A 57,671-nucleotide genomic window follows, 5' to 3' on the forward strand; every position below is an offset into this window, starting at 1 on the left:
GTTTGCGCTCCGTTGTCCAGCGTCGCCGCCGGACGTCACCGATCATCAGATCAACCTGTCGAAACTCGTTAGACATAAGCTTATCCTCAAGCCTGTGCTTGAGCCTTCCTGCTTATGCTGAGTGTCCGGTCGAAAGTGGGGGCAGTTCATCTATACAGTGTTCACGCATTCACGTCCGCACGATAGGTGACATACGTTGCGACGATTCCTCCATGAAGGGAAGCGAGCCCTGTTTGCGCGCTCGTCAATGACGACCGCGCCGGATCGATTGAGGCTCATCAATCTATCCCCTCCAATCAGGGTATGCTCAAGCAGCGAGTTGTCGCGTTGTCGACCGTGGTGGCCCGAAATCTTTCACTGGAGCATTCGCCGGGACGAGCAACGGATATGATTTCCCGGCGTCGAGCCGTGCGCCGCTCCTGTCCTTGGCGGCGCTGCTGCATTGCGAGCCAGCCCATGGGGCCTTTTCCACCATCCCATCCGCGATTGTGATCGCCTTGACGCCTTAACTCCTGCAGGCGCCTCAATCTGGCCGGCTATGTCAAAAGGCAAGGATCCGTCTGGCTTCCGATGTACGAAGGCCAAAGGTCTGCGCGTGCTCCTGGATGGCGCGGGAAGGACGGAGTCTAATCTGGGTGAGGTCGATAAGTGCGGTCATGCGTGGAACTTAACCTCTCGGGGTCGGTTCATACGTCACGGTCGTGATAGTCGCGATCGAAAAAAGTCTCTCCGACCCATCGCATGATGTTCGCTCGGCGCCTTCGATGCGCGATCACAGCCTTATCGACCGCCACCCTGACGAAGCGGTGCATTCCCAATAGAGATACAGAACCCCAAGGAGCTATCATGGCCAAGGAATCCAAAACGCTTGACGTCCTCTTTCACGACACCCTGAAAGACGTCTATTTCGCCGAACACAAGATCGTCGCCACGCTTCCCAAGATGGAGGAGGCAGCCCAGAGCAAGCAGCTTAAGGGCGCCTTCGTCAAGCACCTGGGAGAGACCAAGGTTCATATCGAACGTCTCGAGGAGGTCTTCAAGATCATCGGAAAGAAGCCGGAACAGAAGACCTGCGATGCCATGATGGGCATCGTCAAGGAAGGTTCTGAGGTCATGGAGGAGTATGCCGGCACACCAGCTCTTGACGCCGGCCTTCTCGCCGCTGCACAGGCAGTCGAGCATTACGAAATGTCGCGCTACGGCACGTTGCGCACATGGGCGCTAGAGCTTGGGATGAAGGAGGCAGCCAAGCTGCTGCAGACGACGCTCGACGAAGAACAGGCCACCGACCTTGCGCTCACATCGATCGCCACCTCTGTGGTCAACCAGAACGCCGAAAAGGCAGCCTGACCAACACTCGGCCGTTTGCGGGCGGCCGAGCCACAACCCCGTGCAGACGGGTAGCAGTCTTAGTTCCTATCGGACGCCGACATTGTCGTCGGCGATCTGCGCAAGCGGCATCGTGAAGGTGAAGCGGGTCTCGATGGCATCAGACGCAACGTCCAGCCTCCCACCGTGGGCGCGAGCGATTTCCGATGCGATATGAAGGCCGAGGCCCAGCCCCTGACGATTGCCGCTAGCCTCCCCGCGGATGAATGGCTCAAAAAGGCTTGCCTGCACGTCCTTGGGAATCGGCGTGCCCTGGTTTGCTACCCAGATCTGAAAGTTCTCACCGCTCACGCCAGCGAATATCCTGATTGGTGCGTCAACCTGTCCATAGGTGATTGAGTTCCCGACCAGGTTGGATACCATTTGGCCTATTCGTCCTCCATCGCAAGCGACAGGCTGATCGAGATTGATGTCGGCCTCAATGATGCGATCAGGATCGCTGGAACGGAGTTCGTCGACAACGTGGAGAATGATCGGGGCAAGCTCTTCCGGCCTGATCTGCAGACCTATTCCGCCTCCGAGGCGACCCCGCGCGAAATCAAGCACGTTGTCGATGAGATCGGACATCCTCTGGACGCTACCCTGCATGAGGTCGAGTAGTGTGGTTGCCTTTGCCGTCGCCGTTTCCCTTCGAAGAAGGCGACTTGCGGCGCTGATCGATGCGAGCGGATTTCGAAGGTCGTGGCCTAGAACGGCAATAAACTGTTCTCTGAGTTCGGCATTCCTGTGCTCAATATCGAGTTCTATCTGCATTTCTGCGCCCGCGGCATCGGCCGCCGCACGGGCATCGACGAGCTGGCGTTCGTAGCGCCTCCGTTCGGTTGCCCGAAAGAGCATCACACGGGTAAAGAGAAGCTCGTTGTCGGCGTTGCGCTTTTCCGTTGCGTTTGCGATGACGGGAAACCTGCTCCCATCCTGCAGTTTGAGATCGAGCGCGACCTCGTCGAAATGACCCTGCAGTCGAAGAAGTGGCGCAAAGTGGGTTTCGTAGAATATGCGGCCGGCTGTGTTCAGCAGGTCGCGCATGCGTTTTCCGAGGAGATCTTGCGCCGGAATACCCAACCACCTCGATAACGTCTTGTTGGACTTGATGATAAGGCCATCCGGCCCGAGCGAGAGATACCCGCAGGGCGCGTTTTCGTAGAGGTCTTCCAGATCTTCCGTCTGCGTGTCGCGGTCAGAATCCATCAAGGTTCTCAAAGGAAGTCACGGATCGCGGCGATCACTTCGCGAGGCGCGCTCAGGTTTGGGCAGTGTCCAGTTGCGTCCAAAAGAACAATCTGGCTGCCCGGTACGTGTTCATACACATAACGACCGACGCCTTCGGAAGCGATGATGTCATCGCGGCTTTGAAGTACGATTGTCCGGGCCGTTACATTCGGAAGGTCGGCGCGATTGTCGGAAGTGAAGGTGACGCGGGCAAACGCCTTGGCGATCTCCGGATCGGTTCGACAGAAGCTGTTCGTCAGTTCCTCGCCCAACTCTGGTCGGTTTGGGTTGCCCATGATCGCAGGCGCCATTGCCTCGGACCATCCCATGTGATTGTCATCCAGAAATTCCAATAGCTCTTCGATCTCCGCAGGTCCAAAGCCACCAACGTATTCGGCGTCGTCGATGTACCGCGGGGATGGGCCCACAAGGATGAGGCTCTCGAAAAGGTCAGGCGCTTTCAGCGACGCAAGCACGCCGATCATCGCGCTCACGGAATGGCCGACGAATACCGCGTTGGAAAGTCCTATCTCCCGGCCGATCTCGACGACGTCATCAGCGTAACCGGACAAACTCGAATACTTTGCCGGATCGTAGGCGGAGAGATCTGAGTGACCCGCCCCGACATGATCGAAAAGTAGGGTCTTGAAGCCAAACTCGAACGCGGGGGCAACGAACCTCCACATGTTCTGATCGCATCCGAACCCGTGGGCGAAGACAATCGTCCGCGTGCCGTTACCTTGGATATGTACGTTGTTGCGGACAACGACTGACATGGTTCCCTCTGGTTACCCTGTCTAGCGTGTCTCAAATAACTCGGGATTTCGAGCGTTTCGAACCTAACCCCCACCCAAGTTTTGTCAAGGAAGCACGGGTTGAAGGTTCACATCCTTCAAGAGGAGCTTAGCCGGTCGCGTTGACTGAAGCCGGAGAGCCATTCGCCCACCTGACATTTAAGAGTTTTTCGCCCGGTTCCGGGCATGATTGGCAATATTCCGTTTTGCCCTCATCCCAAAGGCCGCGTGTCGAAAGGCAAAAATTTCAAATGCTCCCACGGCCCCCCAAGATAGTTCCACAGATCGAGGCCGAGGATTTCAATGGTGTGGGGTTCTAAGCTCGTGGTCAGGTCGCGATAGAGCGCGTCGGCGGTTGCTCTCGGCGCCTTATTCTGGATTGTGATATGCGGCCGCCAGGTCTGAACGTCCTGCGAGCCCAGCCACGCGACGAACTCGGCCTTCAGTCCTGCTCGGATGTCCTCCAACTCTGGGCATGTGACGATGAAGGCGACGCCTGCGCCGAGGTGTCGGAGGCTGCTGACCGTCGCTGTCGTTACTCTCGCCTGTGCCGCAACGTTAGTAAGCGTTTTACAGATCCTGTCACGATACTCGCCTGGCAGCCTGTGAAACACTGTCAGATGCGCGCCGAGAACATTGCGGTCCGGGGGAAAATGCCTCTGCCGAAGGCGATCGAACGGCTCGATATCCCTCTCGGCTATCCTCGCGGTGACAATAAGTGGCTGACGGGTCTTCAATCCAAGCTTCCGGTGACGGTCGTGCGTTTCCCGGGCCAGGCTGTCAGGGCGACGTCGATCAGCCGTTTCAGAAGCGCGTTGCAAGCACCATCGCAGGCTTGGGCCGACATGCCCTGAATGATCGCTCCATAGAAGCGTGCCAGCGTGTCGGTATCAGTCCCGGCTGGCAGTTCGCCCTCGCTGACGGCGCGATCGAAGCGGGCTTTTAGAACCTGCATCGATGCCTCTCGAAGGGCTGCCGTCATTCGAGCGACCGAGGCATTTTCTTCCGCATGCTGCAGAACTGCGGTGGAGACCATGCAGCCCGCGGGCTTGTCCGGCTGGGTATCGCCATCGGCAATATTGTAAAGGTAGCGACCGAGTGCCTCATAAGCGGGCAGGGCGGATGCCAGGATTTCCCCTCGGCAACCGCTTTCGCGGGCGATGCTGAAATCCAGCGCCTGTCGATACAATTCCTCTTTCGAACCGAAGGTTGAATAGAGCGTCGGCGGGTTGATCCCCATTGCTTTGGTCAGGTCGGCGGTCGACGTCCCTTCGTAGCCTCGTTCCCAGAACAGGCGTGCCGCGATGTCGAGCCCGGTGTCGCGATCGAGCACGCGGGGCCTTCCTCGTTTACGAACCGGCTCCATTAAAATAGTGGTCCCTATTTAATTGTTGACAGATATGTTTCCACCCTTAATATAGCGATCACTATTTTAATTGGCAACGGAGTAGATCATGTCCAGGAAACTCGCAGACAAGATTGCGCTTATCACCGGAAGCTCACGGGGGATCGGACGGGCGGTCGCGCTCGCTTTTGCAAAGGAAGGTGCCGCGCTGATCGGTGTGCACTACACCGCCAATCCGGATGCGGCCAAAGCCACCGTGCGGGAAATCGAGGAACTGGGCGTCAAGGCCGTCGCGGTAAAGGCTGATCTGCTCCAGGGCAAGGAGGCGGCCGACAGCCTCTGGACACAGTTCAGCGACGCGGCGCGTGCGCAAACGGGATCGGTCGGGCTCGATATTCTAGTCAACAATGCGGGCATTGCGCCTGCGGTCCCGTTGAAACAGACTAGCGAGGTTGTCTTCGACGAGGTGATGACTATCAACTACAAGGCGCCATTCTTCCTGATCCAGGCGGTAGCCGATCATATTCGCAACAATGGCCGCATCATCAACGTCTCCACAGGGTTCACCCGGATCGCAGCACCCACCCACCCGGCCTATGCTGCTTCCAAAGGCGCGCTGGAGACCCTGACGCTCGCACTGGCGCCCGACTTCGCGGTCCGCGGGATCACCGTCAATGCGGTCATGCCAGGGGTTACCGAAACGGACATGAATGCCGAATGGCTGGCGTCGCCGGATGCCCGCGCCGGCGCCGAGGCACTGTCGGTCTTCTCGCGTGTCGGCCGTCCTGACGACATTGCAGATGTGATCGCTTTCCTTGCATCGAACGATGCCCGCTGGACGACCGGGCAGATCATTGATGCCACGGGTGGCGCCCGGATCTAATTGATCCAAAGACTTCGCGATCTCTTCAGGCCATCAGAGGAGTCGCCATGGGGCGTATTCCCAACGAAATGCCGAAAAGCCCGCGCCCCGTCTGACCGTTAGACCAGGCCGCGCTTAGCGACAAGTGACCTTCAGCAAGTCGTGGAGATTGGTGCGATTACGCGTACGAGTGAATGTCGGCATACCCGATATTCGCTTTTGTCGCAGAAACAGGTACTGCAAGTGGGTGAACGACTGTTCGCTTCCTGAAACTGCCGGACATAGCCAACGCATCTCGTCGAATGCGCGGGAAGCCAAAGCTCCCGCGCATTCGGCGCAGCTTCTCACTTTGACTGAACCACAAGGGTCTTTCCGTCTTCCACAATATAGGTTGCGAGCTCTGATGCTTTGCCGGTGCCGACGTTTCGAGCTGAATGTACAACGCCGGTCGGGATGAATAGCGACTGACCGGCAGAGAGGATGACCGGCGCGCGCCCGTCTAATGTGTATTCGAGAGTTCCTTCAATCACAAAAGCAATTTCTTCACCGGGATGGGAATGCCTGGCGGCCAACACCCCGGGCGAGAAATCGACACGAACCTGCACGACCTCGTGGCCAGGCACATCGATGTCGTTTTTAATAAGATCGGTGCGTCGCAAGGGCTCTACGGCGAACGCAGGCGATGATGCCGCTCCAATGATTGCGAACAATAGGACGGCGACCGTTGCAGGTGATTTTTTCATGGCTATCTCCTTTTTAATTATGTTGAAGGTTGAGGATGTCGCGAGTGCTGTTGCTCATTGGCCGCCAATCTGCCGCGCCGCGGCTTCGATAACCTCGGCAACCTTTTCAGGCTGCGATGCGAACACGGCATGGCTTGCCTGGATCTCCGTCACATGGCTTCCGGCGCGCTTTGCCATGTCCCGTTCGAGATCAGGATTGATCGAGCGGTCTTGGGTGGCGACAACCGTCCAGCTTTTCTTGGTCTTCCATGCGGGATCGCCGACCTTTGCGGAGAAGGCGTCCCTGGATGCGAAGACCTGTGATTTTGCCAGGAAGGCGGCCTCGTCCTTCGGCAGGTCGGCAGCGAAGTCGTTGGCGAAGGCGGCTGGATCGAGAAAGAGATATTTGCCGTCCTTCGTCTCGCGGATATTCATACCGCCGGCCGGCTTGGAGCTCGCGAGACTGATAAGGCTTTCGCCCCTGTCCGGCTGGAAGGCCGCGATATAGACGAGACCCGCGACATGAGGGCTGTTGCCGGCTTCGGTGATGACCACACCGCCATAGCTGTGGCCGACGAGCAGTGTCGGGCCGTCTTGGAGGTCGAGGACCCGGTTGGTTGCGGCGACATCGTCGGCGAGCGAAGTGATCGGCTCCTGCACGATCGTGACATTGAAGCCGCGCCTTTCGAGGATTTCGGTTGCTTGGCGCCAGCCAGAACCATCGGCGAGAGCGCCGTGGACGATGACGATGTTCTTCACTTCGGCCGCTTGGGCCACAAAGGCAATGGCGCTGGTGACGAAAGCAAGGGCGAGGGTGGAGAGATAGTTGCGTTTCATGGTGGTGCTCCTGTCTTTTTAGGTTAGGTGAGGGATTCAACCGAAGGTGAAGGCGTAGGCTTGGACGCCGGGGTCGAGGAAGCGGATCTCGAAGGTGCGCGCGTCCACTTCGCCGGTCTGGCGCACCAGTTGGTAGAGCTTCGTCGTGGTTACCGTGCCATTTCCATCCGCATCGATATCGCTGCCGCGGTTGGCTTCGGGCGCCTTGCCGTCGACCGTCACTCGAAATCGGACCGGCTTTCCATCTGCCCCTGGGCCGAGCACGAGGTGCAGGTCGCGGGCGCTGAAATGATAGGTGATACTGCCGCCCGCCCGATCGAGGGTCGCCTCTTCGGCGCCGACGGTCCATTTACCGGAAAGGCCCCACTGGTTGAGACCTGGTTCGGTGACCGAATAGTCCCTGCTGGCATCCGCACGCATGCTCTCGTTCGAGGCAAAGCTGGTGGCCTGTTGATAACCGATGTAGGTTTCACCCGAGCGGACATGTTTCAGGTCCGCACTGGCCTCCACACCTTTTGCGTCAGGTGCAACCGGCGCGCTTTCGGCCATTTCACTGCCAGCCTCGTGCAGCAGGCCCTGGATTGCCTGTTCGGTCGGGCCGTAATTGCCTTCGCCGAAGTGATGGTACCGGATCTGGCCCTTGGCATCGATCAGGTAGTGAGCCGGCCAATAGCTGTTGGCGAATGCGCGCCAGATTCTGTAGTCGTTGTCGATTGCGACCGGATAGTTGATCTGGAAATCACCGACAGCCTTTTTGACGTTGTCGATCTTCTTCTCGAAGGCGAATTCCGGTGCATGCACACCGATGACGACCAGACCCTGGTCCTTGTACTTGTCGGCCCAGGCCCGAACGTACGGCGTGGTGCGGATGCAGTTGATGCAGGAATAGGTCCAGAAATCGACGAGCACGACCTTGCCGCGAAGCTGCTCCGTCGTGAGCGGCGGCGAGTTCAGCCATTCGACGGCGCCATCCAGTGAGGGTGCGGGGCCTTCAACAGGCAAGTCACTGCGGAACGGTTTGGTCGCATCGGTAAGACCGATCGACTTGTCGTTGCTCGCAACCTCCGGCGGAATGCCATCGGTCGGCTCAACATTCAGCCTGTCCAGGACCGCTTGTTCAAAAGACGCGTTGCTGGCATAGGAGAGCCGCGAAAGCAGCCCCGTGTCGAGGCCAAGTGCGATGACGGCGACACCGGCGATGACGGCGGCGCCCAGGCCCTGGCGTATCCGTTCGCTGACAACGAGCGATTTCTTCAATCCGGCAAAGATTTTTCCACCGACGGAAAGCGCGATTGCCAGCGAAGTGGCGGCGCCGGTTGCGTAGGCGAGCAGCAGGATACTTGTCTGCAGATTGGCGCCCTGGAGGGCAGCACCAGTCAGCACGAGACCGAGAATCGGGCCAGCGCAAGGCGCCCAGAGAAGCCCGGTCGCGACGCCGAGGATCAGCGCGCTTGCGGCGGTCGGCGCAGCACCGGGCTTGCCGGAAGCGTTTAGCAGGCGGTTGCCAAAACCGACGACCGGTTGGGTCATCAAGCTGGCGATACGCGGCGAAATCAGGCTTAAGCCTAAGATCGCAAGCAGGATGAGCGCGGCGAGGCGACCATATTCATTGGCATTGATTGCCCAGCTTCCGCCGACGGCTGCAAGGGTCGCCACAAACGCAAAGGTGGTGGCCATACCGATCAGCATCGGCAGCGTACTGCGCACGAAAGGCTGCCCGGCGCGGGCAAAGACGAAAGGCAGGATGGGGAGGATACAGGGACTGAATATGGTCAGCACCCCTCCGAGGTAGGCAATGATAAGAAGTGTCATCATCGTTTCCTTTGAAACCGGGTGATCGGGCACTGGACGGCGATGTGGCCCGACCAGCAACTGCGCCAATCTGATCGAGGCGATGTATCCCGGATGTGTCCGGTTCGGAGGCAATATGTACCGAAGTGTAGGAAGAGCGCCTGTCTGCAGCCCTGCTGAAGCAGATGGAGCAGATTCCGTTTGAGGAGGCAGCCAACTGTATCAGAATGTATCCCGCAGGCCGGAGGCTACATCCGGACGCAATAATAGCGGATATCGGAAACACTCGGGATACATGCCGGTTGTTTTCTCCATGTCACTAACTCGAAACGGAGAGAGACAATGTCCAGCGAAATCAATCTTCAGCGCCGTCACTTCTTTGGTCTTGCCGCAATGACAATGGCAGCGGTCGAATTCGGCCTGAGCAGCGCTGCTGCCGCCAAGGCAGCCGCACCGGCCGTCAAGGCCGGTTCGCATGCATCTTTCGCGGCGTTGAAGCAGATCAAGGCCGGCGAGCTCAATGTAGGCTACGCCGAGGTCGGTCCCGCCAATGGTTCGGTCGTGCTGCTGCTGCATGGCTGGCCCTACGATATCTACAGTTTCGTTGATGTGGCTCCCGTGCTCGCCGATGCCGGCTACCGGGTGCTGATCCCCTATTTGCGTGGTTATGGCACGACCGAATTCGTCTCTGCCGATACACCGCGCAACGGCCAGCAGGCCGCAATAGCCACAGATATCATCGCCTTTATGGATGCGCTGAAGGTCGAGCGCGCCGTCATCGGCGGTTACGATTGGGGCGGGCGCACTGCCGATATTATGGCTGCGATCTGGCCGGAGCGCTGCAAAGCGCTGGTTTCTGTCAGCGGCTATCTGATCGGTAGCCAGGAGGCCAACAAGAAGCCATTGTCGCCGCAGGCCGAACTGTCGTGGTGGTATCAGTTCTATTTCGCCACCGAGCGTGGCCGCGAAGGTTATGCCGCGAATACGCACGATTTTGCCAAGTTGATCTGGAAGCTCGCCTCGCCGCAGTGGGATTTCGACGACGCGACCTTCGATCGCTCGGCCAAGGCCTTCGAAAACCCCGACCATGTTGCCATAACCATCCACAACTACCGCTGGCGGCTTGGCCTCGTCGATGGCGAGCGGAAGTATGATGAACTCGAAAAGAAACTTGCTGCTTTCCCGGTCATCACCGTACCGACGATCACCATGGAGGGCGACGCCAACGGCGCGCCGCATCCGGACCCTGCGGCATACGCCAAAAAGTTCACCGGTAGATACGAGCATCGCACCATATCGGGCGGCATCGGCCACAATCTGCCGCAAGAAGCACCACAGGCCTTTGCCCAGGCCATTCTGGACGTCGATCGTTTCTAAAACCTGTCCTGACAGCCGTGAACAGAATTGTCTGTTTCGCGGCTGCCGATTCAGAGTCAAAAGAGAAAGCGGCGAGTCTGCCATTCGCCTGACCGATAGAAGGATCCGGAAGTTCGAACATGGAGCATATCGACCACATCCTGATCGTTGATGACGATCGTGAAATCCGCGAGTTGGTTTCGAGCTATCTGACGAAAAGCGGACTTCGTACGTCCGTCGCGGCCGATGGACGCCAGATGCGCAGTTTTCTGGAAGGCAACACGGTCGATCTGATAGTGCTCGATGTCATGATGCCAGGCGATGACGGGCTCGTGCTTTGCCGCGAGTTGCGCGCCGGCAAGCACAAGGCGACGCCGATCTTGATGCTGACGGCTCGTAGCGACGAAATGGACAGGATCATCGGTCTCGAAATGGGCGCCGACGACTATCTGCCGAAACCGTTTGCGGCGCGCGAACTTCTGGCGCGCATTAAAGCTGTGCTGCGCCGCACCCGTGCGCTGCCGCCGAACCTGCAGATTTCGGAGGCCGGACAGTGGCTCCGTTTCGGCGACTGGCGCCTCGACACGATCGGCAGGCACCTTCTCGACAAGGACGGGACCGAGATTGCGTTGAGTGGCGCCGAATACCGGCTACTGCGCGTCTTCATCGATCATCCGCAACGGGTGCTTAACCGCGATCAGCTGTTAAACCTGACCCAAGGCCGCGATGCCGAACTCTTCGACCGCTCGATCGATCTGCTTGTTAGCCGCGTTCGCCAGCGGCTGGGGGATGATGCGCGTGAGCCGACCTATATCAAGACGGTGCGCAGCGAAGGTTATGTCTTTGCTGTTCCGGTGGCGATAGAAGAGGCCAGATCATGAGCGCAGCTGTTGCTATTCGCTCCGGATTTTGGCCGAGCACCCTGCGGGCTCGGCTTTTCGTTATTTTGTTGCTGGGCCTGGCTGTTGCCTATGGCCTGTCGTTCACGGTCCTGTTCGTCGAGCGTTCCATGTCGGCCAAGGCCGTCATGCTTGGCACACTGGAAAGCGACGTCGCAACCTCAATTGCTGTTCTCGACCGCCTGCCGGCGGATCAGCGCGCCGACCTGCTCGACCGACTAAGCCGCGGCAACTATCGTTTTGAGCTTGGGCCGGGACTACAGGGCGTGCCGGACAATTCTAGCAAGGGTAAGGAAATCGGCGGTCGAATCCAGGAGGCGATCGGCGGCACCTATCCGATCCGCATGGAATCCATCCCCGGCGATATCAGCCGCCTGCAGGCGCATCTGACACTGAGCGACGGAAGTCCTTTGACGATCGATATTACGCCGCGGCCTCCGATGCCACTCGCGGCATGGTTGCCATATGTCCTTGCCATCCAGATGGTGCTCCTGGTGCTTTGCACATGGGTCGCCGTGCGTCAGGCGATCCGCCCGCTGGCTGCGCTCGCGGCCGCCGCCGACGCGCTTGATCCCAACAAGAAGGGACCACCGCTCAGCGAGCGGGGTCCGTGTGAAGTGGCGCATGCGGCACGCGCTTTCAACGCCATGCGTGAAAGGATTTCCCACTACCTCGAAGAGCGGGTGCAGATCCTTGCGGCGATATCGCACGACCTGCAGACGCCGATCACGCGGATGCGACTGCGCGCCGACATGGCCGACGATTCCCCCGAGAGGGACAAACTGGTCCGTGATCTGGGTGAAATCGAGCGGCTCGTGCAGGATGGGATCGCCTACGCCCGCAGTGCGCATGGCAATGGCGAGAAATTTTCGCGCATCGATCTCTCGTCCTTTATCGACAGCATCGCCTACGACTATCAGGACATGGACAAGGCCGTCAGCGTTGCCGGTCTCGTGCAGGGCATTGCATCGACCAAACCGCATGCCCTTCGCCGCATTCTCACGAACTTTATCGACAATGCGTTGAAATTTGCAGGTAGCGCCGAAATCAGCGTCGAGCGGAAGAAAGAGGGTGAGATTGCCATCACGGTGATGGATCGTGGTCCCGGTATTCCGGATGCCATGCTGGAAGCTGCCATGCAGCCGTTTTTCCGGCTGGAGCAGTCCCGCAATCGCGAGACTGGCGGCACAGGGCTCGGCTTGGCCATCGCCCAGCAGCTGGCGGCTGCAATCGGCGGTTCCGTCCGGATATACAATCGTGACGGCGGAGGCTTGGCAGCCGAGGTCAACATTCGGGCCAACTGATTTTCTTCCTGCTTTGTATGCGAAGTATCGAGATCTGCCGACGGTACGCTTTGATACAGTTCGGCCGATTTTAGAAACATAGGGGATACGTCAAAGGGTCAAAACCACTCCGTCACCAGATGTCGCAGATCGCGGTATCAAACCAAGGAGTGTTCCCATGATCACGATTGAAAATGTTCTCTATACCGGCAAAACCCGCACCACCGGCGGCCGCGATGGCTCAGCCCGCAGCAGCGATGAGCAGCTCGTCGTGAAGCTGTCTCCTCCGGGCAGCGTCCATGCGGGCACCAATCCCGAACAGCTCTTCGCAGCCGGATGGTCAGCCTGCTTCATCGGCGCGATGGGCCTTGCCGCCGGCAAGCGCAAGCTCCGTCTTCCCACCGATACCGCCGTTGATGCGGAAGTCGATCTCGGCATGACGGGCGATGCTTATTTTCTGCAGGCCCGCCTCAATATCAGCCTGCCGGGTCTGGACCCGGAGCTCGCTCGGTTGATCGTCGACGAAGCTCATCAGACCTGCCCCTATTCCAAGGCAACACGCGGCAACATCAACGTTGCTCTGACAGTCGTTTGAGCACACCCAGGAGATCTTGATGAAACATATCCTGTTGGGCACATTGGCGGCTATCATCTTTGCTGCACCCTGCGCTTATGACGTCCTCTCGCAAGAACCCTCGCCGTTGGCTGGTCTTGTTGCTGTCGTAGCGGTTGCTGGTCAATCCCACTGGTAACCGGCACCCGGTCGCGGCACGGACAAGCGTCCATCGCAACTTGAAACGAAAGGACTGCAGATGCGAATCCGCCGTCGAAAGAGAGCCGCCGTTTGACACGGCGGCTTTTCGGTTTGAACTTACGTTTCCTGCTTCTGTACGCCTTTTAAAGAATGATCTGGTCGTCCTGGCGGATCGCAATGAGGCGTTCAGATTGCCGGCCGGCCGCGGTGACCAGTTCGTCCATGGTGACGGTCCGGATCCGCAAGATACTATGAAGCCGGTTTTCGCTCCACGCGATATGTTCCTTTCCACGGTCATATCGACAGGCTCAAGATCAAGGCGGGGAATTTTCATTGGCGTCGGTACGGTTGCGCGCACTGGCCTGAAGTGCCGGCAGTAAACGCCCGAGATTGAACCAGCATAAGACAAGCCATGGAAGCCAGACTTCCGATGGCACGTTTCCAACCGCGGCCATGTTTGAAGGACTACCCTGTCCAGCGTTCAAATTAATGGAGGCTTCGCGCGGCTTACGCAGGGTTGAAAACGCTGCTATCGCCCACTCCCAGGTGCCGCGTTCGACTGGCGTCCGGACACCACGTCGAGCGACAAGCTAAAGAAGATCGGACCGCCGCTAGCCGTTTCTCTTCCCGCGCTTAGTTCGAAGGTCCCGGGCTCCCACCAGAATGGGCGTTTCTGCAATAAGGCCCACGCATGAATACGTTCATTGCGCCGCTCGGGCGTGTCCGGCAGTTCATCGAAGTGGCCTTGAACAAGCACGCTTGTCCAATTTCTGTCATTCGCCAATTCTTCAACTTGCAGGCTCGCAAGCGGTCTGCGCCGCAGGTATTCGATTTTCCTCCCCGCCATCGAGAACATAAAAACCTTGTTGGCATCATATGCGTAGTGAACGGGGATCACATATGGGTAGTCTTCCCCCAGACATCCGAGATGTCCAAAGGTGTGCCTTTCGAGAAATGATATACACGCGTCTTCGGTCATTCGTCGCAGGTCCATAATAACCTCCCGCTCTTGGTTAGGTTGCGCCTCAGTGTTGCCCTGGCGTTATGACTTGGCGTCTAGCGCCGCTTCGATTCGCTTCAAGCGATCGATGGTGCGGCGCTTGAGGTCGTAGAGCCGCAGCAGCAACTCTTTGTCCAGGTCAACGGGTTTGCCGTTGCCGCGCGACTTGGCAACAATCACTTTCTGTTTGGTTAGCCACTCATCCACTTTCGCGGCTTTGCCCTCCGCAAATCTCAGATTTCTTAGTTTGTACCGAACGCACTTCATGTTCATTCAAACCAATTCGGTCGTTCGCAACGTCGTTGCGCCCCGCGCGACCAAACAAGAGACACCGCCGGTACCCGCTTAGCTGAAGTCTGCATGAATGTGTGCGCCGGCGAGGTGCCGGTGTCGAGGTGAGAAAACGTGTCAAGCGCGCAAAACATCAACATCCAGCCGTCTGCGCTGAGCTGTTGCCGAGCTGACTCAGAGGCCCGGATCTCCCAATTTTCGAACTCGAGTTTCAAGCGATCGAGATCATAGGAGGAAAATCTGCCGTTGTGATCTAGCCGATCAGTAAGGAGCATTGTCCTTCTCCCCAAGTTGGGGCGGGAGCACTGCGCTCTCAAGCGGCAGTGCCCGATTACGTGGCTGCCGACCGAACTACCCTAGGCTTGTGCACTGCGAACGCAACAACTCATTTGAATCGGCGATCAAGGTGAGATCCACTTGGCCGTTGTGCTTGATCATCTATCGCGAAACAGTTTTGCAATCACAGCATCGACCCGTACAACGCCCACCTCGCTGCGGTCCGCGCATATCTGGATACCGCTGATCGTCCAGCGACGCGCAGTGCCAAGCGCATCGACGAAGAGCCCATGGAGACTATTCTCGGCGGCATTGCGCGCTTCAAGAAATGTGGTGAATTCTCTGCCGTCTTCGTCTTCAATTGTGTGGTCGAGGTGCAGGATGTGGAAATGGTAGCGCACAGGCCAACCTCGCGGAGATAAAGAGGAGCCTGCTCAGGGTTCAGGCAGGCCCCTGGTGAAAGACCCCGCGATACAGGAATATTGAGGGCCAGACGGGTACGAACTGTCTGTGCGAGACGATGTTCCCGCTCTAGCAAAATAAATGTCCGATATCGGACATTTGTAGACACAGCAGAGATCACTATTAGCTAGACTTAAGTGATCACGAATGGAACGTTGCGCTTGTACTTTAACCGGCGCATAACACCCCATCGAGGCCAACCTTTCACGGGAGGCTCCGACTGGAAGTGACCCCGCTTCCGACCCAACGTGAAAGGACGCACCATGTTTGGCTACGTCCGAACGCGCCATCGAAAGCAGCAAAGCCGATCATCTCGCGCAGCAAATCGGCATCAGCGCTCTTCTCAACGAGTGAGCGCAGGTTCATCATGTCATCGGTCATCGATAGTGTCCCTAAGGGTGGTCATAAGCAACCCGACCCTACCGGAAATCACCGATGGCTATGAAATCCAGCTACACCACTCCTTGGGACACGATCCCATCGTCGGAATTTCGCGAGACCAACTCCCTGCTAGTTCCCGGCGCAACTCCTCCTCTTCGACCCTATGATCGAAACCATCAGGCCAGCTCGGAAAGATCATGCAGATCAATCAAGCGCACAATTCCAAGAAAATCATTTTCTTTTGATTGGTATGGACGCAAATAATTTTTAAGCGGAAAAAGATTAGTTGACCCATGTAGGAAAATAATCTATTGATGTGTTCATCGATCTTTTGCTTGCCGAACTTTGTCTACTGCGCGATTGGCACCGCGTTCTAAGCGAACTTCCTCTCAAAAATAGTCGTTATCACCGTCCGCGAAGCGTTGCTTTAGCGGTCCCTACTCTATGCTTTGAAAGGGTTCATCATGACCACAGGCACAGTAAAATGGTTCAATTCCACCAAGGGCTTCGGCTTCATTCAGCCTGACAACGGCGGCGCTGACGCTTTTGTCCACATCTCTGCCGTCGAACGCGCCGGAATGCGCGAACTCGTCGAAGGCCAGAAAATCGGCTTCGAGCTCGAGCGTGACAACAAGTCCGGCAAAATGTCGGCCTGCAATCTGCAGAACGCATAATTCGGTAGCTGCTGTCCCTTTGACCACGGATGTACTGGCATTGCCGGAGGCACGTTATCAATTCAAGGCCAGGCGTTCTGCCTGGCCTTTTTCTTTTTCGCCCGTCCATCGGGCACGTGATCGGAACCATGTGACAGAGAGATTTAGCAAATCCCGCCAGCAGGCGGAAATCGCCTTTGGCAACGTCCAGACGCAATTTCTTGCGAAGCACAAGGCCGTGGAAGAAGTTCAGTCCACTGATAAGGCCCGTGATGCGAAGACATTGAGGCTTCGCGAAGCGCGCTTGGCGAAGGAAATGGACGATCGCGCCGCGCGCGACCTCCGGTGTTCTAGCGAAGCGCGCCAGATCTAAATGATCAACGGGCAACAACCTTATGAGGATGAAATTTGAAGAAGCCTAAAACCACTGACCTTGTTGACCGGCGCACCGCAGCAGCGGATGCTAGAAAAGACCTTGTCAACGCCTACCGTGCCGCACAGGTCGCAGATATGCCCGCCAGGGTCGCCAAACGGGAAGAACGAGCAGCGATTGCTTCTGCCCGGGAAATGCGCCGTCTCCAACGTGAGCGCTTGAAGGTGGAAGAACGTCACCGGCTCGCAACCGAGGAAGTAGACCGGCAGACTGCGGCGGATGCGGCTGCACTTGCTGATGCCGACCGCATAGCGAAGGTCGTCAATGACGAAGCGGAGCGAAAGGCCGAACGCGATCGGCGCTACGCCAATCGGAAGGCAAGACGAGCGTAATTTCTCCGCCATCGATCGATTGGCCCTTCGCCTTGCTCATCTCGATGGCGAGGTGAGACCACTACCACCATAGGAGCATCCATGGTACCGGATAAAAATGAGCTCCAGGCGATCAACACGTCCTGGCAGATCGCGATCCAGGAAATTTTGCGGATGGTCATCCGTGACATGTATCACTCTGGCGGCGAGGCAGCGTTCAAAACACATATCAAACGGATCGAGGAGGCAGCGGTGGATAGCATCCACTCTGACCTCAGGCTGCGCGGCACTGATGAATGGACGGAAGTCTTGGTCAAGGAACGGGCAAGTAACTTCGTCACGACCCTGCTGACGTCGTTCACCTATGATCGCGCCTGAGAAAGCCTATCTGCCGATGGAGCGTGTGGGCCGAATGCTTCACGCCGCCAGCAGCTGGTCACCTTTCAATGTCCCCAGGGTGATTAAACGCGCATACTTAAGTTCGTCAGCTTAAAAAAATGAAATGCGCCTTGCTTAAATAAAGTACGGGCTTTCGCGCCATTGCCGTCCGAGCCGGTGATTGTGCTTTCACTATTAGAGCGTCTGAGCTTGGAGAGCGCGCGTTAGATCGCTTGGATGGTATCACAATGCTGCTGCCGCGAAAGGAGCTGCTTCCTCTAAACGAAGGCACCGATCCCCCGCCTCTCAGTTCATGACAGTCAGCAAATAGATGGGCCAGGGTTTCGGTCTCCATCATGAGCGAAGGGTGGGCGAGGCTCGAAATCAGCCAAGCCAATACGATCGTTCTCGTGCCGCCTGGCCTATGCCGAGACGATTGCTTTTACTTCTATGGTCACGTCCATCGACCGGAACGCGTCCGCCGCGCCCGCGAAGCTCCCTGAAACCGGAACGGCCTGGGCGATGTCGCGGCTCACGGCGACCGGGATCAGGTTGGCGCTGCCCATACTGCGGTTCGTCGGATCGAATGTGATCCAGCCAGCGCCTGGAAGGAAGACCTCTGCCCAGGCGTGCGTCGATCCACAGTCCGTGGAACCGGTGAGGGAGCTGTCCGGATCGAACAGATAGCCTGAGACGATCCGGGCGCCAAAGCCCAGGGTGCGGACAGTTTCCACGAATAACACGGCAAGGTCCCTGCAGGAGCCCCAACGCCGATCAAGGGTGATCAGCGGCGCTTGCGTGCCTTCCTCTTCCCGGCTCTGGTAGGCAATGGCCGATGCGATACCCAGACTGATATCCTTGAGGAGCGACAGTGTATCCGTAGGCCTGCCGGCGACGAAGCCGCGCGCCCATGTCGCGAGGCGGTGCTCGGCATCGTCATAGCGCTGAACGGTTAGCGCTCCAAGGTCTGTCCAATCGCTCTCTGGGTAGAGGAAGGGATAGTTGATCGCCGAAGCCGCGATGTCGAACACGGGCCACGCCGGTGCCTTCAAATCCACGGTCGCCGAGCTGTTCACAACAAGGCTGTCGCTGGGCGTCTGAAATGTCGCTAAAGCGATTATATTGCCGAATACGTCTTGCGACCAGCTTAGCTCAGCCTCGGGGGAAGTGGAAATTTCATGGCTCAGCAGCCTGAGCTCGCGGCCCTCGCGCGGCCTGAGCATAAGGCGGTGCGTCGACAACGATACGGTCTGTCGAAAATTGTAGGTAGTACGGTGACGAATACCAAGCATCGGCATGAAGAGCGAACCCCTGAAAGTTGACGGCAAAACCCCCGCCCTTGACCTGGGGCAACAGCTTGTCTTCTGCACGCCGCGCCAGTTCAATCAACGCATCAGCCCGGCTGCACGAAGCGCATCGTTGATCACCTTGCCAACACCTTGTTCGTCGCGACCTGCGGCATCGCGAGCCGGGCCGGGTTTTGCATAGGCCATTGCCTTGGCGATCACAGCTTCAATGCCTGAGGGCGCGGCTGTGAACTCCGGGCCACGCTGATATGCGCCTTCGGCGATGGCGACATCAGCATCATCGGCAAGACCCCAAGACCTGGCAATACGTGCGGTCGACGAAACACCTGCCTCCAGCATAAACGGCCCGGAATTTCCCAGTGGAGCTTCAGCCGCAAATGACAAAGGAACACCATGAGCCATGCCCGTGATGAGATTGACCTCGATGACCTGCCTGCCGCGTTCATCGAGCCAGACCTTACGACTATGGCCATTGATCGTTTCGATCACATCAGGTGTGCCGGAGACGTGGTGCACGCCGGCCCACTGTTGGACGATCTGCTCTGCGTTGACGGGCTTCACCGTCTGGTCATGTGTTCCGTGCCACACAGAGATACGTGGGTAGTCCCCCAGCTTGATTGCCGCGGTCGTCAAGGCCAATTGCAACTGGCTGACGCTCGGGGCTTTATGGCCTCGCATCCGCTCGAATGCCTGCCCCACACCTGAAGCGATCCCATAAGGGAGCCCGCCGATGATCGCGCCGGCCGCAAACAATTCGGGATAGGCTGCCAGCATGACGTTCGCCATTGCGCCTCCGGCCGACAGTCCGGTGATGGAGACCTTGTCAGGATCCATTCCGTGCGACACAACGACGTGGCCGATCATCTCACGGATTGACAGAGCCTCGCCCGCATCGCGCCGAATATCGCCCGGCTCAAACCAGTTGAAACACAGGTTGGCGTTGTTCGCCCGCTGCTGCTCGGGAAACAGGACCGCAAACCCTTTTTCTTCCGCCAGCTTTGACCAGCCGGAACCGTGGTCATAGGTCGCCGCATTCTGCGTGCATCCGTGCAGGACGACAACGAGCGGCGTTTTGGGAGCAAGGATGGTCGGCAGATAAAGCCAGCATCTGAGCAAGCCGGGGTTCGAACCGAAGTTCTTCAGCTCGGTCAGCTGGCGAGAATTCTTTTGCTGGATCACGTCCGTCTCCTCTGTCCATCATAGGACACTCGTTCGTATATGGGCGCGAATGCTGCGCCGCACAATTTTTTCTGCAAAGGTATCCTGTGGGCAGATCTCAATGAGTTTCCTCGGCGACCCGTGCGATACCGGCTGCCTCACGAAAGGAGATCAACCGCCGACTACTTTCGTCCCACAGGACTAGCTTTACGCATCTGAGGCTTTGCCCCAGCGTGATCCTGCCGATTTCGCCGAGTTCCGGGTGGTTCTGTACGACCTCCGGCAGGCGATAGTAGGGGACCTTGCTTGAGAGATGGTGCACGTGGTGGATGCCGATGTTGCCAGTCAGCCAGCGCAGAGGTTGCGGCAGATCATAGTACGAAGCACCGTGCAGGGCGGCTTTTGGAAACTGCCATTCCGGCTCTTTCGACCAGTGTGTCTCCTCGAATTGATGCTGCACGTAGAATAGCCAGACGCCAATCGAACCGGCAAAAAGGACAATCGGTAGGTGGACGATTAGAAAGGAGACAGGGCCGATCACCCAGATCAGGAGCGCGGCAATCGCGACAACTGCGACATTGGTGGCCATCGTCGACACCCATGGCAGCATGCCATTGCGCATCATGCCCATCGGCAGGCGCTGCTGAAACAGGAAGAGCCAAGCCGGGCCTATGCCAAACATCACCAGTGGATGCCGGTAGAGACGATAGCCGACCCGTCCCCACCGAGACCGTTCATAATATTCCGTCACAGTAAGAGTGGTGATGTCTCCGACGCCCCGCTCATCGAGATTGCCGGCTGACGCGTGATGCGCAGCGTGCGCCCTGCGCCAGTAATCATACGGGGTCAGGGTAAGGACGCCTAAAACACGGCCTGTCCAGTCATCGAAGTGCCGCCGGGCGAAAAAGGAGCCGTGGCCGCAATCGTGCTGGATCATGAATAGCCGTAGCAGAAATCCCGCTGCAGGCATGATCAGGACCAAACCCCACCAGAAGCCGTAATGGACCGCCAACCAGGTCAGCGTCCAGAAGGCGGCGAACGGGATGGCTGTGACCACCAGCTCAAATACGCTCCGGCCCGCATGCGGCGTGCGATATTTTGCAAGGATTTTAAGCCACGCCTTTTCATCCCTGCTCTCAGGAGCGGTGTACATTGGCTTCGTGTTCATTGTGGCTGTCCAGCTCTCTGCAGGGCGGCCGTGCGATAAAAGTGTTCCGCGTGCTGAGAGAGGTTCTCGGCCTCGATCCGGTCACCGGTCTGGGCGGCCTCTCGCGCCAGAAGCATATACTGCTCGTATCGCCTCATCAGGCTCTGCGAATTGGTTGTTGCGGTGGCATCCATGCTGGCGCGTGCCGGTCGGCTGGCCGACGAAGGGGAATTTTGGCTTGGTGATTTCAAAAAAATAATTCAAGCCGTTACAAGGCTTGCTCCATAAACGTAATGATTTCGGGAAACTTCGACCGCTAAGTGCGGGCTACTTTGTCATCGGCATCGCCGCCTCGGCGCGGCATCGCAGTTCGCTCACCATGTATCGCGTTAATGCGGCCGTTTGATGTTGTCTAGGTGTCTAGCCGCGCGCGGCACGCTTCCAGTTTCGTGAGGCGGCTCGACTAAACAGATCGAGACACAAGGCCTAAACTTTCGGTTTCTGAAAGCGTCTCGGTTCAAAGCCCGCCTTGGAAGTCACTATCGCGCAGTCGAAATTGGCGGATTGATACCTACGGCGAAGGTCTCACGCGTCCCAGACTGACTGATTTGGCATCGAGCATGGATATCCTACCAAAATTCCCGCGCCAGTGAACAAATTTTATACCCAGACATTGGTCAGTGAGTGATTGCTGGCGGGCCTGTTATCCTCGCCGCCTGCGTTACTATCGCGTTCGGGATCGGCCCGACTCGCCGGATAGCCGAAGACAACGCCGCATCGGCTTGCCGCCCTCCGATCGACACCTCTGCAGACAGGAGCCCGTTTTCACACATACGATTGTCGTCCCATCCCGGATGATCGGCGATTGGATATAGACATAGCCCTTCCAATGGCACGCCTGCTTTCATCGCCAAGCGCGCCTGTGAAGAAACATAGCTGTACCACGCAGCGCGTCGTTCACCCTCGATGCCCGTTTCTGCGATTATCAAAGGCCTACCATAGCGGGCATAGGTCTCGATCAGGATATTGCTAAACGGCTTATAAAGAGGATGACCGATGTCAATCGGCGGACCGCCATGGATCCACTGATTATTGAAGTAGTAATTAACGCCGATGACATCGAGATAGCGCTCCTGGCCGCCGATCTGCGGCCAGAGGCGGCCTGAGATCAGGTCCCACCCCTGAAATTGTGATTGCCGATGACTTTCGGCAACGCCCCGTTCCCATGGGCGAGATGGGTCAGTGATGACGTTTATCACCGGATCGCAATGGACGAAACGCGCTCGGCCGTCTGCGGCAAGGATCGCTTCCATGGCAGCGATCGCAGCGCGTGCCAGTTGCACCTTCAGCTCGAACCCACGCCCGCTAGCAAAGGGATTGAGGTACCCGGCGTCGCCACCCCCCCATGAGAAGAAAGAAATCTCGTTGACGGGACAATAAAACGGAACTGTGTCGCATTCTTCCCGAACAATTTTGGCACATTCGCCCGCAAAGCGTGCGAAACGGTCAGCGAAGCCCGGTGACCAGATGTCCAGATCGTCGGGCCAGCCATAATGGAGCAGGTCCCAGATCACCTGCGTACCGGTCGTTTGCGCCGCTTGCAACATGGGCCTAATGCTTGACCAGTCGTAGTGACCGGCCCGGTCGATCAGGTGCCAGCGAAAGCCGTCGCGCACCGTACGAATGCCGAACTCCGCCAGTTGACGATAATCCTGGGCGGCATGGCGGTCGTGGCCGATCGCGGCAAGCATGTCGAGCCGGCGGCCGACCTTCTCGTCCTTATGGGGACGAAGCCGGTGGCTCGAGCATTCGAATCCGCCCTGCAGGAAGGATTGAAAAAGGCCGGTTGGCCCCGACGGCACCCTTTCTGCTAGCACGTCGGAAAACAGTTTTCTCCAGTGGGGGACCACAGCTTCCGTGGCATAGCGCTCCTTGACGCTATCCCGCAGTGCAGCGCCGAGCGACCGCCGCAGTGCAGGGTCATCGATCAGCCGGGCGATGTTTTTCGCCACGGCCTCAGGGTCGCTGTAAGAAACAAAAAGACCGGAAATCTCGTCTTCGATCTGCTGCAGCGCGCCGTTGTCGGGCGTTGCGATGACTGGAAGAGAGGCGGCCCCGGCCTCGGCGATCACATGCGGCATACCTTCGCCGCGAGAAAGCCAGACGAAGATGTCGAAGGCAGACAGTAGCTCGGGAACATCCTTCCGGTCGCCGAGAAACTGCAATTTCGCTGCCAGTCCACGCTGCTGAGCCAGCGCCTTAAGGCGGTCAGCATACTCCGGCATGAAGGCGTCCGGGCCGCCGACGATCACAAAGCGGGCCCGGCTGTCGCGCAGGCCGACAAGGGCGGCAGCCTCGATAAAATCCTCGACATTCTTCTTGGGGTCGAGCCGGCCGACCCAGCCGATCAGCATCTGGTTGTCGGTTATCCCAAGCGCCCGCCGGGTCGCCCCACGGAACGACGGGTCGAAACTCGCCAGATCGACCATGGACGGGATCTCGAGCGCATGATGCTCACGCCCCGGCATATGCGATGCCGCGGCGTCGCGAATCGAACGGCAGACGCCGATATATCGGTTCGTCAGGTGTTTTGGTCCGGCCAAGGCCTCCGAGACGAGCCCGCCATGCTCGACAAGCGGGGGGCGCAGGTGCAGCCGTTCCAGGGCCGGATAGATATCGGCGACGTTCTGGCATGACACCACGATATCGTAGCAAGGGATCTTGGCAGCCAGATAGTCGACGGTAGCTTCGAACGACAGTTTGTAGGGTGTCGTATCGACATCGACGCCAAGCGCGGCCAGTTGTTCATGCGTCTGCTCCGGCATGCCCGGCTTGCGGAAGCAGGTGACCACGTCGATGCGAAAGCGCCGCGGGTCGAGATTTCCGGCCAGCAGCCGCACCTCAGTTTCCTCGCCGCCGACCACCAACCAGGCAAATACGAACAGGATGCGGATCGGCGCGGTTTCCTCTGTCATTCGCCTACCTGGAAGACGACCTGCAGGAAATCCGGCCGGTTTTCGATGAGGTCGGTTAAAAAGGCCGGCGCGTCGGTCATCGGAATGACATGGGTGATCATGTGCTCGCGGATCGCGCTACCCTCACGTCGGATAAGATCGACAGTTGCCAGCGCAAGCCGTCGGCGGTTCCACAGCGGTGCTAGTCCACGAGGCACGCGGTTGATCTGGGCACAGCGTATGGTGAGGCCATTGTGGTGAAACTCCTCCCCAAGTCGGAGCGCCTCGGCGCCGCGTTGGTAGAAGGCGAGGTCGATCACCGTGCCCTGCGGTCGCAGGGCCTTTAGCGCGGTATGCAGGCTCGCGGACTGCGCCCGGGTCTGGAATACCAAGTCGGCGCCCCGGCCCATCGCACCGTCATGCCAACGCGCCTTGGCATGCTGCCAGGCCTGATCCTCCGTCATAGCCATCAGTCCCATCGCCTCCGCCTTGCCGCGGCGGAACTCGGAAGGGTCCGTCACGAGCACGTCCGAGGCACCGAGCGCGCGGGCAAACAGCGCCGTTATCAGCCCCACCGTACCGCCGCCGATGACGATGACCGGGCGATCCTTCACGCTGGCGCCGAGGAAGGGCACTTGGCCTCCGAAAGCCTCAGCGTCGGCATGCAATATGCCGTTGGCGCAGATTGGACCCATCTGCGCGACAAGCACGCCGAGCAGTGGATCTATGTCCTTCGGCATCGGCACCAGAAGGTCATTGAACGGGTTGGCGGTGTGCCCGGACTTGTGGGCATAGGTCGTGGCAACCACATCCCCGTCTGAGAAGCCGTGTGCGCGCGATTCCGCTACGCGCGCAACTTCCATATAGCCGAGAAACGGCACCGGGAAGTGAAGGTCCGCCTCGTTCTCGATGAAAGCGCCGCGCTCCCCATCGAAACGCGATCGAAAATAGGGATTGGTGTTTTTGAGAAAGGTCAGTTCGGTCCCTGCTGAGAGGCCGGTGTAGAGAGTGTCGAGGCGAACCTCGCCATTCGCTGGCGGCCCTTCATCATATTCGAAGAAATACGGGCGGCCCGGTGCCTCGACGCCAAGCGAGCAGATTGTCCTGTGCCCCGGCGCCAGTTCGAGCGGCGGCGGTTCTGGGCGTCGCTGGAACTGCAGGGGAGCCGGGTTCGGTCTTTGCGTGCTCGGCGGATGGAGCCTGACGACCTGACCTGATTTTGCCGAGGACACCACGGCAAGTGCAAGCCGATGCGTCGTTAGCGCTTCCGCATAGGGACAACGTATTCGGTTTTCGCCGCCGCGCACTGCGTCGATGAAATCTCGGTCCTCGCGCCACACCGGGTCGCCATCGGCCCCGCGCACCGGACGTCCTCGGCCGACATCCACCATGATCTCACGGTCGGTCAACTCGATCGCCAACTGGTTTGCGAAGATGTGCAGACCAACGCGATGGTTCCATCCGAGCAGGCAGGTGGAGGCAATGTTTGCAACGACACCGGTTTCGAACGTTAGGTTGGCAGTCGTCACCGTTGGCACGTCGAGATCTGGAAAGTCGGTCCGGTCGAGATGCCCGGCACGCCCGTAAACTTCGGTGACTTCGCCCACCAGAAATCGCGCAAGATCGAGAAGATGGGTCGTCTGCTCCACCATCTGTCCGCCCGACTTATCTTCCTTCCACCACCATTTCGGCGGCGGAGTGGAATCCAGCCAGTAGCCGGACAAAAGTTGCGCCGGATTGTCCTTCAACAAGCCGCGCGCTTCGTCGACGATGTCCAGATAGCGCCAATGATAGCCGACGCCGGTAATCAGACCCCGAGCGCTCACCGCCGCCGAAATCTCCTCCGCGATTGCCAAATCGAGCGCCACCGGTTTTTCGACGAAGAACGGAATTCCCCGCTCGACGAGCGCGCGTTCCGGTTCGCCATGGGCAAAGGGCGGGACGCAGACATACACGGCGTCCGGACTGACCGCGTCGAGCATCTCCTTATGATGGGAGAAGGCTTTGGCGCCAAAACGCATCGCGGCCGCATCTGCCCGGCCAAGATCGGGATCCGCAAAGCCGACCAGTTCGACGTCGTCAAAGCCGGCGATGATGTCGAGGTGTCGTTGTGCGATCCCGCCGACGCCGATAAAGGCCAGACGTGTCTTTTGCATTGAGAGATCCTTTTGCGTTGGGCCTGATTTTCCTGCAAAGCGGCCGTAAATCGCGCCGGTTTCTGCCGCCATCCGATCGGCAGAAAAGAGCTGTCGGAAGCGTTCTCCCGCGGCGGCGCCGACGCCAGCCAGCCGAATCGGATCGGCAAGCGCCAAAATGATTGTATCGGCTAGCGACTGGACATCGCCTGGCACTGCAAAAAACGGGTGTTCTTCGCCGAGCGCTTCCAGGGTACCGCCAATACGCGTCGCGACCACAGGCGTACCAAGCGACATCGCTTCCAGCACGACGAGCGGCAGCCCTTCGAACAGTGACGGCAGGACGAAGAGATCGCTGCCTGCAACGAGCTCAGCGACATCTGCACGCTGGCCCAGAAAACGGATATGGGCGGCTACGCCGAGACTTTGGGCAAGCGCCTTGAGGGTCTCCTGTTCCTCGCCCGATCCTGCCAGCAGAAGCATGGTGGAGGGATGCCGCCTCAAGACTTGCGGCAAGGCGCGCAGCAATGTCGCATGATCCTTTTGCGCGGTCAGTCGTGCTACGGTCAGCAGAACAGGCGCATTGTCGGATGCGAGGTTTTGTGTCCGTTCCATCGCTGCTGCGATTGGCTCACGCGCATAGATGCCATTGCGGATCACCGTCAGTCGGTCCGTTGCGATGTGTGCCTCGTAACTGGCTAGCGAAGCGTCGGAGACGACGATGTGATGGGAGATGTTCCGCGACGCAAGGCGATAGTCCTCTTGTTGCCGATGGTTGGTCAGAAGATAGGGCAGGTGTTCGGTGCGGATGACCGGAATGCCCTTTGCCACGCCGACTGCGCTGAGATTAAGTCCTTCCCAGCCTATTCCAGCATGAACATGAAGGAGATCGCTACCGGCCTGAGAGAGCCAGTCTGCGAAATCCTCTTCATCGCGGGCAAGCCGTATCCTAACGCCGAAACGCGCGGCGCGGGGCAGTAGACCATTGCGATCCTCCCCGATCAGCGCAATCGTCACATCCCACTCGTGAGCGCAGCCGCGCGCAAGCGCGAGCATGTGCTCGCCCATTCCCGACGGGTCGAGACTATCCGTCGCCAGAACGATATGTGCTTTTTTAGTCAAGCTGCGAATCCGCCATGACGCTATGTCCCAGCCGCTTCTGTAAGCGCCGGTGCGTCGCAAGGGCCTGTCCAACAACCTGGTCCATGTTGTAGTATTTATAGGTGCCAAGCCTGCCCACGAACGTGACGTCGCTCTGCACCCGCGCAAGGGCTTCGTACTGCCGGTAAAGTGCCTGGTTCTCAAATCTGGGGATCGGATAGTAGGGGTCGCCTTCGGCGCATGCGAACTCGTAGCTGATGCTCGTTTTGGGATGAACCTGACCGGTCAGATGCTTGTATTCGGTAATGCGTGTGTAAGGCACGTCTTCAGAAGGATAGTTGACTACGCCGACGGGCAAAAGTCGTCGTGCGTCATGCGTTTCGTGCCGAAATTCGAGGCTGCGATAGGGCAGGTGCCCGAAGCAGAAATCGTAGTATTCGTCGATCGGACCGGTAAAGATCGTGTGTTTCGCCAAGGCGTCGTTACGCAAGTCGGCGTAGTCCGTATCGAGCAAGACCGTGATGTTCTGGTGGTCAAGCATGCGCTCGAACATCCGCGTATATCCGTCGCGCGGCATCGCTTGAAACATGTCAAGGAAGTAACGGTCGTCGTCGCTGGTGCGGGTCGAAATCCGTGCCGTGACGGAACGGTCGAGTTCGGAAGGGTCAAGACCCCATTGCTTGCGCGTATAGCCCTCGAAGAAGGTCCTGTATAGCTCGCCGCCAACCTGCGACACAACGACGTCTCGCGATGTGCGGATCGGCTCGCAGGGTTCGGCGCGGCTTGCCAGAAACTGCGCAGCCTCTGTCTCGTTCGAGAGGTTGAGGCCGAACAGCCCGTTCAGCGTCGTGCGGTTGATGGGAATGGGCAGCCTCAGATCGCCAACCTGCGCCAGCACTCTATGCTCATAGCCCCGCCAGGCGGTGAACCGGGAAAGATAGGCGAACACGTCCTCGCTATTGGTATGGAAAATATGCGGCCCGTATTTGTGCACGAGTATGCCCGCCTCATCGCGATGATCATAGGCATTTCCGGCGATATGCGGCCGCCGATCGCAGACAAGGACCGAACGGCCGTCGCTGGCGAGACGTTCGGCCATCACCGATCCGGCAAAGCCGGCGCCAACTACCAGGTAGTCGTAGCCCCGACGAACCGAACTGCGGTGAAACGCGAACGATGCGTCTCTCGAAACGGCAGGCGGGTTTCTGTCAGCAACCGCCTGCTCGACGAAATGTGACATCGAGCGAAAGGTGGCATCCCAGGACGAACTGGCAAGTGTGACATCCGCTGCCTTCCTCCATGCGTCACCTGAACGCGAAAGCGTCAGCGCGGCGTCGCAGGCTCGCGCAAACGCGACAGCGCCATCGGCTAGGAAAACGCCCTCGACATCGCCGTAGCTGCGTTCTACGTCTGTAATGCGGGTGCTCACCACCGGCCGTCCAGCCGCAAGATATTCGGGTGTCTTGGTGGGACTAATGAAGCGGGTTGCCTCGTTCAGCGCAAAAGGCATTATGGCCGCCTGCCAACCGGATAGGTAGGCCGGGAGATCCTTATAGGATTTCTGCCCGAGATAATAAATGTTCGCTGCCTTTGGCAGATCTTCGGGCGAAATCTTGACTACCGGACCGATGAAAACGAACGAGTGATCCGGCCGGGCATTTGCCGTCTCGCGGATCAGATCGAGGTCGAGCCGCTCGTCGATCACGCCATAATAGCCGAGCCGGGGATGCGGGATCGCGGCCTGATCTGCCGGGTCCCCCTGTACCTCGCGGGCTCTGCGGAAATGATGCGCGTCGACGCTGGACGGGAAGGCATGGATGTTGTCGTGCCGGTGCTTCTTCGCCTCGTAGAGACTGGCGCCGCCAGTGAAGACGGCATCAGCGCGCGCGATCAGCGCATCTTCCGTTTCCTTCAACCGGGGCGGCGCGAACTTGAAATTGGCCAGTTCGTCCATGCAATCGTAGATCACTGCTTCGGCATCCACATGTCCAGCGAAGCTGAACATCATAGGCGTGTAAAACCAAAGGACCGGGCGGCGTCCGCCGCCTAGCGCAATCAACTCGTCAAGAAGTTCACCGAGCGCCTTTTCCTGCTCAGCCTCGCTCCACCAATGCGGTATCCGCGGCCGGACAGCCTTGACGTTGGTATCCACGAAAGGGTGGATTTCCAGATAGGCGAGATGGTGGTCGGTCGGGATGAATTCTTCGAAGAAGAAGACCTCCCGTTCGCGAGAAAATCTCTGCATCAGATGCTGCGGTCTCTGCAGCACGAAATCCCATCGAAGATGCGAAAAACAAACGAGGGGAGGGTTACGGGAAGCGCAGGGTTCAGGCGTCTGCAATGTGGAATTCAACACGTCCATCAAACACCTCGTTACTTCATAGCCCCAACTTCGGTTCCTTGCGAAAGTTCCGTCGGGCGAAATGGGCGTCAGTTTTCGGTGCCTGTGATCAACTGCCTGAGTTTGCGTGCGCTATGCGGCCAGGTCCAGCGAGCGAGCACAACGACGCGAGGACGCAACGTGTCTGCACATCCAAGCAAGTCGAGAATACCCTCGTGAAAGTCCATCGCGGACGCCGTGCGACCAGTTTCCGGGGTCAGGTACTGGAGCCCGCAGCAGAGCTCGCTGTTGGCCAGAACCGGAATGCCTGCCAGCATGTATTCCGTCAGGATTGCCGGCGCTCCGTCGTCTATACCACAGACAACGCCGATCCGTGCCCGGTTCATCAGGCGATTGACCTCGTCGAAGGGAACTCCGGGCGGTCCGACGAACTCGACGTCGATGCCCAGCCGTTGTGCGTGGTTGCGCAATTCCGGGACGAGTTCGCCATAGCCGGATACGCACAATGCGCGCAGCGACCTTGGAAGCCGCGCGAGCGCGTCGAACAGGATATCGTGTCGTTTGTAGTGCTGCGCGGCTGCCACGTAGATTATGTCGTGCGTCTTCGGGATGTTTAATGGGCGGAATGTCACATCGGAGGCGAATTCAGGACCGACCGGCATAACCTCCGTTCGCATTGCTGGATGACGGGCCTTCACCACGTCCGACTGCCATTCGGCGCCGGTCAACACGAGATCGAAATGACGGCTCACCTCCGAGGGCACCCGAAGCGCCGGTGCATCGATAGAATTGTAGATCTTGAAGCTGTCTTGGCAGGCAAGAATGATGTCTTCGCAGACACCAAGGCCCCACACGCAGAGAATGTCCGGTGGCCCAAATGCCGCAATATGCCCGAGCATATCGTTCGATGCGAAAGGGGCTTCCGGTCCGTTCATGCGAAACGCACGGCGCGTAAGAAATCGACTACCTGTCGTCCAGTCTGGAGGCGGCGCATTGCCACGCCAGTGCGTCCAGATTTCACAGCAATCTACAAGACCGTCCTTGAGTGCGGCCAACGGTAACCGTTCGAGATATCCTCCATCGACCGTCACGGCTCCAAGGTCCGAAACCGGCTTGGGGAAGCAGCCTCTCGACCCACTCAGCCATTGGTGGCGATATGCGTTTACGGACGGAATGTCGTCATCACCCAACGCTCCGTCCTGATAGTCGCTAATGATGACGATACGGCGCAGCTTCATAAACATACCTAATTGATGTCGACACGGTAGTCTGTGAGGCGGCACTACCACTTAACTTCCAGAGAAGGATCCAGTTCCGAGACGTCGCTGCTGCGGACGTGTGTGACACTAAAGAGCTGATCGAATTCGTTGTGATCGAATTTTTCTTCAAAAGCTCGAGCTCCACTGACAACGCAAGCTTTCCGTAAATGGGCGGATAAGGCGCGATGGCGGAACCCGCGAGCGTCGCAGTAGTTCATACGAAACAGAAGAATCCGATGAGGATCGTCTTGGTCACCATCTCGATCGTCGTGCTCATGATGGCCGTCATTGCCGCAACCTGCTGCCATCCCCGTTACGAAGCTTCCTATCCGAAGCCGTACGACATCACGGAAAATAGATCGAGTGATCTGACCTGCGGTGCCGCAGAGCCTGCTTATAGCGTTTAACCGAAGACTTGCATGTTCCAAACGGTCTCGGACCTCAAGACGCTGCCCGATGTCGTGTTCGGCGAAACATTTGTCTGGCTTCGACGTTGTATTAATCCAGTGAGCACACAGGGTGAGCCGTGATCGAAGCCAAGCCGTCAGACATTCATGGGGACAAGCCGGCCGCGGCCTCCACACAAGGGATGGTCGATCACAAGGAGCTCGCTGCATTCGCGTTTCAGCGAACGCGGATGCCTATTGTGGTCGCGGATGCCCGTCAGCCCGACTACCCACTTGTTCTTGCAAACGAAGCTTTCCTTCACCTCACCGGCTATGACGCGCAAGATCTCGTGGGACGGAACTGTCGGCTTCTGCAGGGAGAGAACACATCGAGAGAGTCTGTCGCCCAGATACGGGCCATCATCGGCGCTGAGCGCGAGGGCACAGTCGAAATCCTCAACTATAGGAAGGACGGAAGTGCCTTTTGGAACCAGCTTCATCTCAGCCCCATCAGGGACGACGACGGTCGTCTTGCCTATTATTTTGCGTCCCAGATCGACGTCACCGAATATCGGAAGGTCCAGACGCTCGAAGAGGCTGAGCACCGTTTGCTGCTGGAGGTGGACCACAGAACGAAGAACGTGCTGGCCATCGTCGATAGCATCGTGCGCCTGACACGATCCGACAACGCCGCTGCCTATGCCGCGTCCGTTCAGCAGCGGGTTCAGGCGCTTGCCAGAACCCACATGCTGCTCGCCGAGAATGGCTGGCAGGAGGCCTCGCTCCACGACATCATATCGCTGCAGATCAGTGCCTACGGGGCTAAAGCTGTCGAGATCAGCGGTCCGTCGGTCATGATCCCCGCGCCTTCGGTTCAGCCACTCGGACTGGCAATTCATGAGCTTGCCGCAAACGCTGCGGTGCATGGAGCGCTCTCGCATCCTGAGGGAAGCCTGACTGTCACCTGGCGACAGGCGGACAACGGGCTGACGATTGAGTGGCGCGAGCAGGGCATCAAGAACGGCGCTACGCCCCGGAAGGGCTTCGGCACTGTTTTGCTTGGCGCCGTGCTGGAGAAGCAACTTGGTGGCAAAATAAGTCGGGAGTGGCGCGACCAAGACCTTCACGTCAGGGTCGAGCTGCCGTCGCTGAACCGTGTCGGCGCCAGTCTCAGATCCAAACCTTGACACCTGCTGTCGGGACCGACGAAGAGCGAGCTGTTGCAGACGGAGGCGCAGTCTGGTCGGCGGAAAGGTTTGCGAACGCTTTCCCTCCACGGAATCACTTCGTCGATCCGACTCTGCCAGCCATTACGATGGAAGCGAGTGTGGACGTCAGGTAGGCATCTCAGCCGATAACCGTCAGCATCATTCTCACTTTCTGGGCAAGATCATCAATCGCAAAGGGTTTTGTGATCATCTCCATACCAGGGCCGAGAAATTCAGCTCTGGCGGCGGCGGCTGCGGCGTAGCCGGTGATGAATAGAACTTTCAGACCGGGACGGGCGGCGACGGCGATTTCCGCGATTTGGCGCCCGTTCAATCCCGGAAGGCCAACGTCCGAAACCAGCAAATCGATACGTTCAGACCCTTCGATCACGGGCAGGGCTTGGTTGCCGTCAACTGTTTCAATCACGCGGTACCCGAGCTCCTTGAGTACGTCGACGACGAGCATGCGAACGGAGTCATCATCCTCGATAACAAGGACGGTTTCCCCGTCGCCGCGCGGCAGGGAAATTGCGGGTTTCTGTTGGGTGGGCGCCCCTGCTTCGGTTGCCGTTCCTCCCGGAAGGTACAGCTTGATCGTCGTGCCGATGCCGATTTCGCTATAAATGCGGGCATGGCCCCCCGATTGCTGCGCAAAGCCATAAATCATCGACAAACCGAGACCCGTACCCTGTCCGATCGGCTTTGTCGTGAAAAAGGGATCAAATGCCTTATCAATCGTCGCTTGCGACATGCCCGTGCCGGTGTCACTCACGGCGATCACGACGTAATTCCCGGGTTCCAAGGTCTCGCCGTGGGCGAGGTCGGCCTTGGTGAAACCAACATTTGCAGTCTCAATGGTCAACTGACCACCATCCGGCATCGCATCGCGGGCATTGATGACCAGATTGAGGATAGCGCTCTCGAGCTGGTTGGCATCGGTGATCGCGTTCCAGGTCTCGGGTGCCGGAATAATCTGCAGTTTTACCCGCTCCCCAAGGGTCCGACGAAACAACTCCTCCATGGAAACAACGAGTTTCGTTACGTCGACAGGTTGCCGATCAAGGGACTGGCGGCGGGAAAAGGCAAGTAGGCGATGAGTGAGTGATGCAGCGCGATGCGCGGACGATGTCGCTGCATCGATAAACTTGTCGAGATCATCGGTTTTTTTGGCAGCAATCCGTCTCTTGATGATGGATAGAGCGCCGATCACCCCCGTGAGCATGTTATTGAAATCGTGCGCGATACCACCAGTGAGCTGACCAACAGCTTCCATTTTTTGAGCTTGCCGCAATTGGGCTTCCGTTTCCTCAAGGACCGCTTTCTGTTGCTTGTCGAGCGTGACATCGCGACCATATGCGTAGATGCGGTCGTCTTCGCGGGAGGTCATCCAAGAAATCACCCGAGGCGAACCATCGTGATGGGTGAGTCGCACTTCAAGCGCTGTATGGGTGTTCTCTGAGGCCCTCTTTAGGTCGGGCTGCGTCTGGTCACGGTCCTCCGCCCAGACGAAGTCGAGTACTCTTTTGCCGATGACCTCACCCGGTATGTGACCGAGAATGTCACGCCAGGACGGGCTGACATCCCTGAACACCCCATTCGTATCGATTACGACGAGAAGGTCTCGCGAGTTTTTCCAGACGCGGTCCCGCTCACGAATGCTGTCACGCGCTATCTCGGCAAGCTTCTCGTTGGCATGCCGCAGACTTTCCTGCGTTTTCCTGGCATCGGTTATATCAAAGATGACGCCGACGTAGCGCCGGCCGCTGGTCTCGATGTTCTCCACATATTCGCCGCGGCGTGCGAGCCAGCGCTCTTCTCCGTCGTCGGCGCGCGCGACCCGAAACTCGATGTTATGTTCGCTCTGAAGACTATTGGGATCGCTGAGATCAATAATAGGTTTGTCGCCGGGATAAATGAGGTCGTTGAGGGTCTTGACCGGTAATATTTTTGTCGGATGTAGGCCGAACAGTCGACAGAACTGTTCCGAGACGCGGATCGTGCCGTAGCCGACGATATATTCGAAAGTACCGATGCCGCCTGCAGACTGGGCGATGCGAAGTTGCTCGTCGCTGCGCTTCTGTTCGGTGATGTCGACAAGAGTGCCGACGAACTTTACCGGCTCGTCGTCTGCGTTGCGGATCGCCCGTCCGCTGGCACGGACCCAGCGATAACCACCATCGTTGCGCAGCAGCCTATATTCCTTGGAAAAGACCTCCGAGCCGGCCAGAATCCCCGCAACAGCAATTTTCACCCGCTTCAGGTCGTCGGGATGGATGGAGGCGAAGAACCGGTCGGTCGCGACGCCTTCGGCCAGCGCGACTGGGTCTTGGTCGGTTATGGAGGCAAAACGCGCGTCTGCCACAAGGCGCTTTTCGGCAATATCCCATTCCCAGCTGCAAGTCGCGCCAGCTGCTTCCAGAACCAACTGCAGACGTCGTTGTGCCGCGTCCATCTGCGAACGTTCACGGTCGATCACCGGGTTATCGGCACTATTTGTCATGAAGTTCGCCAATGCTAATTCGGGTTTGTGCTACTCGGTATCCGTCATTACACGGTCGATAAAATCGCCAATGAGCTGCTTCAGCTTCTCCATGGACGGCAAGTCCATGATCATCGCGATGTAGCCGCGGATATCACGTTCCCGGACAGAAAAGTTAATGTACAGGAATAGCACGAAACTTCCTTCGCCGCTTCGGTTGTAAACCTCGAAGAGCAGGCTGCTGTCGCCGCGCAGCACATCTGGGAGCGACATTTTCAAGCTATGCTGCAGCATGTTCGCCATGGAGCCGAGACAGCCGTTGAGTATGACGTTGCCGGTCTCGGCGAGCGCCTCGTCTTCCATCTCGAGAAGCTCTGCCTCTTCCATTTCATCACCAACAATGGCGCGCACGAGCGACAGGCCGTTGCTTTGCGGGAAGATCAGCAGCGCCCGGCCAGAGAACGGGCCCTCGAACTGCTGCTGCACGGCTATGAGAGCTTCGCTCTCCCGTTGGCCGATCAGGGACGCGGCGGATTTCCTGGTAACGATCTCGACCGATGGCACCGAAAGGATGACTTCTTTTTCGACCATCTTGCGCAGGCTTGCGGCCGCGCGGCTGACGCCGATATTCACGAGTTCGGTCAGCGCGTCGCGCTCGAGTTCGTTGAGGTCGATCGTATCGTCCGTCATGTGCCGGCTTTCTTGAGCCGAAGAGCGGCCCCTGCAATAAAAGGGCTGAGCGCGTCCTGTGTTACCGGCTTGGCGACGAATGTGGCGTTAAGGGCACGCACGCGAGCGACAATTTCGTCCTGGACGTTCGCGGTAATCACCGCGATCGGCATGTGAGGGTGGGCGGACCGCAGCTCCGATGCCAGCTCAAGGCCATCTTTATCCGGCATATTGAAATCCAGTATCGCCACGTCGATATGCTGGGAGCCCACGAGCGTCAAGGCATCCGCAGCACTGCCGGCTTCGACACGCGTCCAATCGGGCTGCAAGGCGGCAATCGCCTTGCCCGCGACAATGCGAGCCAGTTTGCTATCATCCACGACCAGGACTGTAACAGTCATTTCATTCCCCGACATATCATTGCGAACCTATGCATACTTATGACCTGTAACACGTATGTTTGTGCAGGAGCATTCGCTCGTTGGATAGCCTATCACTGGCCGGATTGCCTGCAACAAGCGTAAATTTCTCGTAGCACACTATCTGATATCAAGGATGATACAGGGGGGCTCATAAGAGTTGGCCGGAAAACCATCAATGCTTGCAAAAGGGAAGTGTGGATCGTTGTCGCGGCGCTCAGGTCTATATGTAGGTCGGGATGGCGATCCATGTAGTCCACCAGTGTCTCGACTTCCTCGACGCCACATTGACCTTCCAATCGAATTGCCTTGTCATCGACGCTTATAGTCATTGTATCAGCTCCTCCAGATCGAGCACGAGCAGGACCCTGCCGTCGCCGAGTAGGGTGGTACCAGCTATCCCCGTCACTCCCTGAAGGAAACCGGATAGCGGCCGCGTCAGGGTTTCGGCCCGTTCTGCAATTGCATCGACCACCACGCCGATTTGGTCTTCCCCGGCCCGAACCACGAGAACCTTCAGGTCCGCGGACGCTGCGCCGGTCTGCGGGATCTGAAGCAGGTCGGCGAGATAAAGCAAGGGGATGGTGCGATCTCGCAGGATGAATGCGCGGCCGGCCCTGATCGGCTGAACGGCCCGCAGCGGTAGTCTCTGGGTCTCAACTATGTCGGAAATGGGGATGCCGTAACGTTCGCCTCCCACTTCGACGACCATCAGTTGGGTCATCGAGAAGCTGATCGGGAGCCTGAGCGTAAAGGATGTTCCCGATCCAAGCGCAGTTTGCATGTCAAGTGTACCGCCGAGCCGGTGGATGGAACGTTGCACAACGTCGAGGCCGACGCCGCGGCCCGAAAGGTCGGATACTGCCGACGCGGTCGAGAAACCTGGCGCGAAGACAAGCTGCAGCGCATCCCTGTCGGGCAGGGAGGCCGCCCTGGTTGCGGTCAACAGGCCCCTGTCCACGGCGGTCTTGCGGATGCGCTCCGGGTCCATACCCCGGCCATCGTCGGTCACTTCGATTTCGACCTGGTCGCCGCGCTGGCGTGCGCGCAGGAGGATGCGCCCTCTCGCCGACTTCGACGATTGCAAGCGTTCGCCGTCGTGTTCGATACCGTGGTCAAGCCCGTTTCGAATGAGGTGGAGCAGCGGTTCGAACAGGTTTTCGACGATTTCCCGGTCGGCTTCGACGGTTTCGCCTTCGATCACCAGATCGAGTGCTTTGCCGAGCTTCGTGGATGTCTCGCGGACCAGCCGCGGAAAACGGCGGAACGTCTGCTCCAGGGGGATCATCCTGGCCTGGGTGACGGCGCTGTAAAGCGAGGCCACAAGCCGTTCGATCTCCTCGTGGCTGGAGCCGATGCGTCTAGCAAGCGCGCCTTCACCATGGTTTTGCGCCTCCTCGGCGAGTGGCACGAGGCCGTTCTTGGCAGTGACCAGCTCGCCGGCAATCTCGATGAGCCTGTCGATTCGCGCCGAATCCACCCGCATAGTCGCCTGGCGATCAGTGAGGCGTTGCGGCGATCTATCAATTGCGGCGGATGTCCGTTGATCGCCCGGCCGGGGCAGTTCTACCAGCTTCACCTGATCGGGGATCAGGCGGAACTCTGGTTCCAGCTTCGACAGCGGCCCACCGCAAACGGCCTCGATCACCAGGCTACAGCGGAAGGGATCGTAGTTTTTCGGCGACGGAGGCGGCTCTGTAAGCGAGAGTGACAGATGTTGAAGGTCCGGCAGGCGCGAGATGGTCGCCAGAGGATCGTCGCCGTTGAAAAAGCATTCAGGGTGCGGTTCGTAGCGAATGGCGATCACGGTGCCTGGGGTGCCAGAGGACGGTAGGCGTTCGGCAAGTGCGAGCGCCCATTCCGGTATTGTCGTCGAGGAACGGATTGCCTCAACGGTTTCGCGCGCGGTCATCTCGCCTTTCAAAAGACCGAAAAGCCGGGAGGCTTGTTTGTCCTGGGCGTCGGACAGATGGCCGGTTTCAACGATCGCGTCGATGCTGTCTTCCACCCATTCGACCACCGACAGAAGTGGATCGACAAGGGTCGCATCCACCGCGATCATGCCGGCGCGCGCGTGGGACAGGAGGTTTTCGGCGTGATGCAGCACGTCCTTCATCGGGCCGAGGTCGAAAAGGCCCACGGAACCCTTGAGCGTATGGATTGCCCGGAAAGCGCTTTCCAGATGTTCTCGATTGCCGGCGTCGGCCTCCAGCGCCATCAGGTCGTCTGAGGCCTGCTGGACGAGCTCGCGCGCCTCGATGGCGAACTGTTCGATCAATTCATCCATCTATATATCTCTCGTCTCGCGATAAACGATGGCATCGGGAAAGCGCACCGTGTCGAAGGACTTCGACATTCTCGACATAGACTCCGTATGGCCAAGGCAAACATAGCCGCGGGGATTCAACATTTCGCGAATGTTTCGTGCTGCGGTCTCGCGGGCCGCTTCGTCAAAATAGATGAGCAGGTTGCGGCAGAATATCACGTCAAAATGACCGAGCGCGGCAAGGCTCTGGCGATCGATGATATTGCCCTTCGCAAAGGTGACGGACTCCCTCAGATCGCCGATCAGCCGGCGCTGCTGATCCCGCTCTGGTTCGAAATAGCGGTCGAGAAGATCCGGGGACAGCTTTGAGAGCGCCCGCTGGCCGAAATAGCCATCGACCGCGCGGCGCAGGATCTCTGTATCTATATCTGACCCGACGATCTCGATATTATAGGCATCCACGAGCGGCCAGTTTTCGAGCAGCCAGATCGCGATGGAATACGGTTCCTCGCCGCTGGAGCAGGGCATGGACCAGATGCGGATCCGGTCGCCCGGACCCTTTGCGCGGATGAGGTCGGGAAGGATCGAATTGCTCAGGCACGAAAGCTGGTGCAATTCGCGATAGAAATACGTCTCGTTAATTGTGAAGCTGTTGATCAGCAGTTCGGATTCACCGAAATCGCTGCGCAGTATCGAAATGTAGTCCCTGACGGATCGCGCCCGCCGCTGGCGCAACAGGTCCGTAATGCGGCGCTCGATATAATAGCGCTTCGTCTCACCAAACACCATGCCGCTGCGCTTGTAGATGAGGGCGCAGATTTCCTCGAGGTCAGCCGCAGACAGAGGCTCCAGCCCGTATTCTTTCGAGGTGATCGGTGGCATGGCCATCAGCAGACCTGATCCATCAGATGTTGCCCGATCTGGTCGAGCCGCTTCACCTCGCTCGCTCCGCCGCGCTGCACCAGCTCGCCCGGCATTCCCCAGACGACGGCGGTCTCTTCGGCCTCGGCAATCGTATAACCGCCGGCTGATCTGAGATCGGCCATAGCCGCCGCGCCGTCATTGCCCATGCCGGTCATAAGGACGCCGATCAAGGATCTTGCCGGAACATGCTTCATGGCCGAGCGCACCATGCGATCGACGCTCGGATGCCAACGGAACTCGGGATTGTTCGGTGCCGCCATGGCGACCAGATTTCCGGCGCGGGAAGAGATGAGGATATCGGCGTCACCCCTGGCGATGTAGATATTGCCCGGATCCAGACGTATCGGCCGGGTGACTTCTGTGACGGTCATCGCACATATCCTGTCGAGACGCTTGGCAAGGGCTCCGGTGAAGGAGGCGGGCATGTGCTGCGCGACCACGACCGGCCATTTAAAGTCGGACGGCAAACGGGTAAGCACCGCGTCCAGCGCCGGCGGGCCACCTGTCGACGTGCCGACCAGCACCAGCCCGTGGGCCGCCGCGTCTTGGGTCACGGGACTAGAGGTGGTGTCGCGAAGCTTGGACGAGGATACCGGTGCAGACGGCACGGACCGGGCGAAACGGACGCGCTCTGCGAGCCGGCGGCTGCGCCGGATGCGCACCGAAGCGGCGATGCGGACCTTTTCGACCAGGCGAGGCGCCAGTTCCTCGATGCCAAGGGAAATGGCGCCGCTCGGTTTTGCGATGAAATCGACAGCACCGATCTCGAGTGCCGCCAAAGTCTCTTCCGCTCCTTCTTCGGTGAGAGAGGAGACCATCACCACCGGGCAGGGGTGCTCTAGCATGATGCGGTCGAGACATTCCAGGCCGTTCATCCGTGGCATGTGGATGTCGAGCGTTACGACGTCAGGGCGAAAGTCCGAGATGATCTTCAGCGCCTCATCGCCATCGCGGGCGAACCCGATTTGGAAATCAGGCTCAGTGCCGAAAATCTGGCCGAGCAGCTTCCGCATAAGGGCGGAATCTTCGACGATGAGGAGACGGATCATAGTCAGGTGCCGCCCGTCTTTTCCCTGGTGCCGGCCTTGCCTTCGGTGATGGCGGCAACCACGTCCCGCTCTGCCTTCGTCAGAAGCTCCTGGGGATCGACCAGCAGTACCATCCGGCCATCGGCCTCGATATGGGCGATGCGGTCGAAGACATCCGTCTGTTGAGAAGCAAACTCGGGAGCTACGGAAACGGCCGCCGCCGGCAGGGCCTTGACCTCCGACACGGTATCGACGACGAAGCCGGCCTGTAGCTTGCCGATCGTCACCACGATGGCGCGCGCGGCGGCTGTCTGCATCGAGGCCGGGCTGTCGAAGCGACTTCGCTGATCGATCAGGGGAACGGCCCTGCCGCGCAGGTTGATGACCCCGATAACGAAGGCAGGCGCTCCTGGTATGCGAGTGACATCGAGTGGCACCCTGATGACTTCGTCCACCGAGGCGATCGGAATGCCGAAGTTTTCCTCGCCCAGCTGAAAGATCAGGACTTGTTCCACTGCATCGTCCGCTTCAGGCGCTGTGTCCATTGGTGCGGCTCCTGTTTTCTGGCCGATGACCCTCGCGACCTCGTCGTGAGCGAAAAGCTTTTCCGGTGACAGGATCGAGATCAGTCGTCTGCCATCCGCAATCCGGCCGATCGCCGCAATCTGGCCATCGCCGCGCCCACGCTGCAGGACTTCCGGCACGGGATCGATGGCCTGCTCGGGCAGGCGATAGATGACGTCCATCGCGTTGACGACAAGACCGAACAGATCACCCTCATGCTGGACAACCACGACTCGTGCATTTTCCGCTGTCGATCGGGTGATTTCCAGGCCCATCAGCGAGGCGAGCGAGACCAGAGGCAGGAGGCTATTGCGCAGGGACATAAGCCCCATCACCGCTCCCTGTCCGTTGGCAAGGACCGCGACGTCGTTCGGCATGATAGCCACTTCTCTCACGTGTTTGAGCGGCAGTCCGTAAAGCTGGCCGGCGACGTGAAACGACAAAATCGGCGCCAAAGTCACGCTTGCCTGGCTGCCTGCATCGGGTGCGATAGAGCCCGTTCGCCCCGCCTGCGCACGCCGCGTGGTCTTGAACGCGGCATCGAGAAGACCGCTCAAGCCCTCGAGCGGTGCTGCGGTGGTTTCTTCCGAAAGCGTGAGCACGTCATCGACGAGCAGGCCAACCGCTCCACCGTGATCATAGACGATGATCTTGCCGTCGTGAGGGGAAGCGCTATCGTCGCCGCTTAGGATCCGCCCCATCGACAGGATAGGTATCGGGCGGCCGCGCAGACTGGCAATGCCACTCAGGGCCGCGGGAGCGTTCGGCACCCGGGTGATGTGGCCGGCCCTGACCACTTCCAGAACCCGATCGGCGTCAATCTCGTGGCGTCTCTGTCCAACCCTGAACGCAAGCCGGCGTCGCAGGTCCGCCTTCGGGGGGGAGCTTTCCATCGTGTCAGCTTCCAGACATCTGGAGTTCGTCGGCCAGCGACGCGATCTCCTCGACGGCCGCTGCCAGGTCTTCTGCCCCGCGGGACTGCTGCCGTGCCGCGGTGGCGGCCTGCTCCGAGGCTGCGCTTGCTTCCTCGGCGACGGAGGCGATCTGCTGAGTGCCGACCTGAACCTGCTTGGCCGCAATGAGAATTGCCTGCGCGGCTTCCAGGATTGTGGCATTGCCGCGCACCGTCGTCTCGATATCGGCTTCTGCTACGGACAGAAGATCGACGGTCAGCTTGCTCTTGGCGATCTCCGCCTCGGAAGCCACCATAATCGCTTCCAGCTCGCGCTGGACCACGAGGATCTGGATCTGGATCGACCGGACAATGTCCTTCACGCCATCGATATTTTCTGCTGCGTCCTGGGCGAGCTTGCGGATATCGGTAGAGACCACGGCAAAACCGCGGCCCGCGTCGCCGGCTCTCGCCGCTTCCACCGAGCCGCTGACGGCCAGCATGTTGGTCTGGACGGCGACAAGCACCATCCGGTCGACGGTGCGTTCGATCTGGAAGCCGATTTCGCCGAGCAAATTAAGGTCTGACAGTGCGTTGCGGGTTTCTGTCAGGGCATCGGAGATGCCGGATGCAAGACCCGTCAGGCCCGTTTTGTTTCTTGCCAGCAACGCCTTGATTTCCTGAGCTCGCTCGCTTGCGTTTTCCGCACTGACCTGGGCCTGTGAGGCGCTTTTCTCGATCTGGACCATCGCGGCGTTGGCCTGCTGCGTGGCGGCCGCTTGGGCCTCAGCGCCGCGGCTTATCTGCTCGACGGCGATCAGGATCTCGCTGGCGGCGCCGGAAAGCTCTTGGACGGTCGCGGAAAGTTCCTCGGCGGCCGAACTCAGTTCTTCCGCCCGTGAGGCCCGGCCCCCTTCATTCATGAGCTCGTCGGCAAGGATGGCTAGCGATTGGGCAGTCTTTTGGCTTTCCTCCAGCGCCGAACTCTGCTGCAGGACGGAGCGTTGCGCCTCACTGGCCGCCGCGGACTGTTGCTCTGCGGCTGCCGCCACCGTTTCGGCACCTTTCTGCGCCTCGCGGGTGGCCATCTCCGCCTCGACAGCGGCGATGAGGATAGTCTGGCTGCTCTGCGACAAGGAGGTCAGCCCCGAGCGGACGGCGTGCAGTTTTTCGGCGACCGCCCGTCCCGATACCGTTTGTTCCCGCGCCTTAGCCGCCGCAGCGTTCATGCGCTCGGTAATACGACGGACCCCGTCGACAATGGTCTCGGCATGCTGGTTGACGTTACGCGAACTGCGTTCGGCGACTTCCGCCAGCAAACGGACTTCGTCGGCAACGACTGCAAATCCCCGACCTTCTCCACCGGCGCGGGCGGCCTCGATCGCGGCATTCAAGGCCAAGAGGTTAGTGCGATCCGAGATATCGGTAACAGCGACCGTGGTCGCGGCAATCTTCTCAGCCTGAGATTGAAGTCTTTCGATGATGGCAACGGATGCGATCTGTCGCGAAGCGTTCGTGTCGATGGCGGTGACCGATGTGTCGATCTGTGCGGCGGCTTCCAGCACTGAAGCCTGCAGCCTTTCGGTCCGCGCCCGTGCAGCCTGGGCTTCGGACCGGGCATCACCGAACCTTGATGAAAGTTGCGTGGTTGCGGAGAGGGATTCATGGGCAGCCCCTGCTGCTTCTTCAGCGCCGGTAGCAATCTGCTCGAGTGCGCGCTGGAGTTGCTCGGCTGCCGCTGCCGCCTCGGCGACACCGGTCGACAATTCTTCCGTTGCAGCACCAATGCGCTCGGCCGCCTTCTGCTGGCGAACGCGGGTGCGATCTTGAGAACGGCGGGAGGCCGCCGATTTGTCGCCAACGGCGGTTGCCGCCGGAGCGGATGTTACCAGTTTGCTGGAGGCCGGCTTTGCGCCCAGTTGGGAGGTCTTGACCAGTGCCATAGGATTTCCGTTGTCTTTGGGCCTCGGATGCGCGCCCACGACGGAAGGCGCCGAGCAAGCACAAGGCAGCTAACTCACTTGATTTTTATGGCTTAAAGGGCTTGGCAAAGCAATCTCTCTTGCCCTGCTAACGGACCAGCTCGCGGATATGGTTTATGACGTGACTGACGTCACAAGATTTGGCAGAAATGGAATTCCGGCCGGAAGGCCATTGCTGGGAACCTTGAGGAAGCCCGACGCCACCATGATCGCCATTCCGGAAGGGAGCCATGCACGACCTTGGCCAGCCCCAGCCGTTTGAAGAGCCAGGCATGTCGATGCCAGCTAAGATCGCTTCGATATCTGGGCAGTCATTCAGAACCGCCGGTGCTTCATCCGCGGTCGCCGTTTCCAAGCTCTTCCATAAGGTTCATGCGGATTAGGAACTCGTCCTCACTAACCGACACAAGATTTGCGTCAGTGGCCATGCCGAGATCGCACCCAAGATTGAAGTGGGTAATTTGCATTGGAAACGCCAAATCATCCAAACGGTTCGAGGTGGGTAAATACTTTCATAAGGGACGTGGTCGGCTGTAGGCTATAGGCTCACCACTGTGACAGGGGCGGGCCTTATTCGGTCTTGGGGAGCGGGGAATGAAACAGTACAGTTGGACATTAATGACGCCGGGTTCGCCGCCAGTCGTCGGGCTTGGTGATGTTGATGAAATCGAGCATTCCCTTTCTCTGATGACCCTGCCAGGACTTTCCTCGCCCAAGGCGCTGATCGACCACCTCCAGAAAAACGAAGATGCGAACGGTGCGGCAGATTTTCTCCGCGGCTCCGGTACGATCGAAGCGTGGAGCTTTGCCTGGATCCTATCTTCGACTAAGTCCCACCGCCCAAAGCTAAGAAGTGATCTGGCCGTCATCAATACCCGCCGACCTCATCATATGGGAATGTTGGAAGCTGGGGAGGTGTTCGGCGGCTTAGCAAAACATGATGGCGCGAACCCCATTTATTTTCAAAGCCCTAGGAACATACAGAGGGTGAGACTGTTCTCACCCTGATCACTCGACACACAAGTGTACTCAGTCGTGATGACCTCTCGGTCTTTGTCGAGTGATTTCCTGTATCCTCAACTATAGCGTCACCGTAAAAGGTGGCGCTTTTTTGTTGGAACCATCGAATGCAATCGTGGTTGTAAGCAGTGGACGTCGTTAGAATGCCCTCCTGACGCGTCCGCGCGCTGTGACCTCAACCGCAGCAGAACCCTTGCGGTTGCAGCCGTAAGGGTTTTTCCTTTGAGTCGCCCGCCCAAACGGGCCGGGGCTGCTAGCGTTACAGCATCGTTTAGGTTGTCGGGAGTACCATGCGGGCGCTGCGGCACGTTAGCCGATAAATCAAACGCGCGCGCGGGACTACCGGTCGCGCGCAGTGCGTTCATGATGGCGCATGATCGTGTAATAGCCCGATAGCTCCGGTATCATCCCGGCCATTGCATCGAAGCGCGGATCGTCTTCCCGCAATTCGCCCGCATATTTCGCCTGGAGAAACTGGGCGTGCGCCGCCAGTGCGTCCTCCTCGGCACGGTGCAGGATGGTGAAAACGGGAGCGGGAACCGTCTTGCCCTTGACGATGACACGGTCGAGCTCTGCGATCGTATACCGGCCGCTCACCAGGGATGCGGTGGTCTCGCCAAGCAGCAATGCAACGCCATAATTCTTCGAGGCGCCTTCGAGGCGCGAGGCAAGATTGACGCTGTCGCCGAGGCAGGAATAGTCGAAGCGGCGGGTGGAGCCCATGTTGCCGACGACGCATTCGCCAGTGTTGATGCCAACGCCCATCTTGAGGACATGCAGCTGCATGCCGCTGGCTTCCGATTCGGCCTCCAGCTCCAGATTCAACTTGGCAATTTCCTCCTGCATGGCCAGCGACGCGACGACGGCATGCATCGCGTGATCGGGATCGTCGAGCGGCGCGTTCCAGAAGGCCATGATGCAGTCGCCCATATATTTGTCGATCGTGCCGCCATGGTTCATCACCACTTCAGATAGTGGCGTCAGTAGCCGATTGATCAGCGCGGTCAGCTGTTCGGGATCGTCCCTCAGCGTCTCGGCGATGGTCGTGAACCCGCGCACATCGGAGAACAGGATCGAAAGGGTTCGCCGCTCGCCGCCGAGCTTAAGCTGCGAGGGGTCTTCAGAGAGGCGCTTGACGAGGTCGGGCGAGAGATATTGCGAGAAGGCGCGGGTGATCTGCAGCTTGTTGCGCCGCTCCTCGGCGAAGTCGAATGCCGTCTGGCCGAAGACGACGGCGATATAGGCGATTGACGGGCCGAGCGGCGAAACGAAGATATGGCCGAAGCGGATGCCTACGAAACTTGCGGCCGAGAAAAGGCAGACGGCAGTAACGGCCGCCGCCATCGCTAGCCAGCTGGTCGAGCGAAGGACGCTTGCAGCTGCAAGCACGGCGGCCACAAGGATCACTAGGGCGACGAGTGGTAGTCCGGCTTTTTCGATGAAGAAACCGTGGACGATGTTGTCGTAGATCGTCGCCTGGATTTCGACTCCGGCGACCAGCTTGCCGGTGTGCACTGTATAGGGCGTCGCGAATGTATCGGCGCCGCCTTTGTCGATCTCAGGCGCATTTTGTAGGCTGAGGCCGACCAGGACGATGCGATCCTTGAAAAAATCCGGAGGCAGAAAATTCTGCGGGTCAAGCGCCTGATAATAGGACACGGTGGGATAGCTGCGAGACGGTCCGAAGGACTGGATCATCGCATTTTTTGACGTCTTCATTGGCGTCCTGCCAGCTGCAGCAGCCAGCGTTACGGCAAATCCGTCCTTATAGGACGGAATGGTGCGGAAGATGCCGTCGCCGCCGAGATCAATTGAGGCGATCCCGGTTCTTGCGCCGGCAGCGGTAAATTGAGGCAGTGGCGTGGTGCGAATGAGCTGGTCTGCCTGCGGCGCCTGGATCAGCGTCTCGTCGCCGGCCAACACGACATCGGGGCCGACAGCTGCGGTCACCGCGCCGTCGTTATCAGGCGACGAGGGTTCAGCCATGATGATATCAAGCCCGACAGCCTTTGCGCCCGCAGCCCGCAGGGCGGTGATCAGGCGGGCGTGCAGACTGCGTGGCCACGGCCATTGTTCGTTGATCTGCGCCAGTGCCGGCTCGTCGATCGCGACGATCACAGGCGCTTCCTCGGGTGGCAGCGGATCATCGACGGTCGAGAGATAGTCGAAGCTCCTGAGCTCCAGCAGCGACCATGCCGGCAGACGCGAGAGCAGCGAAATCGCCACCAGTGTCACCAGTACGAGGACGGCTAGTCTGACCGGACGGCTGGAGACGGGCCAGCCGGTTGGGCGGGTGGATTGTGTCTTTCTGCCCGGCATCAGAAGCGGATCTTCAGGCTGCCCTTGACCGCGCGGCCCCAGCCTGGAACACCAGGCGCCACCTCGAAATCTTCGTCAAGAAGATTGAAGGCCGAAGCTTCGAGGGCAAAGCGCTTGTCGATCGGCTCCCAAATCAGGTTGGCATCAAGGGTCCAGTAGTCGTCGAGCACCTCGGGGCCGAGGATGCCGCCATCACCTTGACGCTCTCCGGTATAGTTCGCTGCAAGCGTTGCCTTGACGTTGGCCTCATTGACCCAGGTCAGAGCGAGTTGCCCGCTTCTCTCCGGAATGTAAGGCAGCGCCTCGTCAAACCCGATGCTGCCAGCATCCTCGTTCTTCGAATGAGAATAGGCCACGGTTGCTGAGACACCGAATCCATAAAGGAGGGCGACGTTTGCGGTTGCGCTAACGCGATCGACATTTGCTTTGCTGATGGTCAAGCCACCCGGAAGATAGGGGAGAAATGGACCGCCGACCGGGTAGGCCAAATCGAGGTCACGAATTTCCTGATGCTGGTATTCGATGCTAGTGAACAAGCGTTCAGTCCATTGCGCGTCCCACTGAAGCGCGATCGTATCGGTGTATCCGTCGATGCCCGAATAAGGTTGATTGGGTTGAATGCCAACGACGCCGATCGGCGACAAGGTCGGGGAGCCCATATCATAGCTTTGCCGCATGAAAGCAGCGCGCAGCCATTGGCCGTCGAGCGGCGCCCAGGCAATGCCCAGGCGTGGCTCAAGCCGCTTCACATCCGTCGAGCCGCCGTCTATGGCCGTTCCGAAGAGTGCGTATTCCGCCTTTAGGTTTGGTGTGATGTCGTGAAGCAGATCGACGTAGGCTCTGCCGATTCCTATCCGCTCGTCGACCGATGTCCCAAGCAGCGAATCGTCGGCTTTAATATCGACGAACCCGCCCTCTATGCCGTAGCGCCAGGTCAGATCATCGACGCCGTAAAGATGGTTGATTGCTGCGACGTAATTGCGCTGCAGACTGTCTGCGATGCGCGGCGGTGGGGCGATGACTTCCTGCTCTACGTTTTGCTCGGTGCTGGTGTAGAAGAATGCGGCATTGACGACGTTGCGATAGCCGAACGTATGGCTCCAGCCGATACCCGCGGCTGTGGATTTCGTATCGATATCACCGCTCTCGTTATAGCCCGCAGCCGGAAAGTCGATTGCCTGGTCAAGCTTGCTGTCGGAGTGGTTGGCGTAAAGCACGAACCGGTCGTCCGGATTTGGCGTTGCCGTAAGATAGCCGTTGCCGGAAAGGCTGCGGATATCCCCATCAAGGCTGCCGGGGCTAGCGAAAGGGGTTGTCAGGAATGAACCATAGTCACCGCCGTAAGGCGTCTGTTCCCATTTCAGGTTCAGATAGCCGCTGACCGGGAACGGCTCGTTGGCAAAGCCCTGCAGTTCAGCCTCGCCGATCGGCTTGGTTTCACCGGAGGAGTTGATCACGCCGCCGCCGATCGAGCCTTCGAGGAACGGTCGGCGTAGTAGATTGGCCGAGCGCGAGCGGCCGGACAGCATGTGCGGGTCAAGAAGCAGGCCCTGCAAGAGCGCCGAAAAGCTGTTGGAGTTCAGCTTGTAGAGATCGATCTCGTCGTCGAAGATCTCGTTAGTGGCGAAGGGGCGAATATTGCCGCGGATAGACTGGTCAACGTAGCCGCTGCCGGCGAAGGGATCGAAGACCGCGTCGCCGTAATATCGGCCCCAAGCATTCAATCCGCGCAGGCGGAAGGCGTTATTGAGCGTTGAGCCGGCATCCTGATTGGCGCCGAGCGAGCCGTAATGGCCGCCGCGCGCCTTCGACCGCCGCAGGAACTCCTGGGCGTAGTCCAGCGCGCCATCGGGGTCGTAGTCGTCGATGGCAACGGCTGTGCGGAAGGAGGAAATGACCGGGTCGTTCCTGTCCAGTCTGTCGGCATTGTCGAGCGCTTGTTCGGATAGAACACGGTCGCCCTTTTCGTAGTGACCGGCAGCGAGCATGAGCTGCGCCTGGGAATGCGCCGGATTGGCGGTCGAGGAGGCCAGCAGGTCGTCGATCGCCTTGTCCATCGCGCCCATCTGCAGATAGTAGCGGCCGCGGGCCAGGAGGGCGATGTCGAAGGCCGGGTCGGCGGCGAGCGCCAGATCGATTTCGAGCTTTGCTTCCTTCATCCGCGACTGGTCGAGATAAAGGATCGCTAGATTGGCGTGGCCGATAGGATCGTCGCGGTCGAGTTCGATGGCACGTTTCAGCGCCGCTTCGGCTTCGCGCGCTGCACCACGGGCATTCTGCAGCAGGCCGAGGTCGTTCCAGGCCATGGAGGAGCCGGGGGCCACCTTGAGCGCGGCATTCAGATCGCTCAGTGCTCCCTCGAGATCGCCCTGATAATCGGCGCGCATGCGGGCGCGGGCCTGCAGCGCATTCGGATCGTCCGGGTCGATCGAAAGCGACCTGTCGATCGCCTCCTGCATCTGGACGCGATCGTTGATCAGCAGCGCCAGCTGCGCGCGCAGGGCAGGGAGCGTCGAGTCATCGGGATAGCGCGCTTCGGCCGCCTTCATCGTTGCGATCGCAGCCGGAATATCTTCCAGGAAGCCTGCCGTATAGGCTTTCATCACGGCGGCGTAGGGGCCGGTGACATTGGCCGGTGGATGTTCGTTGCGGGATGGATCCTGCAGCGAGCGGGCGTAGTAGCCGCCATAGGCGGCGATGCTGCGGCGGAGCGGATCGAGGCCGCGTTCGGCTCTCACGAACATTTTCGCCGCCTCGCTGTAGCGCTTTTCGGCGCCTGCAATCAGCGCCTCAATGAGATCGGCACGGGCGCGTTGTGTTGCGGACAAGCGTAAGGCACGCGCTCTCGCAAGCGAGTTCAGCGCCTTCTGCCGGCCGTCGAGCGATATCTGTATTTCCGCCAGCGTCAGCCAGTCTTCGGCGTTTCGCGCCTCCTCGGCCTTGTCCTCGATACGGCTGCGTTCGCGGCGCATCGTTTGCACCGGCAGGGGGGAGGCCGGCATGAAGGTGAAGCCGCTGCGCAGCGTCAGGTAGAACAGCATCTGCTCGCGATCGTCAGGCGTGACGATGACGAGCTTTCGTGGCGCTTGGCCAATCGTCGCCACCGCGCCTTCGCCTTCGGCTACCTGCACGCTGCCATAGTCGTTCTTCAGCTCGACCTGGCCCTCGAGCACGATCAGCGAAGTCTGGTCGCCCTTGACCGTCAATGTCCAGTCGGTGCCGCGGATGGCGGCGGCCGCCGCCGGCGTTTCCACCGTCAACCCCGTGCCGCCGCGCTGGGCGCGGGCCCACATGGTTCCGGATTGCAGGTTGAGAACGGTGTCGCCCTGCCGGGCCATCTGCTTTACCTGGAGCGCCGAGTTGCGGCCTAGGCGCACCTGGGTGCGATCTGCGAACAGTATAGCAAGCTGGCCGGTCGCATTGGTGCGCAGCACGTCGCCGCCAAGCAGATCCTGGTGAAGATCGACATCCTGCCAGTTGGAAAGATCGACGAAGCGGACTTCCTCGCCCATCTTCCGGTCGATCACCGATCCGGCAGCCGGCTCAGCACGAGACAGCGGCTCGGCACCGGCCGGCAGCGCAGCAACGGATGCGGCCACCGTCAACACCATCATGGCGGACATGGAATGTGTAAAGCTACCCCTCATAGCAAAGCGTTTGTCCTCGCCGTCGCGAAAAGTCAATAGAAGTTGTACCGCTCATCTTGCTTTGGCGGCTAAGTGTAATATCAGGGAGACACTTGACGGTGGAGATGTTTGGGTGAGCGATCTTGAAGGTGCTACTGAGTTGATGGAAAGTTTTCCTTCGACGAATGTCATAGGATCGGAATATTTCGATCAAATCAAGAAGATAAACGATATCTTCTACGACCAGATCAAGATATCTGATCAAAAGGCGGCTTACATCTTCACCTTCATGCTTGCGTTCCTCGTTAGCTCGGGGGATGTCAGGGCCGTCTTTACATGGACGCGCTATGTCGGTGGCGATCCAAAGACACTGCTGTTCTCCGGGCTTCTGGCTGCGGCATCGGTCTTCTCGATTCTATCGGCGATACTCGTCGTGTTGCCTCGTCACGTGAACAAGTCGACTTCGATGTTCTGGGGAAGCTGGGGCAAGCACCGGCAGCTTTTCTGGGAAGCGGCTGCGCGCCACGACCAGCGTTACCTCTTTGCCGAGTATCTCGACAACGCTGATATTCTCTCGGCGATCGCTCGCGGCAAGTACCGCTGCGTGACGCTCGCCTTCCGCGGACTGATGGTGACTGTAGTCGCCTATGTGATGTTGCTTATCGCGGCCTGATATGTCTGCGTATGACGGTCCCGCAGCGTACTGCTTAAAGCCGAATGTGACCTGCGTCTCCTGAAGTGGTCCCGTACCATCCGTTCAATGGTAGGCCAAAAATCGGCCATGGCCGTCGCTATCGAAGGACCATACCGCTCCATCACGCTATGATCGTTGAGGCCGCTCTCGTCCTAGGTTCGACGCAGCGCGATCTCGCTGCCAAAGCAGGCTTATCCTATAGTTCGCTGCGCCTTTTCGAGGAAGCTGGCGAGATCTCGATCGAAGCCCTGGTCAAGATTGCTTTCGTGCTTCGTGCCGAAGTCGAATTCGGCCAGTTGTCCCCCCCGCAGGCGCCCACAACCATTGATGACGTCATCGACCGGCCACTGAGGAAAAGGGTGCGCAATCGTCAAATTCGAACCTGTCAACAAATGGCTGTGATGATTGATCTGGAGGGGCGGTCGCGCAAGCTCGGTACCTTGGCGTGAAGCGGCACCGAGAGGCGAAGCAATTTCGAATATGCGCCCGACATTCTAGCCATGCCGCTGCTGATCGCCAAGGCAGCTTCGATACCAGCACGAATTGCGAACGAGATCATCAACGAGCTTCGAGCAACCGTGGGCCGTTGGCCCGCCTTCGCCTCCGAAGCCGGGCTGCTTTTATCCCGGTTGAAGGAACTAGACCGCATATTGAACAGCCGATGAGGTTTCTGGAAGCAACCGAGGCTGACCAACCAGACAATAAACGTTCCGGCATCTGGTTCGCGGCATAGAGCCGTGGTTCATTCGTATTTTATTAAATATGTCTGCGAATACTCCTGTCTGAAAGACGATCTATTCGGGTCGCTGCGAGTTCATCTCGTGACCACGGAGCGAAACTGACATGTATCAGCGCACAGTTCTCATCGTTGAAGACGAATTTCTCATCAGGATGATGTTGGCAGACACCCTTAGGGATGAGGGTTACGACGTTGTCGAAGCCGAAAATGTCCTTGAGGCAATCGCGGCTCTCGCTCGGCGCAAGATCGACGCCGTCGTTACGGACATTGATATGCCCGGTGGACTGAGCGGGCTCGATCTGGCCGGGATGATCTCGTTGACCAGCATGCCCGTTCCAGTGATCATCGCTTCAGGAGGTCATTGCCTGCGCCCTGACGAGTTGCCTGGCGGAGCAACCTTCATCGCAAAACCCTATCGGCTGGAAACCATTGTCTCGATGGTTGGCGACATGACGGCAATCCTTGATTGCAGGGTAGGCGGAATGCGAAAACGGGCTTTCTGAAGCGCGTCAGAGTATGAGCATTGGCATTGAGCAAACCGGTGGGAATTAATAATCTATTAAATTATGTTATAACTTGAGCGTGGAATACTCTGCATGCCACCCCGAGACTGCGCACTGGGACCGCACTTGCGAGCATGGATGGATAGCCGCGTTCGGCCGGAGTTTTCAGAGCGAGTTATAACGATCGATGGCGCTATCCCTAAGCGGTAGGCCCACTTACATATTCCTGATCGCCCCAACGAAGCTGATGCGATCGCGGTCGCCACCGCGCTCGTTCACGGATTAGCAGTTGTGGCGCGTAACATTCAGGATCAGGGAACGGTATTTGTCGGTTCGTGACGAGCCCAAGGAACTGCCATAAAGATTTTGTGAGAGGCGGCGGCAATCACCGTAGAGCCCGGCTGGGATGGAGACTCGCATGCCCAATCTCCAGCATCTGCCTAGAGAGAACTGATGATTACACAAGGAGCACCCGCTCCCAACGCATCCGGCGTCACACGATCACTTCGACGGAATCGGAATGGTCTAAATCGGCGCTTGCAAGCAAGTACGCGACCTGCCAATCACGCTGGATAGCTCCTCCAGTTGCTGGCAGCCAGTCGGGTGGAAGTTCGAGGGCTGATGCATAGACGGTTGAACGGCTGGATAACCCCTAACCGCAAATCTCAGCGCGCAGCCATTTTCTCGCCGAAGTCTCTTGTGATCTTTTCCGCTGGAGGATGTCATGAAAGAATACGATCACCGATACGTCGAGCTCACGGCCCACCTCAGATCGGTCGAGGCGTTTTGCGATTTTCTTTCTCAAGGAGGCACGGTCCGCATTGCTGAGCGAGATGGCGGCCCGCTTATTGACGTGACAAATCACGTGGTCGAGAAGCATCGACGCCAAGCTGACGGCCTGCGGCAGACCCGGCGGCACTTGTTCCCCGAAAGAGCGGATGAGGATTTCCGCTCCGAACTCTACAGCAGCCATTAACTCACGGGTCGGGTTTCACGGCTCGAGCCTCGCGGAAGGTAAAGAATGATGCCAGGATGGGTGGGCGCCTTTGCAGTGTTTACAGCAATAGCGCTGATGGTTGCACAGCGTCCTGCCGCAGCAGAGAATGTGCTGGAGCGAGCGATCGGTGACGCACAGCCGTGCCGGGCGCTTAAGGTAAACGCATCGAGCTTTGGCATCAGCGTTGAAGTTGGCGTCGACAAGCTAGATTATGTGAAGATCGAGAGGCTCGACGTGTCCGTGAATGGTGACCTTGCCGAGGCAAAAGCCCGGGGAACCTTGGCTTGCAAGACATCAGACAATACTTTGGTGCAAGGCGGGTTTTCGGCAACAGCTGATGTCAGCCTGCATTTCGATCTATCTTCCTGCAAAACCACGGAAAGCTCGTTCGAGATCATCCGCACCAGTGGCCCGTTCGGCGATATCGTCCAAGGTTTAAAAGATGAAATCGCTCAAGCGCTGCTTCGGGGTCTCCAACGCAACGTGTCCAAACTCTGCCAAAAGTAGTCGTGACGACGATGGCGGTACGGAGCGGGGGGTCCTCATATCGCACCGCAGATCAAGAACCTCAGGTGAGGCGTGCTAATCCCGATGGCCCCTTTTGGACGCGTTGCGAAAGAGGGCATGGCCGATCCGCAGAGGCATTGCCGAAGCTGGCGAGGGTGTCCTTGAGGCCGCCGTTTCGGAGGGCCGTAGAGGCATAGCGATCAAGGGGGATTTCGCCTGGCTCGGCGGGTACCTGCAACCAGGCGCCAAGCGCAGTGGCGTGGACGATCGAGGCAGACTGGCCCCTCGAGCTTGCTATATAGACAGTGTAAAGTGCGAGATTGGTTAGCCACACAAGTCTCGGACGATGGCTAGTTTTCCAGAAGTTAACCGGGTGGATTCGCTCGAGAGGACAAAGTGCAAACTTGAGCGGGGAGCGGCCGATTCTGGAAGATCTGCGGCGTGAGCTTGGCTAGCCGCCTAACCAAAAATCGGGAAATTAACGCGTTGAGAGCGATAGTCATCGAATGGGAACCATTGAACGCCGGCGAAATTTATGTCGCGCATTTTCCGGAGCCATTTCCCATGTCCGATGCTGACTATGCAGCGTTCGAGACCTTGTTCAAAAGCTGGCAGCGCCGACACTGGGACGGTGTCGGAGAGATTAGAGTGGATGAAAAAGAGGGACCACTGTCGCTTGTCCGTGGTTTGCGGTTCCTTGGCTATAGAGTTGTCAATAGGGGCAGGCTCCCGCCCGGCCTATAAGACCCAGTCGACGTACCGTTCGCGCCTACCTCCGTCACTTGCCGGTTAAGAAAATACAAACTCACTAAGCTGGAGGCTAGTCGCCGAACTGTCGAGCATGGACCGAGATACTGTAGATCGGGTGCGATCTCTCCAGCACCGCCAATTGCGGTGCTGGAGAACAGTTCGAGACGATCTCAGTCTCGGTGCTCAGGCATTTGCTTGAGCTGATCCTTGGTCCAACTGGTGACGGCGTGAACATCGCCGTCCTCGTCACGCATAAACTCGAGGTCCGAAATCGGAACTGCGACCGGCTTGGCGCCAATGCCGAGGAACCCGCCAACATCGATCACTGCGGATCCGCCGGCGCCGCCAGCAGCATGGATATGATCGATCTTGCCGACCTTATGATCATCGACGCCGTAGATCGTGGCACCTTCGAGAACGGCGGGCGTCAACTCGGATGCCGTCAGCCGTACGTGGTTTGTATGATCCATGATTATTTCCTCCTTTGTGGAGCAGGGATAATCAAATCGGTGACCAAATGTTCCGGCATCGGTTGAAGATTGGCGACCAGCGGAGAACTCATTCCTCAAGTCTCTGAACTCAAATTCTTTTTTAACAGATACAACCGCAGCACGGTGTTTTCGACCCCTCCCGATCAGGCCAAGAGAACGGCAAGCGACAGCAACAGTGCGGGAAACATCACGACGCCGCCAATTTTTAGAAACGATAGCGCGCTGACTTCGATGCCCTCCCGGCGCAATGACGTCAGCCAAAGGATTGTCGCAAGGGAACCAGTCACCGAAAGGTTTGGGCCGAGATCCACGCCGATCAGCACGGCCCCAGCTATGCGATCGGAGACCTCCGCAGCCTGGACCGCGCTTCCGGCGAAAAGACCGGCGGGCAGATTATTGATGAGATTCGAAAGCAGGGCGACACCGGTCCCTGCAACTGCGGTTGCTTGCGCTTCGGAATGTGCGCCGAGCGTCCTGAGATGGTCCGCAAGTATGGTTGCGACGCCCGTTTGATTTATCGCCTCGACGACGACGAACAATCCGCCGACCAAAGGGATGACGCCCCAACTGACATCGCGCAAGACGTTGATTGGGTTTTGCCGAACGACGGCGAGCACGGCCAGCGTCGTTATCGTGCCGGCGAGAAACGTAGGCAGGCCAAGACTGACATGCATCGCTGAGGCCCACAGGAGAACGGCAGCGGTCACGACCAGCCCGGCTCCGGCAAGCTGCGCAGAGATGCCGAGATGCGGATGCGCGATCGCGGTGTCCACGGTGTCAACGACGAGCGTCTGGCGTTGCGACCAATAGAGCGTCAAATAAGTCACGACGATAGAAGAGATGGATGGCAGCACAAAGGTACTCATCCAGCGAGACAGCGATGGAATCTCGCCGCCTGCGAAAATCACGAGATTTGCAGGATTGGATATCGGCAAGACGAAACTTGCGGCATTGGCAACAAAGGCACAGATCAGCAGGTAAGGTAACGGATCCCTGACCTTTGCCGCGCGGCATGCGGCGTAGACAGCGGGCGTGAGAACAACAGCCGTCGCGTCGTTGGACAGGAATGCGGTGACGAGAATGCCGACACCATAAACAAGAGCGAAGAGCCGCGTTGGCGATCCTCTTGCATAGGACGTGGCAATGGCTGCAAGCCAGTCAAACAGCCCTTCTTTCCGGGCAAGCTCGGATAGGAGCATCATGCCGATCAGAAACAGATAGACGTCGGTACCCTTTGCCACCCCGGCCCAGACTTCCATAGGGTTGAGGATGCCGGATAGAAGGATGAGCAAAGCTCCGCCAACGGCCCAGATTGCCTCAGGCAGACGAAACGGCCGGACAACAACACCGGCGGCTGTGACGCTCGCGATGGCACAGGTGTAGAAGGATGTGTTCATATCTGTCCCCGTGCTTGGAAGCTATGCGGCTGAGGCGCTGCTCTGACTGCCCGCCGTCTCTGTACGATTTTTGCGTAGCTTGTCGAGCAGCAGATAGATGACGGGCGTCGTATAGAGGGTGAGCAACTGGCTCACGAGGAGACCCCCGACAATCGCGTAGCCGAGCGGCTGCCGCAATTCGGAGCCAGATCCGTGACCGATGGCGAGAGGCAGCCCTCCAAGCAATGCCGCCATCGTGGTCATCAGGATCGGGCGAAACCGCATCTGTGCTGCCTTGACGATCGAGTCCTCGCTTCCGAGACCTTCTTCGCGCTCTGCCTGGATCGCGAAATCCACCAGCATGATGCCATTCTTCTTGACGATGCCGATCAGCAGGATGACCCCGATCATTGCGACGAGGCCGAAGTCGAAACCTGCCAGTTTGAGTGCAAGCAATGCCCCAAGGCCCGCTGATGGCAGCGTCGACAGGATCGTCAATGGATGGATGAGGCTCTCATACAAGACGCCGAGAATAATGTAGACGACGACGAGCGACGCGAGGATCAGCAAGGGGACAGTTCCGAGCGAATCCTTGAACGCCTTGGCGCTTCCGGAGAAACTTGTCTGCAGCGAAGCCGGCGGATGCATGTCGGCCACTGTTGACTCGATTGCCTGTGTTGCTTCGCCAAGCGCGACATTCGGGGCAAGGTTGAACGAGATCGTGACCGCGGGCGACTGACCCTGGTGCGATATGGAGACGGGTGAGACGCCGTCCGTCGACCACTTCGCCACCACCGAAAGCGGAACCAAGGTGCCGTTGCTGGCACGAATGGAAAGCCGGTCCAGCGTTGCAATGTCGCGCTGCAGGTTGGGAAGAACTTCGAGGATCACCCGGAACGTATCCGTTTGCGTTGAGTAGGACGCGACCTGCCGCTGACCGAAGGCATCGTAAAGCGTGTCGTCGATGGCGGAGGGCAAGACCCCGTAAAGCGTCGCTGCGGCGC

At 58.8% G+C, this 57,671-nt stretch carries 49 protein-coding genes and 3 pseudogenes (1 of these 52 running past the window's edge); 20 read left to right on the plus strand and 32 right to left on the minus strand.

Features of this window, described 5'->3' with window-relative positions; translation table 11 throughout:
* The first annotated feature begins 846 nt into the window (after positions 1 to 846).
* On the plus strand, positions 847 to 1,350 hold the full coding sequence (locus AC1DIJ_RS24650; protein WP_112386765.1) for a YciE/YciF ferroxidase family protein: 504 nt from the start codon (positions 847 to 849) through the stop codon (positions 1,348 to 1,350).
* A 66-nt stretch (positions 1,351 to 1,416) separates the two neighbouring features.
* Here the strand turns inward: AC1DIJ_RS24650 and AC1DIJ_RS24655 are convergent, their stop codons facing one another.
* From AC1DIJ_RS24655 to AC1DIJ_RS24670, 4 genes are all read right to left on the minus strand, one after another.
* Positions 1,417 to 2,577, minus strand: coding sequence for a PAS domain-containing sensor histidine kinase (locus tag AC1DIJ_RS24655; protein WP_112386767.1), 1,161 nt, complete (start codon positions 2,575 to 2,577; stop codon positions 1,417 to 1,419).
* Positions 2,578 to 2,585: 8 nt separating this feature from the next.
* Positions 2,586 to 3,374 (minus strand): alpha/beta fold hydrolase, encoded by a 789-nt coding sequence (locus AC1DIJ_RS24660; RefSeq protein ID WP_112386768.1) that lies wholly within the window; start codon positions 3,372 to 3,374, stop codon positions 2,586 to 2,588.
* Positions 3,375 to 3,604: 230 nt separating this feature from the next.
* Positions 3,605 to 4,129, minus strand: a complete 525-nt coding sequence (locus AC1DIJ_RS24665; protein WP_112386770.1) for a 2'-5' RNA ligase family protein — start codon at positions 4,127 to 4,129, stop codon at positions 3,605 to 3,607.
* A complete protein-coding gene (locus AC1DIJ_RS24670) occupies positions 4,126 to 4,758 on the minus strand; it encodes a TetR/AcrR family transcriptional regulator (RefSeq protein ID WP_112386772.1) in 633 nt (210 codons plus the stop codon). The genes AC1DIJ_RS24665 and AC1DIJ_RS24670 overlap by 4 nt, the downstream gene beginning before the upstream one ends.
* A gap of 88 nt (positions 4,759 to 4,846) precedes the next feature.
* Here AC1DIJ_RS24670 and AC1DIJ_RS24675 point away from each other — a divergent pair, with 88 nt between their 5' ends.
* Positions 4,847 to 5,620 carry an SDR family oxidoreductase gene (locus AC1DIJ_RS24675; protein ID WP_112386773.1) on the plus strand — a complete coding sequence of 258 codons (774 nt, stop codon included), beginning with the start codon at positions 4,847 to 4,849 and terminating at the stop codon, positions 5,618 to 5,620.
* A 323-nt stretch (positions 5,621 to 5,943) separates the two neighbouring features.
* Here AC1DIJ_RS24675 and AC1DIJ_RS24680 read toward each other — a convergent pair whose 3' ends face one another.
* From AC1DIJ_RS24680 to AC1DIJ_RS24690, 3 genes are read right to left on the minus strand one after another with little or no spacing between them, the layout of a single operon-like run.
* Positions 5,944 to 6,342 (minus strand): cupin domain-containing protein, encoded by a 399-nt coding sequence (locus tag AC1DIJ_RS24680; protein ID WP_112386774.1) that lies wholly within the window; start codon positions 6,340 to 6,342, stop codon positions 5,944 to 5,946.
* Between the two features lie 54 nt (positions 6,343 to 6,396).
* On the minus strand, positions 6,397 to 7,158 hold the full coding sequence (locus tag AC1DIJ_RS24685; RefSeq protein WP_112386775.1) for an alpha/beta hydrolase: 762 nt from the start codon (positions 7,156 to 7,158) through the stop codon (positions 6,397 to 6,399).
* A 36-nt stretch (positions 7,159 to 7,194) separates the two neighbouring features.
* Positions 7,195 to 8,970 carry a cytochrome c biogenesis protein DipZ gene (locus tag AC1DIJ_RS24690; protein WP_162698909.1) on the minus strand — a complete coding sequence of 592 codons (1,776 nt, stop codon included), beginning with the start codon at positions 8,968 to 8,970 and terminating at the stop codon, positions 7,195 to 7,197.
* 321 nt (positions 8,971 to 9,291) lie between these two features.
* Between AC1DIJ_RS24690 and AC1DIJ_RS24695 the strand changes: the two genes are divergently transcribed.
* The 4 genes from AC1DIJ_RS24695 (at position 9,292) to AC1DIJ_RS24710 (ending at position 13,082) form a co-directional block, all read left to right on the plus strand.
* Positions 9,292 to 10,326: an alpha/beta fold hydrolase gene (locus tag AC1DIJ_RS24695; protein ID WP_112386777.1), complete on the plus strand. Its 1,035-nt coding sequence runs from the start codon at positions 9,292 to 9,294 to the stop codon at positions 10,324 to 10,326.
* Between the two features lie 119 nt (positions 10,327 to 10,445).
* Positions 10,446 to 11,186: a response regulator gene (locus AC1DIJ_RS24700; RefSeq protein WP_112386778.1), complete on the plus strand. Its 741-nt coding sequence runs from the start codon at positions 10,446 to 10,448 to the stop codon at positions 11,184 to 11,186.
* A complete protein-coding gene (locus tag AC1DIJ_RS24705; protein WP_112386779.1) occupies positions 11,183 to 12,508 on the plus strand; it encodes an ATP-binding protein in 1,326 nt (441 codons plus the stop codon). The genes AC1DIJ_RS24700 and AC1DIJ_RS24705 overlap by 4 nt, the downstream gene beginning before the upstream one ends.
* Positions 12,509 to 12,665: 157 nt before the next feature.
* Positions 12,666 to 13,082: an organic hydroperoxide resistance protein gene (locus tag AC1DIJ_RS24710; RefSeq protein ID WP_112386780.1), complete on the plus strand. Its 417-nt coding sequence runs from the start codon at positions 12,666 to 12,668 to the stop codon at positions 13,080 to 13,082.
* Between the two features lie 688 nt (positions 13,083 to 13,770).
* Here AC1DIJ_RS24710 and AC1DIJ_RS24715 read toward each other — a convergent pair.
* From AC1DIJ_RS24715 to AC1DIJ_RS24730, 4 genes are all read right to left on the minus strand, one after another.
* Complete coding sequence (locus tag AC1DIJ_RS24715) at positions 13,771 to 14,235, minus strand: pyridoxamine 5'-phosphate oxidase family protein (protein WP_112386781.1); 465 nt, start codon at positions 14,233 to 14,235, stop codon at positions 13,771 to 13,773.
* Positions 14,236 to 14,283: 48 nt separating this feature from the next.
* Positions 14,284 to 14,514 carry a hypothetical protein gene (locus AC1DIJ_RS24720; protein ID WP_112386782.1) on the minus strand — a complete coding sequence of 77 codons (231 nt, stop codon included), beginning with the start codon at positions 14,512 to 14,514 and terminating at the stop codon, positions 14,284 to 14,286.
* A 452-nt stretch (positions 14,515 to 14,966) separates the two neighbouring features.
* A complete protein-coding gene (locus tag AC1DIJ_RS24725; RefSeq protein WP_112386784.1) occupies positions 14,967 to 15,209 on the minus strand; it encodes a DUF6894 family protein in 243 nt (80 codons plus the stop codon).
* A 265-nt stretch (positions 15,210 to 15,474) separates the two neighbouring features.
* Positions 15,475 to 15,651, minus strand: coding sequence for a hypothetical protein (locus AC1DIJ_RS24730; protein WP_162698873.1), 177 nt, complete (start codon positions 15,649 to 15,651; stop codon positions 15,475 to 15,477).
* A gap of 464 nt (positions 15,652 to 16,115) precedes the next feature.
* Here AC1DIJ_RS24730 and AC1DIJ_RS24735 point away from each other — a divergent pair, with 464 nt between their 5' ends.
* The 5 genes and pseudogenes from AC1DIJ_RS24735 to AC1DIJ_RS24755 form a co-directional block, all read left to right on the plus strand.
* On the plus strand, positions 16,116 to 16,325 hold the full coding sequence (locus AC1DIJ_RS24735) for a cold-shock protein (protein ID WP_037135461.1): 210 nt from the start codon (positions 16,116 to 16,118) through the stop codon (positions 16,323 to 16,325).
* A gap of 130 nt (positions 16,326 to 16,455) precedes the next feature.
* A pseudogene (locus AC1DIJ_RS24740) lies at positions 16,456 to 16,681 on the plus strand (hypothetical protein).
* A gap of 31 nt (positions 16,682 to 16,712) precedes the next feature.
* A complete protein-coding gene (locus AC1DIJ_RS24745) occupies positions 16,713 to 17,069 on the plus strand; it encodes a DUF6481 family protein (RefSeq protein ID WP_112386786.1) in 357 nt (118 codons plus the stop codon).
* Positions 17,070 to 17,150: 81 nt separating this feature from the next.
* Positions 17,151 to 17,426 carry a hypothetical protein gene (locus AC1DIJ_RS24750; protein ID WP_112386787.1) on the plus strand — a complete coding sequence of 92 codons (276 nt, stop codon included), beginning with the start codon at positions 17,151 to 17,153 and terminating at the stop codon, positions 17,424 to 17,426.
* A 144-nt stretch (positions 17,427 to 17,570) separates the two neighbouring features.
* Positions 17,571 to 17,698 (plus strand): annotated as a pseudogene (locus AC1DIJ_RS24755) (Fic family protein); the annotation flags it as partial.
* A gap of 150 nt (positions 17,699 to 17,848) precedes the next feature.
* Here AC1DIJ_RS24755 and AC1DIJ_RS24760 read toward each other — a convergent pair.
* From AC1DIJ_RS24760 to AC1DIJ_RS24795, 8 genes are all read right to left on the minus strand, one after another.
* Positions 17,849 to 18,724 (minus strand): transglutaminase family protein, encoded by an 876-nt coding sequence (locus tag AC1DIJ_RS24760; RefSeq protein WP_112386788.1) that lies wholly within the window; start codon positions 18,722 to 18,724, stop codon positions 17,849 to 17,851.
* Between the two features lie 87 nt (positions 18,725 to 18,811).
* On the minus strand, positions 18,812 to 19,912 hold the full coding sequence (locus tag AC1DIJ_RS24765) for an extracellular catalytic domain type 1 short-chain-length polyhydroxyalkanoate depolymerase (RefSeq protein WP_112386789.1): 1,101 nt from the start codon (positions 19,910 to 19,912) through the stop codon (positions 18,812 to 18,814).
* Between the two features lie 97 nt (positions 19,913 to 20,009).
* A complete protein-coding gene (locus AC1DIJ_RS24770) occupies positions 20,010 to 21,059 on the minus strand; it encodes a fatty acid desaturase (protein WP_112386790.1) in 1,050 nt (349 codons plus the stop codon).
* A complete protein-coding gene (locus AC1DIJ_RS24775) occupies positions 21,056 to 21,232 on the minus strand; it encodes a DUF4167 domain-containing protein (RefSeq protein WP_112386791.1) in 177 nt (58 codons plus the stop codon). The genes AC1DIJ_RS24770 and AC1DIJ_RS24775 overlap by 4 nt, the downstream gene beginning before the upstream one ends.
* 483 nt (positions 21,233 to 21,715) lie before the next feature.
* Positions 21,716 to 24,013 carry a glycosyltransferase family 4 protein gene (locus tag AC1DIJ_RS24780; RefSeq protein ID WP_112386792.1) on the minus strand — a complete coding sequence of 766 codons (2,298 nt, stop codon included), beginning with the start codon at positions 24,011 to 24,013 and terminating at the stop codon, positions 21,716 to 21,718.
* Complete coding sequence (locus AC1DIJ_RS24785) at positions 24,010 to 27,249, minus strand: glycosyltransferase (RefSeq protein WP_442208360.1); 3,240 nt, start codon at positions 27,247 to 27,249, stop codon at positions 24,010 to 24,012. The genes AC1DIJ_RS24780 and AC1DIJ_RS24785 overlap by 4 nt, the downstream gene beginning before the upstream one ends.
* Positions 27,242 to 29,473: a UDP-galactopyranose mutase gene (glf, locus tag AC1DIJ_RS24790; RefSeq protein WP_112386793.1), complete on the minus strand. Its 2,232-nt coding sequence runs from the start codon at positions 29,471 to 29,473 to the stop codon at positions 27,242 to 27,244. The genes AC1DIJ_RS24785 and glf overlap by 8 nt, the downstream gene beginning before the upstream one ends.
* A gap of 185 nt (positions 29,474 to 29,658) precedes the next feature.
* Complete coding sequence (locus AC1DIJ_RS24795; RefSeq protein WP_442208321.1) at positions 29,659 to 30,807, minus strand: glycosyltransferase family 4 protein; 1,149 nt, start codon at positions 30,805 to 30,807, stop codon at positions 29,659 to 29,661.
* A 257-nt stretch (positions 30,808 to 31,064) separates the two neighbouring features.
* Here AC1DIJ_RS24795 and AC1DIJ_RS24800 point away from each other — a divergent pair, with 257 nt between their 5' ends.
* Positions 31,065 to 31,235, plus strand: a complete 171-nt coding sequence (locus AC1DIJ_RS24800; RefSeq protein ID WP_162698876.1) for a hypothetical protein — start codon at positions 31,065 to 31,067, stop codon at positions 31,233 to 31,235.
* Positions 31,236 to 31,354: 119 nt separating this feature from the next.
* Positions 31,355 to 32,401, plus strand: a complete 1,047-nt coding sequence (gene lov / locus AC1DIJ_RS24805; RefSeq protein ID WP_112386796.1) for a blue-light-activated histidine kinase — start codon at positions 31,355 to 31,357, stop codon at positions 32,399 to 32,401.
* A 160-nt stretch (positions 32,402 to 32,561) separates the two neighbouring features.
* On the opposite strand, the gene AC1DIJ_RS24810 is transcribed toward lov, so the two are convergent.
* From AC1DIJ_RS24810 to AC1DIJ_RS24845, 8 genes are all read right to left on the minus strand, one after another.
* Entirely contained in the window at positions 32,562 to 34,922 is a 2,361-nt protein-coding gene (locus tag AC1DIJ_RS24810; RefSeq protein WP_477831652.1) for a PAS domain-containing protein, read from the minus strand.
* A 30-nt stretch (positions 34,923 to 34,952) separates the two neighbouring features.
* Positions 34,953 to 35,591: a chemotaxis protein CheX gene (locus AC1DIJ_RS24815; RefSeq protein ID WP_112386798.1), complete on the minus strand. Its 639-nt coding sequence runs from the start codon at positions 35,589 to 35,591 to the stop codon at positions 34,953 to 34,955.
* On the minus strand, positions 35,588 to 35,971 hold the full coding sequence (locus AC1DIJ_RS24820; RefSeq protein WP_112386799.1) for a response regulator: 384 nt from the start codon (positions 35,969 to 35,971) through the stop codon (positions 35,588 to 35,590). Before AC1DIJ_RS24820 ends, AC1DIJ_RS24815 begins: the two co-directional genes overlap by 4 nt.
* Before the next feature lie 346 nt (positions 35,972 to 36,317).
* Positions 36,318 to 38,276, minus strand: a complete 1,959-nt coding sequence (locus tag AC1DIJ_RS24825) for a chemotaxis protein CheA (RefSeq protein ID WP_112386801.1) — start codon at positions 38,274 to 38,276, stop codon at positions 36,318 to 36,320.
* Entirely contained in the window at positions 38,277 to 39,143 is an 867-nt protein-coding gene (locus AC1DIJ_RS24830; RefSeq protein WP_112386802.1) for a CheR family methyltransferase, read from the minus strand. It lies immediately after the preceding gene.
* Complete coding sequence (locus AC1DIJ_RS24835; RefSeq protein WP_112386803.1) at positions 39,143 to 40,228, minus strand: protein-glutamate methylesterase/protein-glutamine glutaminase; 1,086 nt, start codon at positions 40,226 to 40,228, stop codon at positions 39,143 to 39,145. The genes AC1DIJ_RS24830 and AC1DIJ_RS24835 overlap by 1 nt, the downstream gene beginning before the upstream one ends.
* A 2-nt stretch (positions 40,229 to 40,230) precedes the next feature.
* Complete coding sequence (locus tag AC1DIJ_RS24840) at positions 40,231 to 41,664, minus strand: chemotaxis protein CheW (protein ID WP_112386804.1); 1,434 nt, start codon at positions 41,662 to 41,664, stop codon at positions 40,231 to 40,233.
* Positions 41,665 to 41,668: 4 nt separating this feature from the next.
* Positions 41,669 to 43,606 (minus strand): methyl-accepting chemotaxis protein, encoded by a 1,938-nt coding sequence (locus tag AC1DIJ_RS24845; protein WP_112386805.1) that lies wholly within the window; start codon positions 43,604 to 43,606, stop codon positions 41,669 to 41,671.
* Between the two features lie 633 nt (positions 43,607 to 44,239).
* Here AC1DIJ_RS24845 and AC1DIJ_RS24850 point away from each other — a divergent pair.
* On the plus strand, positions 44,240 to 44,653 hold the full coding sequence (locus tag AC1DIJ_RS24850; RefSeq protein WP_112386806.1) for a hypothetical protein: 414 nt from the start codon (positions 44,240 to 44,242) through the stop codon (positions 44,651 to 44,653).
* Positions 44,654 to 45,004: 351 nt separating this feature from the next.
* Here AC1DIJ_RS24850 and AC1DIJ_RS24855 read toward each other — a convergent pair whose 3' ends face one another.
* The gene (locus tag AC1DIJ_RS24855; protein WP_112386807.1) at positions 45,005 to 46,984 is read right to left on the minus strand and encodes a CHASE2 domain-containing protein; all 1,980 of its coding nucleotides are present in this window, start codon (positions 46,982 to 46,984) and stop codon (positions 45,005 to 45,007) included.
* On the minus strand, positions 46,984 to 50,631 hold the full coding sequence (locus AC1DIJ_RS24860) for a FecR domain-containing protein (RefSeq protein WP_112386808.1): 3,648 nt from the start codon (positions 50,629 to 50,631) through the stop codon (positions 46,984 to 46,986). Before AC1DIJ_RS24860 ends, AC1DIJ_RS24855 begins: the two co-directional genes overlap by 1 nt.
* 112 nt (positions 50,632 to 50,743) lie before the next feature.
* Here AC1DIJ_RS24860 and AC1DIJ_RS24865 point away from each other — a divergent pair, with 112 nt between their 5' ends.
* The 6 genes and pseudogenes from AC1DIJ_RS24865 (at position 50,744) to AC1DIJ_RS24890 (ending at position 54,050) form a co-directional block, all read left to right on the plus strand.
* On the plus strand, positions 50,744 to 51,283 hold the full coding sequence (locus tag AC1DIJ_RS24865) for a Pycsar system effector family protein (protein WP_112386809.1): 540 nt from the start codon (positions 50,744 to 50,746) through the stop codon (positions 51,281 to 51,283).
* 149 nt (positions 51,284 to 51,432) lie between these two features.
* Positions 51,433 to 51,753 (plus strand): hypothetical protein, encoded by a 321-nt coding sequence (locus AC1DIJ_RS24870; protein WP_477831653.1) that lies wholly within the window; start codon positions 51,433 to 51,435, stop codon positions 51,751 to 51,753.
* A gap of 394 nt (positions 51,754 to 52,147) precedes the next feature.
* Positions 52,148 to 52,546, plus strand: a complete 399-nt coding sequence (locus AC1DIJ_RS24875) for a response regulator (RefSeq protein WP_112386810.1) — start codon at positions 52,148 to 52,150, stop codon at positions 52,544 to 52,546.
* Between the two features lie 72 nt (positions 52,547 to 52,618).
* Positions 52,619 to 52,885, plus strand: a pseudogene (locus tag AC1DIJ_RS24880) (PIN domain-containing protein); the annotation flags it as partial.
* Positions 52,886 to 53,270: 385 nt separating this feature from the next.
* Positions 53,271 to 53,522 (plus strand): hypothetical protein, encoded by a 252-nt coding sequence (locus tag AC1DIJ_RS24885; protein WP_112386811.1) that lies wholly within the window; start codon positions 53,271 to 53,273, stop codon positions 53,520 to 53,522.
* A gap of 96 nt (positions 53,523 to 53,618) precedes the next feature.
* Complete coding sequence (locus AC1DIJ_RS24890) at positions 53,619 to 54,050, plus strand: hypothetical protein (protein ID WP_310300751.1); 432 nt, start codon at positions 53,619 to 53,621, stop codon at positions 54,048 to 54,050.
* A gap of 920 nt (positions 54,051 to 54,970) precedes the next feature.
* Here AC1DIJ_RS24890 and AC1DIJ_RS24895 read toward each other — a convergent pair.
* The 3 genes from AC1DIJ_RS24895 to AC1DIJ_RS24905 form a co-directional block, all read right to left on the minus strand.
* Positions 54,971 to 55,270 carry a PRC-barrel domain-containing protein gene (locus AC1DIJ_RS24895; RefSeq protein ID WP_112386813.1) on the minus strand — a complete coding sequence of 100 codons (300 nt, stop codon included), beginning with the start codon at positions 55,268 to 55,270 and terminating at the stop codon, positions 54,971 to 54,973.
* Between the two features lie 164 nt (positions 55,271 to 55,434).
* On the minus strand, positions 55,435 to 56,688 hold the full coding sequence (locus AC1DIJ_RS24900; protein WP_112386814.1) for an arsenic transporter: 1,254 nt from the start codon (positions 56,686 to 56,688) through the stop codon (positions 55,435 to 55,437).
* 21 nt (positions 56,689 to 56,709) lie between these two features.
* Positions 56,710 to 57,671: the end of an efflux RND transporter permease subunit gene (locus AC1DIJ_RS24905; protein WP_112386815.1), read on the minus strand. It continues 2,176 nt past the right edge of the window; the window shows 962 of its 3,138 coding nt (coding positions 2,177-3,138); the start codon falls outside the window, past its right edge; the stop codon is at positions 56,710 to 56,712.

Source organism: Rhizobium sp. 10N427, from assembly GCF_056394605.1.

Coding starts and splice junctions, on each gene's coding strand:
- AC1DIJ_RS24650 (WP_112386765.1), top strand. CDS start 847: ATGGCCAAGGAATCCAAAACGCTTGACGTCCTCTTTCACGACACCCTG.
- AC1DIJ_RS24655 (WP_112386767.1), bottom strand. CDS start 2,577: ATGGATTCTGACCGCGACACGCAGACGGAAGATCTGGAAGACCTCTAC.
- AC1DIJ_RS24660 (WP_112386768.1), bottom strand. CDS start 3,374: ATGTCAGTCGTTGTCCGCAACAACGTACATATCCAAGGTAACGGCACG.
- AC1DIJ_RS24670 (WP_112386772.1), bottom strand. CDS start 4,758: ATGGAGCCGGTTCGTAAACGAGGAAGGCCCCGCGTGCTCGATCGCGAC.
- AC1DIJ_RS24675 (WP_112386773.1), top strand. CDS start 4,847: ATGTCCAGGAAACTCGCAGACAAGATTGCGCTTATCACCGGAAGCTCA.
- AC1DIJ_RS24680 (WP_112386774.1), bottom strand. CDS start 6,342: ATGAAAAAATCACCTGCAACGGTCGCCGTCCTATTGTTCGCAATCATT.
- AC1DIJ_RS24685 (WP_112386775.1), bottom strand. CDS start 7,158: ATGAAACGCAACTATCTCTCCACCCTCGCCCTTGCTTTCGTCACCAGC.
- AC1DIJ_RS24690 (WP_162698909.1), bottom strand. CDS start 8,970: ATGACACTTCTTATCATTGCCTACCTCGGAGGGGTGCTGACCATATTC.
- AC1DIJ_RS24695 (WP_112386777.1), top strand. CDS start 9,292: ATGTCCAGCGAAATCAATCTTCAGCGCCGTCACTTCTTTGGTCTTGCC.
- AC1DIJ_RS24700 (WP_112386778.1), top strand. CDS start 10,446: ATGGAGCATATCGACCACATCCTGATCGTTGATGACGATCGTGAAATC.
- AC1DIJ_RS24705 (WP_112386779.1), top strand. CDS start 11,183: ATGAGCGCAGCTGTTGCTATTCGCTCCGGATTTTGGCCGAGCACCCTG.
- AC1DIJ_RS24710 (WP_112386780.1), top strand. CDS start 12,666: ATGATCACGATTGAAAATGTTCTCTATACCGGCAAAACCCGCACCACC.
- AC1DIJ_RS24715 (WP_112386781.1), bottom strand. CDS start 14,235: ATGGACCTGCGACGAATGACCGAAGACGCGTGTATATCATTTCTCGAA.
- AC1DIJ_RS24720 (WP_112386782.1), bottom strand. CDS start 14,514: ATGAACATGAAGTGCGTTCGGTACAAACTAAGAAATCTGAGATTTGCG.
- AC1DIJ_RS24730 (WP_162698873.1), bottom strand. CDS start 15,651: ATGACCGATGACATGATGAACCTGCGCTCACTCGTTGAGAAGAGCGCT.
- AC1DIJ_RS24735 (WP_037135461.1), top strand. CDS start 16,116: ATGACCACAGGCACAGTAAAATGGTTCAATTCCACCAAGGGCTTCGGC.
- AC1DIJ_RS24750 (WP_112386787.1), top strand. CDS start 17,151: ATGGTACCGGATAAAAATGAGCTCCAGGCGATCAACACGTCCTGGCAG.
- AC1DIJ_RS24760 (WP_112386788.1), bottom strand. CDS start 18,724: ATGCCGATGCTTGGTATTCGTCACCGTACTACCTACAATTTTCGACAG.
- AC1DIJ_RS24770 (WP_112386790.1), bottom strand. CDS start 21,059: ATGAACACGAAGCCAATGTACACCGCTCCTGAGAGCAGGGATGAAAAG.
- AC1DIJ_RS24775 (WP_112386791.1), bottom strand. CDS start 21,232: ATGGATGCCACCGCAACAACCAATTCGCAGAGCCTGATGAGGCGATAC.
- AC1DIJ_RS24780 (WP_112386792.1), bottom strand. CDS start 24,013: ATGACAGAGGAAACCGCGCCGATCCGCATCCTGTTCGTATTTGCCTGG.
- glf (WP_112386793.1), bottom strand. CDS start 29,473: ATGCAGAGATTTTCTCGCGAACGGGAGGTCTTCTTCTTCGAAGAATTC.
- AC1DIJ_RS24795 (WP_442208321.1), bottom strand. CDS start 30,807: ATGAAGCTGCGCCGTATCGTCATCATTAGCGACTATCAGGACGGAGCG.
- AC1DIJ_RS24800 (WP_162698876.1), top strand. CDS start 31,065: ATGAGGATCGTCTTGGTCACCATCTCGATCGTCGTGCTCATGATGGCC.
- AC1DIJ_RS24810 (WP_477831652.1), bottom strand. CDS start 34,922: ATGACAAATAGTGCCGATAACCCGGTGATCGACCGTGAACGTTCGCAG.
- AC1DIJ_RS24815 (WP_112386798.1), bottom strand. CDS start 35,591: ATGACGGACGATACGATCGACCTCAACGAACTCGAGCGCGACGCGCTG.
- AC1DIJ_RS24820 (WP_112386799.1), bottom strand. CDS start 35,971: ATGACTGTTACAGTCCTGGTCGTGGATGATAGCAAACTGGCTCGCATT.
- AC1DIJ_RS24825 (WP_112386801.1), bottom strand. CDS start 38,276: ATGGATGAATTGATCGAACAGTTCGCCATCGAGGCGCGCGAGCTCGTC.
- AC1DIJ_RS24830 (WP_112386802.1), bottom strand. CDS start 39,143: ATGGCCATGCCACCGATCACCTCGAAAGAATACGGGCTGGAGCCTCTG.
- AC1DIJ_RS24835 (WP_112386803.1), bottom strand. CDS start 40,228: ATGATCCGTCTCCTCATCGTCGAAGATTCCGCCCTTATGCGGAAGCTG.
- AC1DIJ_RS24840 (WP_112386804.1), bottom strand. CDS start 41,664: ATGGAAAGCTCCCCCCCGAAGGCGGACCTGCGACGCCGGCTTGCGTTC.
- AC1DIJ_RS24845 (WP_112386805.1), bottom strand. CDS start 43,606: ATGGCACTGGTCAAGACCTCCCAACTGGGCGCAAAGCCGGCCTCCAGC.
- AC1DIJ_RS24850 (WP_112386806.1), top strand. CDS start 44,240: ATGAAACAGTACAGTTGGACATTAATGACGCCGGGTTCGCCGCCAGTC.
- AC1DIJ_RS24855 (WP_112386807.1), bottom strand. CDS start 46,984: ATGCCGGGCAGAAAGACACAATCCACCCGCCCAACCGGCTGGCCCGTC.
- AC1DIJ_RS24860 (WP_112386808.1), bottom strand. CDS start 50,631: ATGAGGGGTAGCTTTACACATTCCATGTCCGCCATGATGGTGTTGACG.
- AC1DIJ_RS24870 (WP_477831653.1), top strand. CDS start 51,433: ATGATCGTTGAGGCCGCTCTCGTCCTAGGTTCGACGCAGCGCGATCTC.
- AC1DIJ_RS24875 (WP_112386810.1), top strand. CDS start 52,148: ATGTATCAGCGCACAGTTCTCATCGTTGAAGACGAATTTCTCATCAGG.
- AC1DIJ_RS24885 (WP_112386811.1), top strand. CDS start 53,271: ATGAAAGAATACGATCACCGATACGTCGAGCTCACGGCCCACCTCAGA.
- AC1DIJ_RS24890 (WP_310300751.1), top strand. CDS start 53,619: ATGGTTGCACAGCGTCCTGCCGCAGCAGAGAATGTGCTGGAGCGAGCG.
- AC1DIJ_RS24895 (WP_112386813.1), bottom strand. CDS start 55,270: ATGGATCATACAAACCACGTACGGCTGACGGCATCCGAGTTGACGCCC.
- AC1DIJ_RS24900 (WP_112386814.1), bottom strand. CDS start 56,688: ATGAACACATCCTTCTACACCTGTGCCATCGCGAGCGTCACAGCCGCC.